The organism is Vibrio sp. QJM3NY_21 (genome assembly GCF_057785975.1).
In genome coordinates, this window is sequence record NZ_CM173513.1 from 1727520 (window position 1) to 1785190 (window position 57671).

Consider the following 57671-nt stretch of genomic DNA (forward strand, 5'->3'; position numbering starts at 1 on the left):
TGCCAGCACTGCCTCAGCAACCAAAGGTTAACGAGAAGCCAACCATGTCGATGCTTATCGCTGATGTGGAAGACTTGCACCTGTGTGACGTAACTGACGCGGATGTTTATTTCAAACTGCCTGAAAGCTTCAAGAAGCGTTGTAACAAGTACATCGACATCTTGGCAGCAAACCCACGTTTGATTCCTTGGTTCCCAGCAGTATTAATCGGCAAAGATTACGACGAAGCGGTTCGTATTCTTGAAGAGATCAAGCCAGCTCGCATCGTGACCAACAACACGGGTATTGCTTACAAAGCTTACGAGATGGGAATTGAGTGGGTTGCAGGCCCGTTCATGAACACGACCAACTCTCACGCACTGGTTACGCTGAAAGAAGAGCTGAACTGTGCTGGTGCTTTCATTTCGAACGAGATCAACAAAGGTCAGATTCGTCATATTCGCCGCCCAGAGAACTTCAAACTGTTCTACAGCATCTACCACCCAATCTTGATGATGACCAGCCGCCAGTGTTTCTTCCAAAGAACTGTGGGTTGTAACAAGCCAAGCATTGAAGCCGGTTGTATGTTGAAGTGTGAGAAAGCGACCACGATTACCAACGTGAAAGGCATCTCTTTCGCGGTTGATAAACAGAAGGGTGGCTACCCAAGCATTTACAACCACGAGCAGTTCTTAAACCATGACGCTGTAACGGATTTCTCGGGTCTGTTCGACGAGTTCTTCATCGACCTAACCAACATCGGCGCGGGCTCGAAAGAAGTACAAGACAAAGTAGAGCTGATTAAGCACTTCCAAGGTTTGATTGACGGCGTTGATGGCTCACAACAGAACCTAGAGCAGATGGTTGAAGTTCGAACTAATGCTCAATACGTCCAAGGCTTATAGGGTTCAAGGTTTATAGCTTCTAAGGTGAGAGCGTTCAAGGTAGAGAGCGTTCAAGGTTTATAAGTCTTAACCGCTTATAAGCACTCAGAACCAATAAACATAAGGCCACTCAATCGAGTGGCCTTTTTAATGTCTGAGTCGTTTTGAATCAGCGAATACGCTATTCCGTCACGGCTTCTTGTTTGAAGCATGGGCTTTTCAACGTGTTCATCTTTTCGATTTCATTGGTTAAGCGCAGCGAGAGCAGGGCTTTTTGATTCGAAGCAAAATCAAACATCACGATAGTCGCGGTGCCTATGGTCGTCAGTTTCTGCTGAGTTTTACTGACAATCGCGTATTCCATGGTGAATCGGTCATCTTGAATATCAGTGACACGAGAGCCAATCATCAACGTATCTGGATACGTGACTGGGCGGAAATACTTACAGTAAGTGTCACCAAGAACAGGGCCAACTTTGGTAATCGCCATCTCTTCCATCAGCTCAACGTGCTTGAAAAAATCTAAGCGAGCGGTTTCGAAATAGCGAAAATATACGGCGTTGTTAACGTGATTGAGTGCGTCCATTTCTCCCCAAGCGACTGGGATTTCTGTTACTACCGGGTAGTCAGATAATAGTGCTTCCATGCGAACTCTCTTATTTTTATCTGTGTAATTAACGTTATCTGCTTATCCTTCATCGGGATAAGTTGTTATTGGAATAAAAACCCTACCGCTAAATTAACAAAACTGCAACACGTGTGATTTAAGTTTTTGAAGCTTGAAACCACACAATGTCAGTGACTTAGCCTTTAGTGAACCAATGACTTAAACGCTTTTGCTCTACAACTTAGCTACTGAGGTGTTTGAATTGGAGTTCAACCAATCGTTGGTACAGTTCACAGCTATTGATGAGAGACTGGTGGTCGCCGATGTCTACTAGCTGTCCTTTATCGAGCACTGCAATCTGGTCGGCGTGTTTAATTGTTGATAAACGGTGCGCGATAATGATGGTTGTTCTGCCACGCATTAATTCTTCTAAAGCTTGTTGAACATGATGTTCACTTTCGCTGTCTAGCGCACTGGTTGCTTCATCCAACAATAGAATATTCGGATCTTTTAGGATGGCACGAGCGATGGCAATGCGTTGTCTTTGTCCGCCAGACAATCTCACGCCACGTTCACCAAGAAAGCTGTGATAGCCTTCAGGCAAGTTCTGAATGAACTCGTGCGCGTGCGCTTTTTTCGCCGCTTCGATCACTTGCTCGTCCGTTGCTTCTGGGTTTCCGTATCGGATGTTATGGAACACATCGTTACTGAACAGAGCAGGCTGCTGAGGAACTAACGCCATCTGCTTTCTTAACTCGTTCGGGTCAAACTGATTCAGTTCAACACCGCCTAATGTTACTTTACCTACTTGTGGGTCGTAGAAACGTTGCAGCAGTTCAAATAGGGTGGTTTTACCTGCACCTGACGGGCCAACCAATGCCAACACTTTACCTTCATGAGCCGTTAGCGTGAGGTTGCTTGTTGCGGGCTGGTCTGGTCTTGATGGGTAACAGAAGGTCACATCATCAAAAGCAACTTCTGGTGTCACGTTATCCAGTGATGTTGGGTTTTCTACAGGCGCCACAATGTGACTTTCAACTTGTAGAATTTCAATCAAACGCTCTGTCGCACCTGCCGCGCGTTGCAGTTCACCCATTACTTCAGAAATGGTACCTAATGACGAAGCTACCATAATGGCATAGAAGACAAACGCCGCTAAGTCACCCGCTGACATGGTGCCGTTGATGACATCACTGCCGCCAACCCACAGCATCCCTGATATTGCGCTGAACACGATAACAATCACACCAGAGATAAGAATCGCGCGCTGTTTTACACGCTGGCGACCAATCTCATAAGCCTTTTCCACTTCTACCGCGAATGAAGCTTTCTCTTGCGCTTCTCGGCTATAGCTTTGCACCGTTTTAATGTGCTCAATCGCTTCACCTGCGTAAGACCCTACATCAGACATAGAATCTTGGCTTTGGCGAGATAAAGCTCTTACACGGCGCCCATAGACAAGAATCGGAATCAAGATAAACGGCACCGACGCCAACACAATCAGCGTTAGCTTAATATTGGTCGCGAATAGCATGATGATTGCACCAATACACATCAACGCGCTGCGCATCGCCATAGAGAACGACGAACCTATGATGCTTTGAAGCAGAGTGGTATCCGTAGTGATTCGCGACATGATGTCGCCACTGCCATTGGTTTCGAAGTAGCTCGGATGCAGCGTCACGACATGATTGAAAACCGATAAACGAATATCCGCACTCACGCGTTCCCCAACAGAAGAAACCAAATAGAAGCGGAAGAAAGTACCAATCGAGATCAATACGACCACGACCATGATGAACTGAATTGCGCTGCCTAAATCTGAGAGTGATTGTTGGCTAAAACCTTGGTCGATAAGAAGACGAATACCGTGTCCGACTGAAAGGGTTAAGCTCGCCGTGAAGATCAACGCGATCAACGCTGCAATAACACGACCTTTATAAGGCTGAATGAATTTACTCAGCTCAAACAAAATACTGAGGCTTTTTTTCTCAGGTTTGGGTTCTGGCGCTTTTTGAGTCGAGCGCTGAGTTGAGTCGAGCGTAGAAGAGACATCGTTTTGCATATGACTGCCTTAATGTGTTGTCGCTTTAAAAATAGATGGCTTGTTACTTATTACTTCTTGCTTATGGCTTGTTACCTGTACTGCGCGTTGTTCGCTGGGAAGTAGTTGTTGTTGAGAATAGAACCCATTAAAGCATTTATTGCGCTGTGACGCTCCCTAGGAAATTCAATTTCCAATATTTCATCGCCACTAAGTGAATAATTCGAAACGACCTTAAAGGAAAAATAAGCATTCTGATCCAGTCAGTTCGATAGGAAATAAGGGGTTTAACCCTAATTTTTATGCAAGTAAATAGGCGTTAATAGGAGAGTGCGCTCATAATTTAGCAATCGAGTGATGATTTGTAAATTGATAGAAAAACGATTGCTTTTTGTCTCGATATTAACTTTATCAATGACTTGCAATTTTTGGTTGTAAGACCAGTTATAGCGACTGTTTTTTGTGCAATATTTATTACAAAAATTCAACAAAGTAGTTTTTTATACATTTTTCTTGCATAAAACCTCGGATTGAATAGAATAACCAACAAATGACAATTAATGCAGTATTGTGGCATGAGTATTCAAGTAAAGAGCATCAACAAATCATACGGTGATACCCAAGTTCTTCATGACATCAGCTTCGACTGTGAGAGTGGCGAAACCTTGGTATTGCTTGGCCCAAGCGGCGCTGGCAAGAGTTCACTACTGCGTGTTTTGAACCTGCTAGAAATTGCGGACAACGGCGAATTAGACATTGCTAACGAGCAATTCGATTTTGCTGGTCAGATTCAAGAGAAGCAAGGGCTTAAACTTCGTCGTAAAGTCGGCATGGTGTTCCAGCAATACAACTTATGGCCACACATGACTGTGATGGAAAACTTGATTGAAGCACCAACGAAAGTTGCGGGTTTGGATAAGCAAGAGGCGATTAAGCAAGCTCAAGAAGTACTAAAGACACTTCAACTTGCCGACAAAGCCGACGCTTGGCCACTTCAACTGTCTGGCGGTCAACAACAGCGTGTTGCGATTGCACGTGCGCTGATGATGAAACCGGATGTGTTGTTGTTTGATGAGCCAACAGCGGCGCTTGATCCTGAGATCACCAACCAAGTCGTGAGCATTATTAAAGAATTGAGCGGAACGGGCATTACCCAAGTGGTCGTGACGCACGAAGTCGATTTCGCGAAGAAGATTGCTAGCCACGTTCTGTACCTAGAGAAAGGGTACATCGTCGAACACGGCACCAGTGATTCATTCGTTAATCCGCAGACACCTGAGTTTGCCGAGTATTTGACTCACTAGGTTAGTTGACTCATTAAATCCGAGTTAACGCATAAGATTTACGAAACTCTCTAGATTTAGCTAAACACAACATCGATCAAAACAATCAAATTATAAGAATGGCCACAGGCCGCTATCAAACAGTATTCGGAGTAACAAAATGAAAAAGATTCTACTAGCTTCACTTATCGGCCTTGCTTCTTTCAACGCGGCGGCGCAAGAAGAAATCAAATTCGCAATGGAAGCAACTTACGCACCATTCGAATACATGGATGAGAACAATCAAATTCAAGGTTTTGACGTAGATTTAGCAAACGCACTTTGTGAAGAGATGAAAGCGACATGTACTTTCCATAACCAAACGTTCGATAGCTTGATCCCTGCACTTAAATTCAAACGTTACGATGCGGCTATCTCGGCAATGGACATCACTGAAGCGCGTCTTAAACAAGTGAACTTCTCTAACGCATACTACGACAACTCTGCAGCATTCATCTCTTTTGAAGGCAAAGTAGCAGACCAAGCAGCACTAGAAGGTAAGCGTGTTGGTGTTCAAAACGGTTCTACTCACCAGAGCTTCTTACTTGAGCAAATGACTGGCGTAACAGCGGTACCTTACTCAAGCTACCAAGATGCATTCATCGACATGAAAAACGGTCGTATCGATTCTGTATTCGGTGACACAGCCGTTGTAGCAGAATGGTTCAAGAAAGAAGACAACCTAACGTACGTTGGCGACCAAGTAACAAACCAAGAGTACTTCGGTAACGGCTTTGGTATCGCAGTAAACAAGAGCAATCAAGAACTTGTAGACCAGCTTAACGTTGCACTTGCAGCAGTGAAAGCGAACGGCGAATACGACAAGATCTTCAACAAGTACTTCGGTAAGTAATTTATGGAATTAACGGGTTACTCTTTAGGGCTCGTCGAAGCAAGCTGGATGACTGTTCAGCTTGCATTCGTAAGCCTATTGGTTGGATTGGTTCTAGCAGTTTTGTTTGCAAGTGGTGAGGTGTCTCGTCGTATTGCAATCAAATGGCCAACGACTGCATTTGTGACGATTGTTCGTGGTTTACCAGAAATTCTGGTCGTACTGTTTATCTACTTTGGTTCGACACAAGTTCTGTTCATGATCACTGGCGACTTCATCGAAGTGAGCCCGTTCCTATCTGGTGTTGTTGCACTGTCACTTATCTTTGCTTCTTACGCTTCACAAACCATCCGTGGTGCTTTGAAAGCAGTTAGCAAAGGGCAGAGAGAAGCAGCAAGCGCGCTTGGTATTTCTCAGTCTCGTTCATTCTTTCGTATCGTGTTACCTCAAGCGGTAAGACACGCGCTACCAGGGTTAACCAACCAATGGTTAGTGTTACTGAAAGACACCGCATTAGTATCGCTAATTGGCGTAACGGATTTGCTGAAACAAGCACAACTAACATCAGCTGCAACGCACGAAGCATTCACTTGGTACGCGACAGCAGCAGCAATCTACTTGGTCATCACTTTAATCACACAAAGATTGGTAAAAGTGATTGATGGTAAGTTCTCTATTCAAGGTTTGGGTAACAAAGGGGCAATGGCATGAATCAACAATACCTCTCTCAAATGCTTGAAGGCTTAGCGACTAGCCTTCAACTCACAGGCGCGTCATTGCTTGTTGGTTGTATCTTATCGTTGTTAATGACAGTAACGCTGATCCTTAGATTACCAGTAATACATTGGTTCACTCGTGGCCTTATTACGCTGTTCACCGGCACACCATTATTGGTGCAAATCTTCTTGGTGTATTACGGCCCGGGTCAGTTCGATTGGATTCGTGAAAGCTTCCTATGGACATGGTTAAGTCAACCTTGGTTCTGTGCGATGTTAGCATTGGCTTTGAACACCGCGGCATACAGCACGCTACTGTTCAGAGGCGCATTCAACGCCATTCCAGCAGGGCAGTGGGAAGCATGTCGCGCATTAGGCATGGACAAAATCGCAACGCTTAAAGTGTTGCTGCCATACGCACTACGTCGCGCCGTTCCAGCTTACTCGAACGAAGTGATTCTAGTCTTCAAAGGCACATCACTGGCAAGCACCATCACCATCATGGATTTGATGGGCTACGCTCAGCGTATTAACGGTCAAACCTACGACACACTCACCGTGTTCGGTATTGCTGGTGCATTTTACCTAGCCGTGAATGGTGTGTTAACGCTAATCTTCCGTCAGGTAGAGAAGAAAGCCCTCGCATTCGAAGCCGCGTAAGCTAGCCACTCACAAGCTTAACTAACGTATAAAGCCTGCCATTTATGTTCGCATAGATGGCAGGCTTTTTTGTGTTTGGGGTATGCGTACAGGTGCTGTTTTTATATCCAGCACTTCGGTTTTTTTGCGAAATTCATACTATATGGAAATATTCTGCATTTTGTCATTCAATGAGCCTATCTATGTTTTAAGTCACTGAAATACTGTGATTAATTGTGGTAGAGTTTCGATCATATGAAACTAGATAGAATAATTCTGTATTTAAATGCAGAATTTTTCTGTCTAAGAACTGTTAGCATTACAAATTAGAATTTAGAGGTAGCTTTGAATAAGTTTTTTCAGTGGACTTTAGGAATTATAGGTACTGTCCTTTTAGGGGCATTGGGTAGTGGCTTATGGGAATTATTTCTAGCAGATGCTTTGGTTTTTATCGGCAAAGGGATTTTGTCAATTTTAAGTAGTTTATCATCAACTTATTTGGACTCTTTGTACAAAAACATATGGAAGGGAAGCGATTATTCATATTTGCATGAAATATATGTACTTACATTTGTTACTTACTTGATGATGCCAATCTTAATTATACGTTCTAATCGGGTTCGTGGAAATCAAAGAAAAGAAGGTGACGATTCAAAGACTCCTAAATCGAAGTACTTTAAGCTACTAGTTTTACTTTCTGCACTAGCGATAACACTTACCCTAAAGGTTTGGGAAACATCATTTTCCGTAGAAAAGGCAACGAAATTTCGAGCAAATATAGAGATATTAAAAGCAGACATTACGGTACAAGAATATGACCAACTGTGTGCTCTCTTGTACCAAGTAACTGATCGCCAGTCTGCATTGAAATTGAATGAACGTATTGATAATTATGCTCATAAGCATGATGTTGTTCTTCACGATATCGACTTAATGTAATGCTAACAAAGCATTTAAGAGTGATTCCCAACGCTTGGCATTCTTCATTCCATCGTTGGGTTTCGTGTTTACGGTGTTATGGTTAGGTTTTGTTGTAGCGTTGCTCACACCTTAATGCGGCGTTATAAGGCAGCAGTTGGATATTCTCTATTTATGGTATTCTATCTTCTAATTCGAGAATTAAGGAATATGAAATGACCAATCAAGTAGAGTTGATTTTGGCAGCAGCCAACAGAGCTCAACCCGAGCACGCCCAAAAGTTTAGTAACTGGCTATATCATAGAGCTGCGAATACAACTCAGGCGTTGATGAACTTGCCTGAAGATAAAAAAGAACTGAGAGTTCAAGCATTAGTCGAAGTTGCTCAGAGTGATATCGCAAGGGAGCTAACTCATTACTGTTCTGCCGTTGGTGGATGTTCATATAATGAAGTAATGGCAATTGCTTCAAAGTTATTAAATGAAAATTCGGAGCTTTTCTTGTCAGATCAAGGTTTGTAGTTACATTGTCCACGCAAAAGGCCTTATAACAAAGCGTTTAAGACAGATTCCCAACGCTTGGCATTCTCAGTTCAATTCGAGTTTTGTGTTTACGGTGCAATGGTTTAGGTTAGGTGGCAGGCGTTGCTCACTACTTAACGCGGCGTTATATGCCATTTCTGTAAATAGTACTCTAATATTTTGCAATTTCATTACAGTTACGTTTCGTTTGCTCTTGCCGTATAATGTTCTAGGGGCGAGTAACTGAAATAGGAACAAGTAAATGATTGAAATTAATATTGGTGATTCAGTAATCCATCTTAAAGACCTCACTCAAGAATATAAGGTACTCGATATAACTGGGGATTTGGCTAGTTGTCAGGTTAGCAATTATAGTTCGACAGGCTCAGTATTCTGGATAAAGAAAAATGAGTTACGCGTTATTCTACAGCCTACTGTAGGGGGTTGTGTTGGCATCCATAATGATGACTGGAATCCGCCTCTTTAATTACTGTACCACAGCATATAACAAACGCTTCAAGACAGATTCGCAACACGTGGCGCTTTTACTATGCGTCGCGTAGAGTGTTTACGGTGGAATGCAGAGGCTTATGTATGGTGTTGCTCACTACTTAAGCGGGCGTTAAGTGTTCTTTAAATTCAAGCGTACTAGAGGAATAATGAGTAAAAAATTGGATAGTAGTAAGATTGAAGCAATAGAAAAGTTAATGGGTGATCCGACACCATTAGAGGTGACGGATTATGAAGAGAAAATACGTCGGAATTTGTTGTTTGCTTCAATGGTCGTTTTTGGACTTACTTACCTTAAATTGATACCAAGTTCGGACTCAAAGTTTTTCGGACTATCCTTCGATAACTTAACTCCAGAAAGTATTTACATCGTGTTATTAGTGATTGTGTCGTATGAGCTTACTCATTACATATGGTTAGTAGTGAACAAAATCTCGTACTGGAAGGTCAGACTAACAGGTACGAACCCTGGGGTTACTCGTGGTAACACTGGAATGCGTTTTGGTGATGAATTTGACTCTTACGACCATGCGGGAAATCAGGAAAATTCAAATTTTTATGTTTGGATGCTTGAGCAAAATAGGACGCTTAATCCAATATTAAATAATTACAGTGAAACTTGGGCTAAACTCGAAAGTATGGCTTTTGACAATGAATCACTTGATTCATCGCGTTCTCAAGAAGTTCTGACCAAATTGAATGAAATTAGTGCGTTACAGACTCGCTTAGAAAAACATTTAACAAATATTCGAATTGACGCTTCAATGCAAAGGTTTGATTCAAACTACTCAATGATGGTACGTAGTCAATCGTTAAGGTGGGTCATGCTTGACCTAATCCTTCCTGTTTTGAGCGGGGTTGGGGCAATAGTTTTATTGTTGTCTAGTTTAGGTTGGGTGTATTGAACACTTAACAAAGCATTTAAGAGTGATTCTCAACGCTTGGCATTTTCCATTCTATCGTTGAGTTTAGTGTTTACGGTGGTAAGGTTGGGTTTTGTGGTCGCGTTGTTCACACCTTAATGCGGCGTTATGTGAAATGGGAGAATTTCGTTGTATCGGTTTGGTCTTTTCAAGCCTAAGTTTTATGTTGGGCTATTAAATTATGTAGGCGTGCCTTCGATCATTATCTATTTTGTCTTTATGTGTGTAGTGCCATGGTTTTATGGTGATTGGGATTATGTCCATGGTGTTTGGTTAGATTGGCAAACTTTGAATACAGGTGTACTTGCTTTCCTTTCGAGTATAACGGCATTTAACATTTCCAGCGTAGCAGTTGAAAAACAAAGACAACGAGATTTTGTAGCATCAAGAGCGCTCTTACCTCAAAAGTTAGATGATTTGTGTCAGTATCTCAGTGAAAGCGCAAGGAGCCTCCAAGGTGCGTATTACCATAGTAAAAATCGCTCCGAAATGTCAGAAATTACGGTGCCTAAATTGAGTGACGCTCATTTCGAAACGTTTCAAGAGTGTATTCGGCATGCAACTCCCGAAGTTGGTGATTATTTGGCAAAAGTGCTAAATATGCTGCAAGTGCATGGTGCACGACTCGAAAGTGTCTGTAAGAAACCGCAAACGAACCGGAGATATTACAACACACTTTTCTTTGGACTAGCCGAACTTAAAGTAAGTGTTGATGACTTGTTTCCTCTTGCTCGTGGCGAAGAAGAGAATATTTCGGGTAAAGTGGACAAAGAGTCAATAAGTAAGGCTCTTCATATTTTAGGTATTTACTACGAACATACAGAAAATCTAGAGTCTTATGTAAATGAACAAGTGGGAAAAATTTCACATAACAAAGCGTTTAAGAGTGATTCGTAACGCGTGGCATTTTTACTATGCATTTGTTTTAGTGTTTAAGGTGGTGTGCGGCGACATCGGTATTGCGTTACTCACACCTTAACGCAGCGTTATGTGTTCGGTTTGGTTTATTGACAATAGAGAGATATTTTTAATGAAATATATTTATTGGATAGGGTCTTTTATCTTAATTGCTCTAGTTTTGGTAACAGGCTTTTGTGTCATTGAGTATAGAGTTGATATAAATGGCTACTTTGTAAAGTATGATAAGTTGGTCTCCTTCTTATTTCAATTTTCAACAGTCTTTGTGGCCTTAATTACAGCTATTATTGCTGTACTAATTCAGAGTAAAAACAAACATGATAAAGAGATAGAATCTAGCATTGAGTGTATTGAGTATTGGCGTGGGAATGATTTTCTTGAAGCATCTAAAAATTACGATAAAGTGGTAGTTAAGAACAAGGGGGCTTTGGCTAACTTGTCAAAATTTGAGAATAGACTCAAACCTGACTTTGGAGCTATACACAATTATTTAAGTGAGTATGAGAAAGTCGCAATTAAAGTAAACCAAAAGGTTTTTGATGAAAGTGTTATTTATGACCAATTGGGAATAATTATGTACATGCAATATTACATGTGCTTGAAATCGTTTATTAACGGTGTTCATGAATGGAATCCAGGTATATACAAAAACACAGAGAAACTACTAATTAAATGGGAACCAAAAGCGTCCAAAGATGCAAGTGCTTTCATAAGCGCGCAGTCACTTAGAAACACATAACAAGGCATTTAAACGAAACTAAAACAGTGGGTTACGTTCCGCTTCGCTACACAGTATAACCCACTATTTTAGTCCGCTTAATGCGGCGTTATATCACTTATCATAAAGGGATTTTATGAGAAGATTTAGAAGAACAAAAAATGAAAACAAGTTAATCGAATATGAAATGGCTCAAAATTCAGCTGAGCATCATGACAACTTAGTTTGGTCAGTATCAACATTAACTTGGGGTGTAAGCTCCGTACTCTTAGGCTTTGTATTAAACAATATCTCAGATAACGAGCTGGGCATTGTAATCTTACTATTCTGTCTTATAGGTGTATTTTTAATTCTGTGCTCTTGGTTATTTGCAAGGCAATTCAGAAGTATTCGGAATCAAAAGTACGTTAGATGCAAAGAGCTCGAACAAGAGTTAGGAATAGTTCAGCACACCAATATCAAACATAAAAATGGCAGCCAGAGTGCGATGTACTCAATAATAATGCTCTTGTTTATAACGACTTGGACTGTAGTTTTTATTAAGGTTATTAGTGGCTATTTGGGTGTTGAGCTTACAGTGATATAACAAATTGCTTAAGAGTGACGGCTAACCTTTGTCACTTTTGGTTTGGTTTGGTTTGGTTGAGTTTGGTGATTAAGGTGGCTTTGCTTAGGTTTCGTGGTGGTTAGCCGCACCTTAGCAAGGCGTTATGTGAATGGAGTAAAAATAAGCAATGGAATACAAAGTCGTTAAAGAATATCAGGATGATCCAAAATCACCTATTAGTGTAGTAAAAGGCGAGAAACTACAGTTTGTAGAAGAGTCTAATCCAGAAGGTGATTGGGCAAACTGGATTTTCTGTCGAGGGGAAAACAAAGAAGGTTGGATTCCTAAACAAATATTATCTATTGATAATGGCAAAGTAACGGTACTTAAAGACTATTTTGCTAAAGAGCACCGTTTGTCAATTGGTGAAGTTTTGGTAAAAGAGCATGAGTTAAACGGTTGGATCTGGAGTAGGAAATTAGGAGGCTCAGAAGAATTAGCTTGGGCTCCTTTAAATCATCTATGCGTTGTGTAAATTCACATAACAAAGCCTTCAAGACTGATTCGTAAACGCGTGCCGAACTCGCTATCGCTCAGGCATGGCACACGTTCACTCACAGCTTAAGGCGGCGTTAGGGCTTAATTCGACAATTTAACAAGGGCTGCGATATGGCACGATTTTATTTGATTCTAACATTTTTAGGTGTGCTCTTACCTTATGGTGCGTTTATTCCTTGGCTATCGACGAATGGTTTCGATATTTCTCTATTGCTGAAAGAAGCGTTCGTAAATCCCATTAGCATATTTGCTTGGCTTGATGTAATCGTTGCTGCGATTGCGCTGTTAGGTTTCATTGTAGTAGATGCTAAAAGAAACAAGATTAAGTACTGGTATCTTGCGGTGTTGGGAACGTTGTCAGTAGGTGTGTCGTGTGGGTTGCCTTTGTACCTGTACTTCAAAGAAAAGCAAACGCTTGAACTTCAGCCCTAACAAGCGCTTCAAGCTGATTCGCAACGTGTGCCATTTTTAGTTCAAATTGGTTCAGTGTTTACGGTGCAATGCGGACAGTCCTGTTTCGTTGCTCACAACTTAAGCGAACGTTATGCCTTTTGGGAGAAAATATGCAGTTTTACAAAGCAGATGAGTATCAGGGATCTTGTGAAAATCTCTATCGTAAGTACGAACTTCAGATAGCCGCTTTACTTCCAAGCGCAACAATTGAGCATATTGGAGCTTCTTCTATCCCTAATGCTGTATCTAAGGGAGACCTAGATATACTTGTTGGTGTTAACGGTAACGAGCTAGAAAAAGCAGTGAAGTTACTTTCTACTTTAGGTTTCAACGAAAAATCTAATACGCTAAGAACTCCAGAGCTTTGCATGCTAGAAAATAGCTCAGGTGAAGATGTCGCTTTTCAAGTCGTAGCGAATGGCTCAGAATTTGACTTCTTTGTGAGGTTTAGGGACAAACTGCGTGAAAGCCCTGAGTTGGTTCAACAATACAATGAACTCAAAATATCTTGTACAGGTAGAGTTCAAGAAGAGTATCGTCGAAAAAAGTCAGCTTTTATTGAGCGCGTTTTAGGACAGGCATAACAAATTGTTCAAGAGTGATTCGGCACGCGTGGCACTTTTACTATGCGTTGGTTTTAGTGGTTAAGATGGTATCCGGAAGCATTGGTATTGCGCGCCTCACCACTTAACGCGGCCACATGGATTCCCCCGGTTGTCAAACATCCGCTAAACTTATGTTGATGGGTTTTGGACTGCCGCTCTACATTCGGCCTACTTATCGACGATTCGCATACGTCGTGGCCCTGATGACTTTGCGCGACTGCGGTGCCTTTTCGTTAGATGACATCTAGTGTGTCCGCCGCATTAACAGGCTCTCCGCAAGTGGTCTTAACCTATCTACATCATTAGCGTCTGCAATGACCCGGTGGGTTTAACTCTTTATGCTGCTTAAGTTTTTACTTAAGCAGCATAGTTTTTATATTCTGTTTGATTGTGTAAAACGACCATATAATTCGTGCGTTCTTCGCGGCAAGTGCCACTATTGTTCGGTTCATTCCTCTTTGTTCCAGAACACGGACTTAACTTATCTTGCTTGTTACCGAGTCTGGCAATCACGGTTCTAACACCGTGAACTAACAGCGTTCGTAATTCTTTATCACCGTGTTTGGTTATTCGGCCTAACCGAGGTTTTCCTCCAGTAGAGTCTTGTTTCGCGACTAAACCTGGCCAAGCCGAGAGTCGCGGGTTTAACTACTAAAATTTATAGCCAACCGTCAATGATGCTTGACCTATATCAGTGTCGTATGGGCTATCAACTTGAAACCCGGTTGTTTTGATATCAAAATATACCCCTGAATCTAAATGTGCTCGGACACCCAGACCTATGTAGAGAGAGGTGCTACTTGTATCTTGGCTTTGATTCCCGTAAGAGTAATCAATATTAGAGCTTTGAAGTCCAATAGCACCATAGGGTTTCAAATCCCAACGCGAAAAGTTAAAAGCATAGCCAATGTCAGCTCCCACTTTCCAAGTTACAGTGTCGACATTGAATCCATAGCCAAGATTAGAACCTGATACATTTCGATCAACTTGCAAGCCTACGATGCGATTAAAGTCATAGCCGTATTCTAAGTGTAAGCCTGAGTCGCCGTGGTAAGTGCTACCATTGTATACTTCGACTGTGTTCGCAAGACCTACGCCAATTCGATGACCTGAAAACTGTTCGCTTTCAGCTTGCGCTGATAGAGGGAAAATTAATGTTGAGAATAGCATTGGTATAACGGTGTTAGATTTCATATTGCCTCAATTAACGGTAGATATTCTTTAGAGTTACTCCTTTAACTTTTCTATAGCTTGATGTTGTCAAATTGAAATTGAATTTGGAATTAGTATTTTGGAATAGAGGTTATTCCAAAAAGTAATTAGCATTCGTGTAATGACATCATATGTAACAAGCGCCTGTGATTACTTGTAACAATGAACGTGCGCTGGAGTTGTATCAAGATGTTGGCTTTGAGGTTACAGGTTTCAACATGTCAAAAAAATTGGTGGATCGCCTCTATATCACAATCAACTTAAACAAACTGACAACGTTTATCACTTCTAACTTGGTTTAGGTTATTTGGTTTTGGTGGTAAGTTTGATTTTGGTGGTAAGTTTGAGTGCATTGGTAACGTTGTTCGTTATCTGGTAGGGCGTTTATTCTGTTTATAATTTCTGGTGGTTTATGAAAGTTAGAGCAATGAGTCCAGCTGATTTATCAGCCTTATATGATATTTATATTGAGAAGGAGGTAGTTAACAACAATCGCTATTCACCCGATATAAAACGGGAAGAATTCGACTTAATGTTCAATGGTAGCCAGCACAATTTCGTGGCTGTTGAAACCGGTGGAGAAGTGTTTGGGCACTTGGCTATTATCACGACTGAAAAACCAAGGCTCAAGCATTCAGCGTCTTTTGGTATTGTTGTTGCCAAAGCGTCACGAGGTAAAGGTGTTGGTCGTTTCTTAATGGGGCACTTGTTATCTTATTGTGAGAATGAACTCGATTTAGCTCGCCTTGAATTAGAAGTTCACGCTAACAACAAAGCGGCACTGGCGTTGTACAAATCATTCGGTTTTGAAATCGAAGGTACAAAGCGTAAAGCTGTACTCGTCGAAGATGAATTAATAGATATTGTCATCATGTCGAGAGTACTAACATAACGAAGCAATTAAAATGGTGCTCAACGCTTGATTTCAGTTTAAGTATTTTTAGTTTGGGTTGAGGGTCGCGTTACTTACTCGGTTGTTTGCTGCGAGGAAATAAACATGAAACAACTAATATTCAGAAATATGCAGTTAGCTGTAAGTATTGGATCTGGTTTTGCGATCTATCAGTACTTTTTTATGACAGACGGTGCGTTTGATTTTTATGGGTCAATTGTGGTGTCTGCTTTTACGTTTGTAGTTAGCAGTATTGGTACCGTTCTAAAAGAAATAATCATGCGTAAAAAGGAGACTGCGTGAGAATAGTGGAAGCAAGTCGGTCTGATCTAGAGTCTTTCTTCGAGTATATAGGAGCGCAGCTTCTTGAGAATGCGGATGATGATTCTCCACTTTTCCAACCGATCTCTAAAGAGAATTGTGTTGTTTCAGAACAATTTAAAGACAAGTTTCGAAATGGTTTTGAGGCAAACCTTGGTGAAAATGGCTGGAGAAAGCTCTGGGTAATCAAAGACTCTAAGGAACGAGTGTTTGGTCATATAGACTTACGTCATTACAGTGAAGAGTATAAGTTTCATCGTGTACTTCTGGGGATGGGTGTTGATTCGAGCTTAAGAAAGCAGGGGTTAGGTGTAGAGCTGATTAAGTGCGTGACTGAGTTTTGTAACGAGAGCCCAAGTATCGATTGGTTAGATCTCAATGTTCTCTCGAATAACCTTCCTGCGAAAAATTTGTATTTGAAATGTGGTTTCGAAGTGATTGGAGAAGTCCCAGGTTGTTATCTTATAGAAGGACAGTCCGTGTCTGAAACAATGATGACACTATGCACGAGAAGTTCCGGGTAAAAACGCTTTTAAGAATGAATTATGACGCTTGGCATCCACAGTTTTATGGTAGTGCTTAGGCCCGGTGTAAGCGTGTTCACACTACAACTCTACCTATGAGCAAAAGAGGAATCATGACTAAAATCTACTTCGTATGTGGCTTTATCGGTTCGGGTAAAACGACTTACTCTAAAGCACTTGCAGAAAAGCATGGCGCCTTTCGTGTCTCGATTGATGAGTGGATGATTCCTTTGTATGGCGAGCATATGGAGCGTGAGGTTTTTGATAGCCGGCTGGCTACGCTTCAAGGTTTATTCAAGGACTCTGCAATGCAGCTGTTTTCCTTGGATGTTCCGGTGATTTTTGACTTCGGTTTTTGGCGAAAGTCTGATCGAGATTCTTTTACAAGTTGGGCATCAAACCTAGGCGTGGACAGCGAAGTTCACTACCTTGATGTTCCGTTTGAGACTTGTAAGCAGAGAGCATTTAGCCGCAACTCGGAATTGAATGGTAAGTCTTATGAAATGACACCTGAAATGTTAGATCTGTTTTGGTCTTGGTTTGAGGTTCCAACTTCAAATGAAAATGTTGTTTGGGTTCAACAGGACACTTAACAAGCTATATGGCCAAGCATAGTTTGAGTTAGCAGCTCCTTAATATCACAACAAATGAATCGGAGGTTCAATGGATCAAGCAATCAAAACACATTTCGACGAGTATCCCGATGATGTTCGAGCTCGGCTTGAAGAGTTGCGTGCATTAATTTTTGAACTTTGCTCTGATTTGGATTTAGGTGACGTCGAAGAGTCTCTGAAATGGGGCGAGCCGAGTTACAGCGTTAAGACGGGCAGTCCAATTCGAATCGATTGGAAATTAAAATCGCCAAACAACTATTACTTGTTCTTTAACTGCCAAACGAAGCTAATCGACACATTCAGAGAATTGCACGATGGCACATTGGTATTTCAAGGTAATCGGGCAATCGTCTTGAACCTAACTGAACCACTTCCAAAAACGTCTATTAAGCAGTGCTTGGAGCTGGCTTTAACTTATCAGCAACGAAAACATCTTCCGCTTCTGGGCGCGTAGTTCTTACGCGCTGTCTGTTGCTTAACTTAGTGGTTCTACAACGCAAGACGTTTAAAAATTATGCTTGAAGTCGCCCCTTCTAGAGTTAAGATCTTTAAAGCTCCACTTAGCCTTAATAAGTAAAAATCAACATGGCCACATTAAACTGTTCCCAATGCATCGCGCTTTATATAGTGTTACTTAATGTGATTTGTAGAGGTTTAGTATATCGTTACTGAAACTATCAGAATTTCATTGATATAGGACTTAAATGTTTGAACCAATAGAGTCAGAAATAGATGAATTGCAGTTAGCCATCTCACTTCCGGAATTAGATTCTGTAGTCAACGGAACCTTCTTACCATTCGATACACTCACCGCTTCTTCGCTATCGGACTCATTTTTCGATGCATTGTTTGTTTCAGGTACTTTTGCTGAACAAAGCAAAGAACTGTCTCAGGTTTGCGTAGACAAAAGGATTGAGCTTGTTGTACTGGAAAACCCAACAAATGATTTGACCGTAATCCACGATGTGGTGATCAACTTGGTTGATAAATTGTTTTCAGACGAGATGCCTAACAATATTGACCTTGCTGATCTTCGTTTACTTAACCAATATTCAGACCATTTATTGGCTTTCAACAACAAGTGTGCGGCGATTAATTATATGAGCACACAAAAGTTAGGCGTAGTGATGGGTGGTGTATATCTAGCTCACGGTCAAACAGACTTAGATGAGTACGAAAATACAAATCAAGACTTGATTCATCATATCCCTGAAACTGGTTTTCTGTGTTCTAGTCGCCTTGTATTTCAGTCTTTAAAGGAAGTTGTATGAATTTAGATAAAGCTAAAAAACGTATCGCAAAGCAGGTTAAAAAAGGCGACAACGGATACCCAAAAATCACGTTAGCGTATTACGGGGCGACCAAAGATCTTGCAACGGAAGTCGCAGTTCAATTTATGCTGGGTGAGGGCGATGGTGTTCAAGAAGAGCGTTTTTCTTGTGAAACCGAAATCCGAGATAATGAGCTAATCCAAACGACGCTGCTCAAGATAATCGAGCGCGCTAATGTTAACTCAGTAATTGAAGTTGAAGGCGTGACGGTTCCTTAGTTGTCTTAGTATCAGTCGGTGCGTTTGAAATTTGCTACTCATAATTTATCAAGGAAGAAACATTATGAAATTAGCTCAGTTAAATATCGCTCTGGCGAAATACCCGTTAGATGCGCGAGAAATAAAAGAGTTTGTCGATAACTTAGAGTTGGTTAATGGAATCGCAGAAAGCAGTGAAGGGTTTGTTTGGCGTCTGAAAGATGAATCTGGTGACGCCACCAATATCCAAGCTTTCGATGATCCTAATATGATTGTGAACATGTCGGTGTGGGACTCTGTGGATTCGTTAAAGAACTTCATGTTCCGCACACATCACCGTGATTTTATGCGCCGAAAGGGTGACTGGTTTCATCGTTTACCTGAAGATACTTATGTGCTTTGGTGGATTGAAGCAGACCATATTCCCACACTCGAAGAAGCGATAGAGCGACTTGAACACCTCAGAGAAATTGGTGATTCGCCGTATGCCTTCACTTTTAAAACCAACTTTACAGCATCAGAAGCGCCAAAATAGCATTCGTCCAACCAACGTTATGTTCCATTGAAACTAAAAGAGGGGCATCTGTGGTGTGTGGGAGTTGTTGTTGGATGGATCATCGATAGTGTTTTCTGCATTTAAATTGATAAAGGTAAGTTGTGATTGAATTTAAAACGGTCGGTCTTTTTGTACTTACAGCGGTCGCCGAGATTGTAGGATGTTATCTACCTTATCTTTGGTTGAGAGAAGACAAGAGCATTTGGTTATTGATTCCTGCTGCGATAAGCCTCGCATTGTTTGCTTGGTTATTGACGCTTCATCCAACCGCGACAGGTCGTGTTTATGCAGCATATGGCGGTGTGTATATTTCTGTTGCCCTGATATGGCTGTGGCTTGTTGATGGCGAAAAGCCGACAACGTGGGACCTGGTCGGTGGCTCAGTTGCACTACTCGGTATGGCGATTATTATGTTCGGCCCTCGAAACGCATAACGTGCTTACACAAAAATACCGCCGTAATCAACGGCGGTATTTTTTTACGCTTATTACATCATTAAGTAGAGAACAAAGAGCCTAGTTAACGTGGGCTAATTCAACACTCTGTGTTTCATTCGCTACTTTCCAATCGCCACCTAACGCTTTATACACCGCAATCGTGGTGTTGGCGGTTTGAAGCTTGGCGGCTACTTGGCGATCTTGCATCGCTTTTTGTTGTCTTTGTGCGTCTAACACCGACAAGTAATCGACTAGGCCTGCTTTATAGAGCGACTTTGCCTTGCTCACTGCGTTGTCGACGGCGAGGGTGGCTTCATCGATGCGCTTTTGGTTTTCTTGGCTACGGCCATAGGCAAACAAGCTTGAATCGACTTCTGCAAAGGCACTGTCTACCGAGTGTTGGTAGTTAAGCGCTGCAGAACGGAACCTTGCTTCGTTCATTTCCACCATGGCTTCGCCTCGGCCACCATCGAATACATTCCAACTGATGCCTGCAGATGCCGCCCAACCGAATGAGTCGCTACTGAACAGATCATCAAAACTTCCGGCCGTCACACCTGGCGTGCCCGTTAGGAAGAATTTTGGATAGCGATTGGCAATGCTTGCGCCTAGTTCTTCGTTAATGGCTGCCATTTCTCGTTCTGCAATTCGGATGTCTGGGCGTTGTTCTAACAAGTCAGAAGGTAAGCCTGTCGGAATCACATCGTTCATTCTCGGTAACGTAAATTCACCCGCTAAACGTTGGTTCACGCTCGTAAGTGATTCGCCTAACAACACTGCCATACGTTGTTTGTGAACTTGCTCTGCGATTTCAAGTTGAGGAACAATGGATTCAGTCGCGGCAAGCATGGCTTTGGCTTGAGCAAGATCTAACTCCGAGCCATAGCCGCTACGAACAACTTTGGTGACCAGTTCTAAAGTCTGCTTTTGGTCGGAAATGTTCTCTAGTGCGATCGCTTTTCGCTCTTGAGCGCCACGATATTGCAGGTAGTTGTGAATGACATCGGCAGTGATCAAGGTGTTCAAACCCGATTGGAATATCTCGGCTTGTTCAACTCGAATCGTCGCCGCGTTGGATTGCTTATCGATACGTCCAAACAAGTCCATTTCCCATGCGATGCTTGCGCCTAAGAACCCACCATCGTGTTGGGCTTCCAATAACGACATGCCCGTCGCTGATTCAACTGCATCAGAGGCGCCAAATACCGGGCCGAGTAGGGAGTCGTTCTCACTCAGTTGGTAATTGTAATAACCACCGCCGACATTGATGGTCGGGACTTTGAATGATTCAACAACGCTTTTGTATGAGTTCGCCATGTTGATTCGCTCAGCGGCCAGTTTAAGCGGGATATTCTGGCTTTGAACATCGGCCACTAATTGATTGAGCGTTGGATCATTGAACTGTGTCCACCAATGATTGTGCTGTTCGTTTTGGTTCACGTCACCTTGGCTATATAAGAAGGTCTCAGCCATGGTCGTTTGTGGTTCATCGTAATCAGGGCCAACCGCACAACCTGTCAGCAACAAGGCAAGAGCAATAGGAGCCACTTTAAACTTAGTTAATGGATACATGTTTATTGCTCCTTGTTGAATGAGGTTGGAGTGCCGATGTTTGTAGACTGAGGCGTTGCATCGAGTACAACTACAGCATCTTTAATAGCTTCAGCCACTGTCTTTTTTTCTTCAGTTCGATAGAAGAGCTTGTACAGCGCAGGCATTACAAACAGAGACAACACGGTTGCCGCAGCCAAGCCACCGATAATGGTCGCCGCCATCTGATCAAACAGCAGGTCACTAAGCAACGGGATCATGCCAAGTGCTGTGGTGAGTGCTCCCATCGAGATCGCCATAGTGCGGTTCACGGTTGCTTCTTTAATTGCGTCTGACAGTGAGCGACCGTCTTTACGTTCAAGCTCGATCTGGTCCATCAACACTATGCCGTTCTTGATGATCATACCGGTCAAGGTTACCGCGCCAATCAACGCCATGAAGCCGAACGGTTTATCCAACAGCAACAAGCTGAACGTTGCACCCGTCGCCGCGAGTGGTAGGGTGGTGAAGATGATCACTGGCTGTTTGAAGCCGTTAAACATCGCCACTAGGATGATCACCATCAACAACATCGCTTTAGGTAGCTGTTTAAGAATATCGCTGACCGCTTTATGCTCGTCGTAATATTCGCCACCCCATTCCAAGTGGTAACCGTGTGGAAGGTGAATGGATTCTATTTGTTCTTTAACTGAGTCTCTCACTGCTGCAGGTGTGGTGTAGCGACCAACGCCAGCTTGTGCTGTGATGGTTTTTACTCGGTCGCGACGCCAAATCATGGTCTCTTCGCTTGTAAGCTCAAACCCGTCAATGACTTGACCTAGTGGAACGCTGTGGATGCCCAATAAAGAACGTACCGGCAAAGTTTCTAGCGATTGAATAGAGCTTTCTGTACCACGCAGTTGAATCGTCACCAGTTCGTCGTTTAAGTTCATACGACCTAGCGGCATGCCTTCTGACGCACGTTTCATCGCGAATGCAATATCTGCACGGTTGATGCCAGCAAGGCGCATCTTGTCTTGGTTGATGACAGGTTCTAGCACTTTGCTCTTTTGACGCCAGTCGTCACGCACGTACTTGGTGTCTGGGTGTCGAGCAAAGATAGCTTTCGCTTGTTCAGATAAGCCGTGCAGTACCTCGATATCTGGACCTGAAAAACGCGCTTCAACACTGAATTTATCCGAAGTCGCAAGCTTTAAGCTTCTAAAGCGAGGATCGGCGTTTGGAAACTCTGCCATTAACCATTTGTCGCCACGCGCAATCAGCGGGCTGAGTGACGGGAAATCGGTCGCGTTAATCAAGATCTGACCGTAAGCAGAGTCAAACGGTTCTGGCTCAATGGTCACTGAGAAACGAGGAGCGCCAGCACCAATGTACGTTGAAATACTCTCGACTTCCGGCTGCTCTAACAACCATTGTTCGATACGCTTCATGTCTTCTGAGGTCTGTTCAACCTTGGCGCCATTGGGCAGCCAGTAATCTAAGAACAGAATGGGTCTGTCGGCTTGTGGAATAAAGTTAACGGCAATATTCGGGATAGCCAATGCAGTGACCAAAATCAGCGGAATGAGTCCCGCAAGTGCTTTGAGTGGGTTATCTACCGTCCAGTTTACGCTCTTACGGTATAAGCTCACTTTGGTATTGTCAGCTTGCTTAGTTGGCTTAATGAAGAACCAACACATCAAAGCTGTAAAGGTCATTGCGACTAGCCAAGACAGTAACAGTGAAGAGGCGATAATTAGGAATACTGAGCTTGCGAACTCAGCGGCATCGGTTTTTGAAAAGATAACAGGGCTCGCACCCATGATAGCGATAACTGTCGCGCCAAAGAGTGGTGTAGCGGTCTCTTTAACAGAATCAATTGCGGCTTTGGTTCGGTCGATGCCTTTGTTGATTTTCACAATCATCATATCGGTGATGACAATGGCGTTATCCACCAACATGCCGAGCGCAAGAATGAAGGTACCTAGCGAAACTCGGTGTAAATCGATTGACGCGATGTTCATGTAGATAAGCGTCAGCAAGATAGTCAGCAGTAAGCTTGAGCCGACAATGGTTGCGCTTTTTAGCCCCATGAATATAGACAGGACGATGAATACAATCGCGACACTCTCTAGCAAGTTACTTACGAAGTTGTCGATCGATTTCTGAACTTCTTCCGGCTGGTTAGCAACTGTCGCGATATCAACACCTAACGGCAGGGTTGCTTGAAAATCGCTGACGATTTGATTGATTTCATCACCAAGTGATACCACGTTTACGCCGGTGACTGGGCTCATCGCTAATGTGACTGCAGGTACGCCGTTGTAGCGGTTCTCCGTCATCATTGGCTTTTGGTAGCCCATGGTGACGTCTGCAATATCGCCTAAGCGGATTAAGCTGGTTCCTAATTCACTCACGCCGCCTTTGATCATCAGGTTTTTGATGTCTTCTAATGAGCCAAACTCACTCGACTGTTGAACTCGGATTCGTTCAGTTCCTGCTGAAAACTTACCGGCATCGAACGCCATGTTTTGCGTATTCAGCTGCGACCAAACTTGTGTGATAGATAGGCCGTATTGCGCTAACCTTTCATCTGGGATGTCGATATGAACAACGCGTGGTTGAACGCCGTGTAATTCGATCTTCTTAATACCATCGACGGTTTTAATTCGACGTTGCAACTCTTCTGCGTAACGTCTTAGTTCAGCTGGCGATGCATCTTTACTGTGGATAGAGAAAAGCATGCCGTAGACTTCAGAAAACTCGTCTTGTACGACACTGATCTGTGCAGTCGAAGGTAGTAACAGCTTCATGTCAGAGACTTTGCGACGCAATAAGTCCCACTCTTGAGGAAGCGCCTTTGAATTAAGAGACTCTTTGAGATCGACAAACACCATCGACATGCCAGGGCGAGACAGCGAACGAAGTCGGTTTAATGATCCCATCTCTTGCAGTTTAGTTTCGACGGTATCAGTAACTTGCTGTTCCACTTCATCCGCAGAAGCACCGGGGTAGAGCGTTACTACGACGGCCGTTTTGATGGTGAAGCTTGGATCTTCGAGCTTGCCAAGATCAAAGTAAGAAAACAGGCCTGCGATAACACTCAATGCAGTGAAAAACAGGATGAAGGTGCGTTGTTTGATCGCAAAATCAGCTAGATTCATCATGATTTACCTACAGACTCTTAACTTGAATATCGGAGAAGTGTTGGCCTTCCATGACGTACTGAGCACCACTCACCACGACGAAATCACCATCGTTGAGCGTTGATTCAACACATACGGTATTTTGGGACATCGAAACCACGTCCACAGTCACGCCATGAGCTTGCTCGTTCTTAACCGTGAACACTTGCTCGATGCCAGATTGATTCACCAACGCTGAATACGGTAAACAAAAATTACTGCTAGCTTCGCCAAGTTGAGTTGTCAGTGTGACGGCTTTTCCTGGCAACACTGACTTGTTGGTTGTTTCTACATGGTAGGTAACCGCGTAGGTTTGCTTGATCAGGTGAGGTGACGTGGCAATTTCAGCGGCGTACCCAATCAACTTTTCCTCTGAGCCATACCAATTAATAACAGCGGTTTGATTCGGTTCGAACTCATGGATCAAGTTTTCTGGGACTTGGATTTTAACTTCAAGCTGATCAGGGTTGTGGATAGTGAAAACCGAAATGCCCGGCAGAACTTGCTCAAACTGATCGAAGTTAGATGCCGCAACCACACCATCGAAGGGTGCGAGCAGTTGGGTATAACGAATCGAATCTTTCGCACGGCGTATGTTCTGTTCTACGACTTTAACCGCCGCTTCACTTCTTTCGTAACCGCTGATTGCACGATCCAGATTAACATCGGCAATCGCATTATCAGCGATGGCTTGTTTTACTCGTACAAGTTCTGATTTCGCTAATTTGTGTGCAGATTTCGCTTCGAGTGCTCGTGCTTGTAACTCTTCTAACGCGACTTGATAATCATGAGGGTCTAACTGCGCAAGTGGTTGGCCTTTCTTAACTGAATCACCAACCGAGACCATCATTTTTTGAATAGTGCCAGGCACTCGAAACGCGACACCAGCCGTTTCTGATGACTGCAATTTGCCTGTGAACGATTTTTCAACTTCATGAGAGAGAGGCTCAAGTTGGATCACTTGAATCGGGCGCGTTTGTTTTTGAGCTATCGTCGCCTCAGAGTCATTACAGCCAAACAGAGCGGTTAGGCTTAGTGCAATGACTGTATGTCGAAAGGTAGGTGCATGTTTAAGAATAGGCGAGTGCTTAAACGTGGGTGTCTGTTGAAAGATCTGTGAATGCTGAGATATAGGCTTCATGGATTACTCCTGTCAATTTATGGAGTAATTCTATCTTTCAGTCTTGTTTAGATAATCTAGTCTGCACGTGAAACACTGTCACATTATTCGTTACAATAACTATAATTTCGGAAGCTCTTGTAATAAAAAATCAATCAAAAGCTGTGCTGAATGGCTTAACGCTTTACGCTGAGGATAGAGCAGCCATGCTTCTTCTTCTTGAAGATTCTCGTCGGGGAACAAGTTAATCAGACTGCCGTCTTTAAGTTGCTGTCGTACCAAGAGTTCTGGTAACAACGCGATGCCTCTATGTCGAATTACACCGCCTTTCACGAAGCCAATGCTGTCGCTGACGACCGAAGGTTCAACTTTGATGATGTGATCTTTGATGTCCCATTGTTTATCGATGTCGCCACTTGGCCACCTGAAGCAAACAAATGGGTAATTGGTGAGCTCTCTTAGGTTTGAGGGCTTGCCTTGTTTCTCTAGAAACTCAGGGCTTGCGACAAAAATACGTTGGAGAACCATCACTTTACGAGCAACCACGTTAGCGTCGCTCAACGTACCACCATGCATAGCGAGGTCTAACCCTTGACGGTACATGTCGACAAAGCCGTTACTAATGTTGCGAATATCAAGCTCAACCTTGGGGTACATATCTTGGAATTTAAACAGAGTCGACTGCATGATGTCGCTGGTTTCAGGCAATAGACCAATCTTAACTTGCCCGTGTGCAACTTCTGAAAGGTTGGAAGCGACATGATTCGCTTTGTCGAGCGCACTTAATGCATTGAGTAGTTCTTTGTAATAGAGCTCGCCAGATTTGGTTAAGGAGAGGCTTCGTGTAGTTCTAAAAAACAGTTGAATGCCGAGAGACTTCTCAAGGTCATTAATTCTACGGCTAACGTTAGCTCGGGGAAGGTCAAGTGCATTGGCTGCGGCAGTAAAACTGCCCAGTTCGACTACAGTGGTAAATAGCTTAAGATCTTCGATTTTCATAACAACGGCATTTAATCGTTTTTAGAACAGTATGTTGGCATCGTATACCAATTGGATTTTAAAATCGAAGCGTTCTTGGTTTTGGCTTGTTTTAAGACAGTAAAAAGCCAGCTGATCAACCATTATCAAAGCTGGCTTTGTGTTCACAACGGACAAAATTGCTCTATTTTTTACCTTGGACTTGGCAACTTGTTCTTTCACCTCACACCATATTAGTTTAGCGACCTCGACCGTCGACCATCACAATGATTGTTTTAGAAATGATGGAGAGGTCAGCGGCAATCCAAGACCTAACAGAACATAGGCTTAATGCGTAACTATGGTCAAAGCCCACTTTACGACGTACATCATCAATACAGGTATCATAACCTTGATTTACTTGTGCAAGCCCCGTAATGCCAGGCATTACGCCGTATGTACGGTCAGCAAAGTAAGGGATTTCGTTTTCTAGTTTGGTGTAAAAAGTAGGGCGTTCAGGCCGTGGACCAATTAGAGACATTTCACCTTTCAATACATTGAACAGCTGTGGGAGTTCATCAAGACGTGTTTTTCTCAAAAAGCGTCCAACGGGTGTAATTCGTGGGTCATTCGCGGTAGCCCAGACTGCGCCAGAACGCGTTTCTGCATCTTCGTACATGCTACGGAACTTCATGATTTCAAAGATTGCCATTTTCTCCGGCGTAGATTTACCGACACGCAATTGGCGGTAGAAAATAGGACCGCGAGAAGTAAGTGCGATTGCCATCGCTATCAATGGAAATACTGGCGCTAACAAAATCAAAGCAATTAGTGAACTCACGAAATCGAACGTACGTTTAGCACGTGAGATTTTGTATTGGTATAAGTTTTGAGTAGATAGCTGTTCAATGTTCATCATAATAAGTCCTTAATGATTCGCTCGTGTCCAAGGTGAGTTTTCTAGTCCGATTAGGTAACGAATGCCACCAATGAAGTTGGCATAGTGTCCAACTATCAAATAAGAGATTAATGAAATAGGTTTGTTTACTAGACGCTTTGGCAAGATACAACCAAGTACGCCAATGGTATAAACGGTAACTTGAGCCCATAACAGTGCTTCAAATACCAAGTAGTTACTAAGTAAGATGGAACACACTAAACACACGATCATTAAATATGGTGTTAGGAGGCGAAGTCCTTTTCCTGAGAAGAACGCAAACGCGATGCCCTTGAACTTAGGGCTGAACAAGCCAAACAATCGAATCGCTTGTTGCATGTTGCCCGCTGATATACGAAGTCTTCTTTTGAAGTCTGTTTCTAAATTTGATTCTTCTAGCTCTAATGCAACCATTTGGGTTTCGTATTCTGCGATGTAACCTTGTTTAACGATTTGCATCGGTAAGATGAAATCGTCATTAATAGTGTTGAGTGGAAGCAGTTCAAACAGGTGTGTTCTAAACAAATAGAAAGCGCCATGAGAACCTAAGCTAGAACCTAATGATGCCTCAGATTCTTTAACGGCTGTTTGATACTGCCAGTAGGCGTTTTCACCTTCATTGCCTGTAGGGCATAGTTGATACGTTGCGTTTACCACACCAACCTTGTCACTTTCAAAATGAGCAGCTGCAATAAGCAATGCATCCAGTGAAATAAGGGCTGATACGTCACTTAGCGCCGTAATGTCGCTTTTTATACTTGTCACTTCTTCATTGATAACCGCAACTTTTCCTCGGTTGGTCTTGTGGTCATGTATCTCGAAATAGATATCGCTGCACATCGCTTCTTGAATCGTCATTTCGGCGATTTCTACCGTGTTATCAGTGCAGCCATCACAAGCAATAATCACTTGTAGCTTCTTTTTTGGGTAATCTAATGAAGCAAGGTTACGAACTTTATCTGCGATCCATTGCTCTTCGTTAAATGCCGGCACAAGAATGGTAATGGTGGGTAGTGTGCAATCTTGTTGTTCGTCTTTATAACAACGATGGCTCTCTTCAATTTGACGCGCCGGGTGACTTTTCGCATACCAACGCAGTAACAGTGGATAGGCAGCGTGATGGTAGACAATCAGCGCACCAGAGAATAAGCAAAGTCCTGCAAGCAACCAGTCGATCATGCGCAAACTCCTTCTGAGATATCGTTGTAAGAGGCAACCATTTTTACAATGTCGAAGTTGTCGAGTACGTAACGACGAGGTGATAAAAAGCGTTCATTTTGCTTTTCTAATAGCGCACTAGCTAACCCCACAATGCTGCCGCTTTTGACGAGGACGCCGCTGACTGGACATAAGGTTTCATCGACAGCTCCTACATTCATCGCGACGGTAGGGATGTTGCACGCCTGAGCTTCTAGTGTAGAAAGTGGCAGCCCCTCATGACGAGAAGGTAAACAGAAGGTATCCAAAGCGCCGTAAAAGGTGGTCATGTCTTCAATAAGGCCAAGGAAGATCACACGGTCGCTCAAATTCAAGCGGTCAGTGAGTTGTTCCAGTTGCTTGCGTTTTGAACCATCACCAGCCAATGCGACAACGGTGTTAGTAGGAAGTAAGGTAAGCGCTTTAATCAGTTGGTCTTGACCTTTCACGTGTTCTAAACGTCCCGCACAACCTACGATGTGTTTATCGGTTGGTAGATCGAGTGTTGCTCTCGCGTTTGCTTTTGACATCGGTTTGAACTTCTCGCAATCCACACCGTTTTTGATCGTGATGATATTGTTGTATGAAAAGGCAGAGCGAAGTTGGTTGTAAACACGGGTTGCATCGGCCACCAAAGTTGGCTGAGCGGCTTTAAGTGCTAATGCTTGTAAGCGACGACGTTTGTTATTTTTCAAATGCCATGCATCATGCTCAGTATGAATTCGAGTAGGAACCCCTGATACGCGGGCAGCGTAACCCGCATAGAGCAGTGGGCCTATGTGATGCGTGTGAACAACATCAGGGCTAATTCCTCTAAATGCTTTGATGAGTTTTATGATGATGTTGAATTGAACACCGGGCTCTTTGTCTAAAAACACGATTTGGTTGTGGTAAGGCTTCAGCTTCGGCCAGTTTGCGATGGATTCTGCTTTCGTGCCTTCAAGACTGACGATCAACACTTGGTCTGTTGGTTTAGCAAGGCGCAGCAAATCTAACGTTAAGGTTTCTAATCCACCTGGGGCAAGGTGCTGAACAACGTGTATGATCTTCTTGCCATGCTTTGTTATCTGGTTATTCATAATTTGGACCCTGCCTTTATAATTCTTGTTTCGCCTTTCTGACGTTTCTCTTGAAGTAACTTCTTTAAAACGTTTGACTACACAAGGAGATTGCAGGAGTTGTGCCAATTAAATAGTTGCTATATTTCAGTAGCTTATGGTGAGTGATTCTGGGGCGATTTTCATTTCTCAAAATGGGAATCAAAACAGAATACGAATGAATGGCTGTTTGAATCATGGTGCTTGGGGAAATCGAAAGTGGGATTAATAATTGAGGCTTTATAAAAGCAAAACGCCAACCGAGTGTTGGCGTTTAGTGCTAAGAAGCTAAGAAGCTAAGAAGCTAAGAAGCTAGCAAGTTAAAAAATGACTTTAAGGCTAATCAACTCATTTTAGGGATAACAGTAATCACAGGGACACCTAAGATTTCTTCAATTTCATCTTTACGCTTGATTGAAGAGTCAAACAGCTCAAACAATATCGCTAACCCAATGCCAAGGCCGATACCGGCAACGAAACCAGCCAGAACAAACACAAAAGAAGGTATGTTAGATTTGATACTAGGCGTGAAGGGTAAATCGATGATCTTCACACGTTTGTTTTGCTCGAATACACCAAGCGAACCCGTTAGTTGAGCCATTTCATAACGCTCTGTGAGTTCATCGGATAGCTGGCGCTTGATGTCTACCTGACGTTTAAGGCGATACATCTCTTTTGCATTCTCACCGAAGTTATTCGCCTTGTGTTCTAATTCAAAAATCATAGTACGAAGGCTTTTAGTCTCTTCTGTCAAAGATTCAAAGCGAGCTCGAACCAGTTGTAAGCTGTGTAGCTGGGTGACCAAAAGAGGTTGGGTATCCGACAGTTTGTTCAGTGTCGTGCTACTTGCAATGTCCCAAAGCTGGTCGCTGTTCATCGTTGGTTGGGTTACATCGAGCAAACTCTTTCTCTCGTTTTCAAGTCTGTCTAGCTCACGAACTTTAGCTTGTACGGCACTGTGTTTGTTTGTGTATTTGGCTTGAAGTAGAGCCAGTTCACTACGAATGTCGATGATCTGATCTTCTATTCGACCTATCACGGGGTTGGTTTTTGAAAGCTGTTGATCGATTGACCCTAAGCTTTTTTCAACACCGGATAACTCGGCCTCTTTTTCTGCCAGTGTTTGCTTGAGTGACGCTAAGCGATTCAAACTTTGGCTTTGTACCTCAGGCGTCGAATGAACATTCTCATTCATGTATAAGGCAAGGGCTTCTTCTGCAACTTCAAGTTCAGCACTGCGCTTATCTATATGAATTTTCAAGAAGTTGCTTGAGTCTTCAATCGACGAACGTTCCGGAGCGAGCAATTGTTCAATGAAATGTTCACTTACCGAACGAAGCGTCGCTTCCATTCCATCTGGCGTGTTTGAGCTTAAGCTGATTTTTAGAAAATCTTTTCCAAGCTGAGTCACCGTTAGACGTTGAGATAGGTCAGTAATGATCTCTTGTTTCTCAATTTCAGGCATATCGGGCGTGGTTAATTGCAGTTCATCAGCGACCGAGTAAAGCACATGTCGACTATGAAGTAGTGTTCTCAACGCATTAAGGCGGTCTTTGAGCATGGTAGAAACGGCGATGTCTTCCAAGAATGGATTCATCTTGGCCGTTTCTTGAATCAACATACTGGTATGCGCGTCATATTTAGTCGGAGCCAACTTGCTCACACCAAAGCCTATAAAGGGCAAAATAAGGATTGGTAGAACAATAACGTAGCGTTGGCGCCACATGGCATTGATGATGACTAATAACCGCAATTTCAGATTATTCATAATAGCTCCAACATCCAATGTACGAAGTTACCGCGGTTCTGCCAACTGTCTTTGGAGACAACAGATACTGGCGAGTTTTCAAGGTGACGGCTTTGCTCGAGAGCTTCGACCATCTGTTGTCCATTATCAACGGACGTAACGTGATTCTTATAAGGAACCATTGCAGGAAAAGGGGTGGTCACGATAGGAGTCCCCGCGGCTAGGTATTCCATCAACTTTAATGGACTGCATGCTCGGATCTGTTCGTTATCCACGAAAGGTAATAGGCTCACATCCCAGTGTTGTGAATAGCTTGGCAACGTGTGATGTGGGCGAGGCCCCAAGTAATGAACATTATCGAGGTTAGGCAACGACAATGTATCAAGCTCATTAGGGCCGATGAATACAAAGTCCCATTCCGGCATTGCTGTCGCCACATGTTTGACCATGTCGTAATCCAGCCATTGAGATAAGCTTCCGTAAAAACCTGCAATCGGGCGGTGGTGGCTTGGCAAGTCGTGTGCTCTTGGAGCTGGTGTAGAAAATAGCCCGACATCGACACCATGTGGTAAGAGTTGCGCTTTCTCACTAGGGAATTTGCCCATCAGCTTTTCACTAGCAGCGAAGATCAGATCTGATTTTTCAATCAATTCCAATTCATGCTGTGCGACAGTTTTGTGGTCAACGCCCGCGAGCGCACTAAAGTCATCCCCGCAGTAATAAACAACCGCTGACTCGCCTAAGTGTCCGCACAAATCAACAGCGGTAGGAAGGGAAGTCCATAAGATAGGAGCATGAAGCTTCAGCTCGGCAATAACTGGCTTCAACTGGCGTAACATCATTTGCTGAGCCAGTTTTCTAGACAACTTAGAAGAAGGCGCAGGAATGGTTTTCAAGTTCACGACCGTTATGTTGCCTTGGTCGTTTGAATCAGCGACGTTTTGTGGATCCAGCATGTTTTGAGTAACTGCGTTGCTTCGCCCTGTCAGTTTATTGAATGCACGATTGATGTCTTTAACTGACAATCTTGGCTGTCTAAGACCAATAGAGTTTACCCATAAGACTTTATGTTGTTTAGCTAAGTGGCGAACCAAGTGTTGAGTCGATGAAGGTAGGCCACCAAAGTCTTCACCAAATACGATTAAATCACGCATGGTCGCCTCCATGAGTCTCTAACGAATCGAATACATCGGACTCTGTCACTTCAACGGATTTAATCTGACCGACAACTCGAGCAGGGTTGCCGCCTGCGATTGCGAAGGCAGGGATGTTCTTTGTTACCACGCTGCCTGCGGCTATTACGGCACCTTCGCCGATGGTTACGCCACCTTTAACGGTAACATTGGTGCCTAGCCATACATCTTGTTCAAGAATGATGTCGCCGATTTGCTGAGGGTCATCGCCTTCACCTAGTGCTCGACGTTTTGCATCAAGCGGGTGTCCAGAGTATCCAAACAGGAAAGCGCCGCCAGCGATGCGTACGTTGTCGGAGATAACGACTTTACCTCCAACTGCGATAGTCGATTGCCAACCGATGTCTACATTGTTGCCAATCGACAGTAGTGGGTGTTCCAAGCCTTCAAGTGGTTGGGTACAACCAGAGAATGTCGTGTGGCCAGAGATACGGCAGTTATCGCCAATCGTAATTTGTACCGGACCGCTCACGAAAGGGAGGCCACCGTATAAGTACAGACGTTTGCCACATTGAGCGACACGACCTTTGAAAGCTGGTGTCCAGTAGAAGAACCGAGTAAAACCAGAAACCAAATTCACGACAAGCTTGTGTGCTTGGTATAGGCAGCGATTAAGTACTTGAGGGGTAGGTAGCTCTGTGCTTCTGATGTTTTTCAAAATGATAAACACATTTCTAATTCGAGAATTAGGGTGAAACTTAAGCCAATGTTTGAATTGATGTATAGATACTGACGTCATAATGAAAATCCTCTTTTTTGTTATATAGAAGTACTTTCATATATTGTGCCATTTAATAAGTTTATTATTTTCAATGTGTTACAAGTTGGCTTTTAGATTTTCTCATTTTGACAGGCAGTATGAGATACGTTCGCAACAGCAACAATCAATGCGGAAAGGATATAGATAGGCCAGTTGAAGCCTTGTGTTAGGAAGGTACCCGAGACGATGGTGCCAATTAACCCAGCATATACGGCGTAAGCCGCGGCATTGAGATTTGGGTCGATTACGTTGGTCGTCTCTGAAAGCTGTTTGAGTGTCGAGCGTATTGTTTTGATCAGTGAGCCAATCAATATCAGAAAGATAATCAACCCTAGAAAGCCAGTTTCAGCGAGCACGCCAAACCAAGTACTGTGAACCGCATGATTCAGTCCGTCCCAGTGCGAACTATAAAAGAAGTAATTAGAAAAGAAATTGTTTAGGCCGACTCCGGTTAAAGGGTTATCCAGTGCCATTTTGAACGCGGCTTCCCATGCATAGATTCGCCCCATTGCAGATTCATCAACCCCTTGTTCAGCAGCACCGCCTGATGCTCTGTCTGAAATTCCAGCAACAAAGTAAAGGCCAATCGCTCCGATCGCGCCCAAAGTGATCAACAGTGATTTTGAACGTATTACTTTGAACGCAAAAATCCCGACCACTGCTAGCGCACCAAGTAATCCACCACGGCTTTGGGTTGCAACGATAGCGGCAAGTAACAATACAGCGACACCAATACTCAATACACGCTTAAAAGCATGAATGCCATGGGTGGTCGTCTGACTGAGCGCAAACGCAAGTGGAAACAAAAGAACCAGTGCTAAATCATTAGGATCTCCTAACATCGAACCAAAATCGCGGCCAATAGTGACACGTGACCCTTCGACTAATCCGATACCATTGATTGAGTTGTTAATTGCAATAAGTGCGACTAACGAACCTGCCATCATGATGATTATCGATGTCTTTGCTAAGTTTTCGACGCTGTTTACCAGCCACACGATAGCGAGTGTCATCACCATTATTTTCCAATACACGCCTTTAAATTCAGCTAACGCTGTTGGACGGTTAGACGCGAAGATCAGGCCGATAAAGACGAGAGCCCAAAAAACAGCAAGCCAGCTCAATGTAGGGTGCCAGAATATTTTAAGTTCTTTGCTGATGAAAGCATGCCAGAGCAAAGCGGAAAGCGCGCCTAGCGAGAGTAATAGCGGTATCTTTAACGAATAGAGTTGAGGTATCGCTTCGTGGATTCGAAAAAATGAAAAGACAACGAACAGTATCACCATCCAAAAGGTTTTGTTAATAACAAACATTCCAGCCAAAGGAAGAAGTGCTAGCGCAACAATAACAGCGGGATGCGGCACGAAGTACCAGACAATACCGAGCCCGACACACAAGGCGCTGATCGTGATGATGACTGGCAATCTATTGGCTTCAGGGTTGACCATTGTGACCTCTATTCGCAAATAAACTCTTAATGACTCGGCTCGCAATCTTTTGAGACGTAGTTACACCTGATGTTAAATATTGCAAAGCGAGTGCCAGTTATGCATTTTGTTTAACTAACTGATTTAGCGTTGGATTATTAAGTGAGGGCTTAGCCGTGAGGTAAGTTTTGTCATTTTGAGAATCAGTATAAGACTGGCTAGAACGGCTAAGTTATCCAGCTAAAATAACCAATTACCTACTAAGACTAGTATTAACAGTCGAGTTGATAGATTTCTAACAACTGCGGGACAACAGCTTGTGGCGAGTATTTGTTTTTAACGGTTTCTATGGCGTTACTGCTGAGGGAGTCACGTTGTTCACTCGTCAATGACATCCACGTGGATAAATGCTGTTTTAGTACTAACGCTGTTTCTGAATCAGGCTCTGAATTGGCGAGGTAGCCATTAACTTGGTGCACGATGAGCTTAGGCAAGTTACCAACTGAGGTGGCGAGAACGGGAATGCCGCGAATCATGGCTTCTAATGCTGCCATCGGTAAGCCTTCAAAGCGGGAAGGGATGATTAACAAATCGATTTGGCTCCAGACGTCGTCCATATTGGTTTGATGCCCATGAAAGGTAACATTATCAGGCTGCGATTTAACTAAGGCCTCCATTTCGGGTCCGTCCCCAAAAAGCTCAAACCGAACATCAGGAAACTGTTTGGCTAATGCGACAAATCGATCAGGCGCTTTTTCATGGCTCAATCGCCCCACAAAACCAACATGGAATTGGCCTGATGAAGGGGAGCTTGTTAACCCGGTAGGGACTTTAACAAAGTTATTCAATTGATGGCTTTTACTCGGTACTTTCGCTTTGATCTTCTCACTGACCACGAGCGACTGATCAGAAAGAAAGCTGCTGTAACGGTCGAGCCAGTCATAAAGCCATACTTTGCCTGTTGGGGTTTCACCTGCGTGATAAGTGGTGATTTGTTTAGTATTGCTTAAACGAGGTGAGAGTTTTATGAGCTTGCTGAACAAACTGGCTTTGTAACCATGAGCATGGATAAGCCTTGGCTGATAATGTCGAACTGCACGTTTAAGTTGTGTCGCGCTCTTGCTGCTTGAATCCGCACAGCAAGAGGCTAAATCGGAGAGGTAACTATAAGGGATATGCAGCGCATCTAACTTTTCAACGATGATCGCTTCAGGCTTAAACTTAGTCAAAAGAACGATTCTAACAGCCTCTGAATACTGAGCGCTTTCAGATATCAGGCCTTGTGCTAATTCTAAAACATGCGTTTCTATACCTCCAAAAGTTTGGCTGTCGATCAACAGCCAGATCTCATGAAGGTTTACGTTGAGTACACCTTGGCTAGGCTTGATTGTACTCATCTTCCGATTCCCAAGCCTGCTTCTTACGGTAAACGGTAGAAGGACTAAGTTCTAACAACACAGCAGCGTTTAGCACATTCCCATCGCAATGATTGATCGCGTGTTGAATGGCTTCGCGCTCTATTTGCCACATTGGACGAATAGCACCTTCGTTTGTTGTAAATGCGGGCGTCATCGGGTCGTTGTTAGCGGGAACAACTGACGATTGCTCCAACTCTTCAGGAGTAATCGGTGGCAACTTAGCTTCTGGTGCTTCCACAACAGCAGCTTGGGGCGCCGCTACTCGAATCGGTGTCACTGATTTCGAAGTTGGAGCCGCGTCTACTTTATTAATCGGAGGAGGTAACATGTCTTTGGTCACGCTCGTTTCATTGTTCAACACCACGATGTTACGGATGATGTTTTGCAACTGACGCACGTTGCCTGGCCACACATAACGTTTAAGTAGATTCTGCGTTTCTTTGTCTATGGATTTGAACTTCTTCTTGTCTTGCTTCGCATACAATTTCAAAAAGTGATTAGCCAAAGTCACAATGTCACTTCCTCGTTCACGAAGTGGTGGCATCTCGATAGGCACAACGTGAACACGATAGTAAAGGTCTTCTCTAAAACGTCCTTCTTCGACCTCAACCAGTGGGTCGCGGTTGGTCGCACAGATAATTCTGACATCTACTTTAATCTCGCGATTACCACCGAGTGGAGTAAACGTACCTGTTTGCAGAAATCGTAGGAGCTTCTTTTGCATCTCCAGTTCCATTTCGCAAAGCTCATCGAGAAATAGGGTACCGCCGTGTGCTTGCATTGCAGCACCTTTACGGTCGGTTGTCGCACCGGTAAACGCACCTTTGACGTGACCGAAGATTTCACTCTCCATTAGGTCTCGAGGGATAGCGCCACAGTTAATGGCAACGAAGGGCTTGCCGTTACGCTGACTCTCCTGATGAATAGCCTCCGCGCACACTTCTTTACCCGTACCACTTTCGCCGTTAATAAACACGCTAGCGGTGGTTGGCGCCACCGAATCAATGATCTTATAGACAGCCTGCATAGGTAGGCAAGAGCCAATGAAATTATGAAAGCGGTCACGATCAAACTTGCTTTGCATGTCATCAACGAGGTTCTCTAGCTTAGCTCGTTTCAAATGCAAGCGAACAGAGGTCTTAAGTCGATCGGCTTGAATTGGCTTTTCCAAGAAATCTTCCGCACCGCGTTGGATAAGGTCTACAGCAATATTAACTGAGCCATGTGCTGTCGCGATAATGACGGCGGTCGGTATTTCATTTTCGCTAATCCAATCTAGTACTTCTTCACCTGGCATGTCGGGCAACTTAAGATCGAGAATAACAAGCTGTGGAGAGTGCCTTTCAATGAAGATCTTAGCTTCTGCGCCGGTTTCGACGTGGAAAATATCGTAGGGTTCGTCTTTTACGTACTGCTTGTAGAGTACGGCGAGTGAGGTGGAGTCTTCAACTAACAATACCTTAGGGCGCATTGTGTATTCCTTTTGAAACTTTATCCTAACCAATCAATAACATAGTGGTATGCATCCATCAATACGAGTCTTGTTTATTTGTTATCTACCGCATGCAATCTCTTAACAAACTATAGATGTACTTCTCGCGTTGTTGGTCACGCCGGAGTACATGTTAATGGTTACTATATTGATAACGACTATGTTGAGTTTTTGTCTGATACTTATGATGAACATCCAAAGTTAACTGAAACCAGCCTCTTTTCTTTCAAGCAAGGCTTTGATTGAACGCTCTGCGAGTTCTAATAATTCGTCAACTCGTCGAAATGCTGCATCATGATTCTGTTCTAAACATTGCTTCTCTAAGGCGCGAGCTAACTCACCCAAAGGGCGATTACCTAATGAGAGTGCTGTGCTGCCGAGAGTGTGTACCTCGAATTCTAGTGTTTGAGCGTCTTTCTGAGCGACAGCCTCTTTTATGGCGACCAAGCGTGTTTGTGATTCTTCGACATAATGGTCGATCAAGATCGGGATAATATCCGCACTTGTATCTCGAATCATTTGCTCTAGAACGCTTTCATCAACAAGCTCGCTAACTTCTTGTGAGTTTAGATGTGCAGCTGTGTCTGACGCTAAAGTGGAATTCATCAAACTAAGTCCTTCTATTGAGCCTAATATCCGTGAGTACTATTAAGTTCTAGTCATTTTCTAGAATAATTTCAACTGCTTGCCGTATAAACAGAGCAATTAATTACCATCTCACTCATATTGCTACAGGGTTTGTGACAAGCCTAACGGACTGATTTAATTTTGTTTTCTCTTATGAAATATAAACTTAGGTGCCTATAAGCGTAAGGGGCGGGTAGAGCTCAGGAGAAAACGAGGCCGATACAAATAAAAAGACCACTGCAGTGAATTAACAACAGTGGTCTTGGAGGGGTTAAGTAGTTTAGGCTACGAAGCTTTATCAATCTTTGGCTTTGGGTCAGCTTCTACTTCTTCCTCGCTACTTTCAGAGAAGATATCAGCAACGGCGCTTCTCTCTAATTCACCCTTCAGATTTCCATCTTCGTCGACAACTGGAAGGGAGTAGTCACAAGACATGGTGTCTGGTAGAACTTCTTCAATGACCGCATCAGGTAAAACAGCAGGAACCTCTTCGTAAATCTCATCACTGAAGTCATGAACAGAGGCATCTTCAACGGCGTCTTGTAGGCTCTCTTGTGTGACTAGGCCTTGATAGCCGTCATCCGTTACGTGATAAGCGTAATCGTTTTTCAGCATCTTCATTTGTGCCAGAGCACCTTCAATCGTTTCTGAAGTGATTCGATAGAGAGGAGGCTGCATAACCGTTTCAACCGTCAATGCACGAGCACGGTTTACGTCTTTAACGAACGCCTCTACATAGTCATCGGCTGGATTCAGCAGAATCTCATGTGGTGTGCCTTGTTGTACCAACTCGCCATCTTTCAAAATTGCGATTCGATCGCCGAGACGGAGTGCTTCATCCAAATCGTGGGTAATGAAAACAATCGTCTTATGAAGCTTCTGTTGAAGTTCGATAAGCTGATCTTGCATTTCACTTCGAATCAAAGGGTCGAGTGCCGAAAAGGCTTCATCCATTAACAAGATTTCAGCGTTAGTACACAGAGCGCGAGAAAGGCCAACACGTTGTTGCTGACCACCAGAAAGCTGGGCAGGGTACTGCTTGCCGTAACCTTTCAAACCCACTGTTTCTAACCATTCATTGGCTTTTGCTAAACGGTCTTCTTTTTTGATGCCTTGTACTTCCAACCCGTACGCAACGTTTTCTACCACGGTGCGATGAGGCATTAAGCCAAAGCGTTGGAATACCATCGACATTTTATGACGGCGGAACTCTTCTAATTGCTTGGTGTTGAGGCTCATTACATCAATACCTTCAACCATGATTTTACCCTGCGTTGGGTCAATTAAACGGTTGAAGTGGCGAATTAGAGTCGATTTACCCGAGCCAGAAAGCCCCATGATAACGAAGATTTCACCGCGGTTAATCTCGAGATTAATCTCTTTTAAACCGACGGTATGACCTGTGTCCGCAAGAATCTGATCTTTGTGTTCACCGTCCTGAACTCGGTTCATAACAGACATCGGTTTCGGTCCAAACACTTTGTATAGACCACTAATTTCAATCAATGGTTTAGTCATGCTTGAGTCCTCCTAAATGCGCATTGGTTCTTCTTGCGTATGCCTGTGAAGCGCGGTCAAAAAGAATTGCGAGGGCAACAATGGCGAAACCATTCATCAAGCCTAATGTGAAATATTGGTTGGTGATGGATTTAAGAACTGGTTGTCCTAGGCCTTTCACGCCAATCATGGATGCGATAACAACCATAGACAGTGCCATCATGATGGTTTGGTTGATACCCGCCATGATCGTTGGCATTGCTAGGGGAAGTTGAACACCCCATAAGCGTTGTTTTTTGCTCGCACCAAATGCGGTAGCGGCTTCAAGAACTTCTTTGTCGACCAAGCGTATGCCTAGGTTGGTTAAACGAATCACGGGTGGGATAGCGTAGATAACCACGGCGATTAGACCTGGAATTTTACCGATGCCGAGTAACATCACCACTGGGATCAAGTAAACGAATGCTGGCATGGTTTGCATGATATCAAGCATCGGTGTAACGATAGATTGAGCTCGATTTGAACGAGCCATCGCAATACCAATCGGAATGCCTAAGAATATCGAAACCAAGGTACAAACAGTAATGATACTGAGCGTCCGCATGGTGTCTTCCCACATTCCAAAGTAACCAATAAGGAGCAAAGAAACGACACAACCTAAAGCCAGTTTCCAAGAACGACTTGCGGCGTAGACAAGGCTTGTACAAACGGCGAGGACTATAATCCAAGGGGTTGAGATAAGAAGTTTTTCAAACCAAACAAGGAATGAAAGAAGAGGGTCAAATAGAGATTCAATCATTTCACCGTATTCACGAGAGAATTCACGGTATGCGCCATCTAGCGTCTTTTTTATGGTTCGTAAATCAGCGCGTTCCATCTCTGGAAAGCTTGATAACCAATTGGTGTCAGCCATTTTATATCCTTATAGTTCGGAGCCACTTGTTCATGCGATGAGGTATCGCCTGTGAAAAGGGCTCCGAATCATGAATAACATCAAGTATAGCGACGTTATTTCCGTATTATTGAAGCGTATTGCTTGTTATTAAACCAAGCTCTTACAGCTCTGCTTCAACTTTCTTAGCGACTTCTTGAGAAACCCATGGGTGCCATATTTCCGGGAACTCACTCAAGAAATGGATACTCGCTTCTTCACCATCCGCTTGGTTGTCTTCCATCCAAGCAAGAAGTGAGTTCATTTTGTCGTTAGTGAAACCACGTTTAGTGAAGTAGTCGTAAGCCTCTGGTGCTCTCGATGCGAAGTCTTCTGTAGTGACTGTGTGCACTGGTGAAGGCGGGTACATGGTCGCTTTAGGTGAATCACAGTCTTCTTTAGTGGTACAAGTTAGGAACTCTTGTTCATTAACACCACTGCCAAAGTCAACTTTAACCATGTCGTATTTACCTAGAACGGCAGTTGGCGCCCAGTAGTAACCAAACCAAGCTTCTTCGCGCTCATAAGCTTTTGCGATAGAGCCAGATAAGCCGGCACTCGAGCCTGGATCAACAATCGTGAAACCACTGTCTTCCAGCTCAAGAGCGTTAAACAAGTTTCCGGCGCTGATCTGACAGTTCCAGCCTGCTGGGCAACTGTAGAATGCTGATGTATCTGGGTCTTCAGGGTGCTTAAACAAGCTAGCGTTTTTACGTACACCTTCGATGGTTGCCATCTCTGGGTATTGTTTAACTAAGTAAGCTGGAACCCAAAAGCCTTCTTCACCACCATTCACAAGTGCTTTACCTGCGTAGCGAAGACGTTTTTCTTGGACACCTTTGTCCAATGCATCTTTTAAGCTGTTGCTCCAAAGCTCAGGTGCAACGTCAGGCTGACCTTTTTCAATCATAGATGTGCCTGTTGGCATAGTGTCGCCAGGGATAAGTTCGGCATCACAGCCGTAACCATGTTCTAGGATGAATTGGTCGATATTGGCGATCAATGTTGCAGAGTTCCAGTTCATATCTGCGATTGTTACGCTGCCACATTCTCCAGCGTTAGCATTACCGCTGGCTGCTGCTACTAACAAAAATACGGAGCTTAACTTGTATTTCATATTGAGTTTCCTTTCTCTTTAATAATACAACTAAGGTAACCAAGGTAAATCGATTATCTAAATTGCTCGATGGTGATCCTTTCCGTGTATTTGAACCATTTGAGCAGAAGGAGGGATGGGTGAAGTTTGAATAGATAAACGTGCAAAGTCAGTGAAGTGTGATTTGCCAATTCATCCACTGTGTTTCAACAGCCATCGGATAACTTTGTCAAACTATTACAAATTCGTCAAAAACCACCTCTATTTATAATCTTAGGGAATAATCGTACGAATTCCATCTTTGATGCGATTTACATGGCACTTTAACCGTCTGTGTCACATTACCGCTAAAGTTAGGCATGGGGCTGTTGATTTCTGAAGGGATTTAAAGGTGGTAAGACCATGGTTGGCGTGTGTGAAATGCGTTGAATGGTTTTTAAAATCTTATTTTCAATAATAATTTCGCCAAAAACACCCAATTTGGTTTTGGGGTATTTAGAGCTGTCGCGGCATGAAATTTAATAGGATAGGTGGCTGTCATGGTATCAATGACAGCCATACAGTTGTACAAGAAAGTTACAGTGGCGCGGAAAAGTTACATCGGTAGGTTTAAAAATTCATTTTGATACAGCTTGCTTGCCAAGCTATCGCGAAGTTTAGTTGGAAGGAATTTCATTCGATTGATTTGTCTTACCAACTCTTGTGCAAAGCTAGGAGTTTGTTTCATGTTCATCACACTGCCCATTAGATTGATACTCTGTGCATCAAGCAGCTTTTTCGCTTGTTCTAGGTGGTGAGTTGACGTTTCACCATAGGCGACAACCATCAATGTGCTGTCACAGGCACTCGCAACAGACTGTGCAGGGATATTCCCTTTGTTAATGTTGAGAAGCGGTGAGGTATCAATGATGACTCTATCGTATTTCTCTAACCATTTGTTCACTACTGTTTGTAGCGTTGTCGGGTCTTTATAAGCAAGCTGTGTTGATGCCACTTGAGGTGCCGGGACACCAATGAACATCCGGTGAGACTCAACATGTTCTATTAACTGCCCCTGTTGACTGTCTTCTAACATGTTCAAATCTTTGAAAGCGGGGTTGTATAAGTTGAGGTCAACATAAAGCGTGGAGTGACCAGCAAGAAGAAAACGTTCCGCTAATGCAGTTGCAACAGAGGTTACCCCGTCACCTGAGTGACAGGCCGTCACACAAATCGATTTCTGTCCGTTAAGTTCAGAAGCTAAATACAGTTGCTCGACTTCGGCATGGGTTGCTGAAATAGTCATTATAAAGCTCCTATTAGTACGATGGTGGTCGTAATACGTAGTATGTCATCTAATCCTACACGTGCTTTTTCGATAAAGCTTTCACGACGATCTGGGATGTAAATGGTGTCACCAGCGCGTAGCACAGGTAAGTTGTAAATATTGGCTGTTTTGCTGAACTCAACAAGGTCGAAGGTACGAGCTTGACCTTGGCAACAAGACATATTCACAATGGTAATTTTCTCTACGTAAGCATTGTCAGTAGGGCCTGCCGCTTCTGCCAATATATCTAGAATGGTCATGTTGTCGTTAAACACATAGCGACCTGGGTTGTTAATCGCACCAAGCACACGAACTGTTTCTTCTTTCGGTGTGTCTAACCAGTTCTTACCTTTCTCTGGGATATAAATGGTGTCACCCGTGGTTACATTGGGCAGTAATGATTCGTCACCGGTTTCAAAGTACAGTGAAAGATTGAGTTTGCTTACTTTAGAGTAGGTTTTATCACGATGCGTGACACGAACGTTGTGTATATCGGCATCCTTAGTAGGGCCGTCTGCTGCAGACAAAATGTCTAGAAAGTGCATGTCTTTGGTAAAGCGGTAACGACCCGGCGCATTCACTTGTCCAAAGATATAGATCGAAGCATCAGAGCTTTGACGTACCCATTGAGATTTATTGTCCGAAGGGTCTTGTGGTAAGTCGTGGACACGGACGATAGATCCTGCACGAATTTGCGGCATCAGATCTCGTGGCGCGCCATTTCTGATGAAATCATCAAGATTAAACACAACCATCTTTCTACCCGTCACAACTTCAATTTTTGAGGTGTCAGCACGTAACGTAGGACCGCCGACGTGAGCCAATAATCCCATGAAGTTCATTTCATCTGACCATTCAATACGACCAGGTCGGTTGACTTCACCGATAACGTTAACCGCTCTGTCTGGTGCAATCTTCAACCAAGACTTCTCGTTCATGTCGGTTTTCTCTGGAACGAAAATAGCGTCACCGGCTTTAATGCTCGGTGGATTAGAGTTAGGTAGACCTTCTGTGTAAGCCGCTAAATCGAATTTAAGCACTCTGCCATCCGCCTTGATCACACGTATTTGGCGCGATTCTGCAAATCGAGTCGGACCGCCAGCATTCGCAAGGATATCCATGAAGGTGGCGTCTCTTTTTCCTTCAAAAGCACCGGGAGCGGCAACTTCACCCATAACGTAAACCATGTTGGCGCCGGATTTGATCTCTTCTTCTTGCTTCGGTACAAAAATGGTTGCACCCGGGCGTAAGATTGGAAGTAGGCTTTCGTCACCAGAATCTAAATAACGTTTGAGGTTGAACAACGTAGGCGTGTTATTTGAAATTACTCGGATTTGCTCAACACTGGCATAACGAGTCACACCGCCCGAGCGCATTAGTACGTCAACAAGATCGGTGCTCTCTTTATAAGTGAACGAACCCGGTGCGTTTACCTCGCCAAATACTTTAATTGAATTGCGAGAATCGGCACTATCACCAGAGTTAGCAAGCTTTGCTGCGTCGAACTCTTGTTCAATGTTACCGACTAATGGAGAAGCTGGAACGAACAATGAATCCAGTGATTGCAGAGTAGGTAATGTCGACTCGTCTCCTGAATCAAGGAAACGTTTGTAGTTAAACTCTTTCTTGTCCGCGCCTCGCTTAAGAATCAATTTGTCCAGTTGTGCTCCCGGACGTAATCCACCGGCTGCGTAAAGCGCCATTTGGATGCTAGAGCCCAATGACAGTGTGTATTCGCCAGGCTGTTCTACATAACCTTGAACGTAAATAATGATTTGTTGTTCTTTGACGTACACCGAAGCATTCGAAAGATCTTTATAAGCGGTAGCCAGTGATTCTAGAACGACTTTGTTAAGCTGCTCACTGTCATAACCGGCAACAAATACGGCGCCAACTTCAGGAAGGGTAATACGTCCACGTTTATCCACTTGGAACCCTGTGTTCAACGTACTTTCACCGGGTACGTTAACTTGGATAAGGTCACCGACTTGAACCGCGTCTGAAAACTCTTCGCTCGCATTCACGACACTCGTAAAGCTTAACGATAGGGTGATGATAAAAGTGATCAATAATTTCATAATCCACCTCCCATTTTCTCGGCATTTTTAGGGGAGATAATTTCGATACTCACTCGGCGGTTAGTTAAACGCGTACCGTCTGATTCGCCTTCAAAAAGAGGAACCGTTTCACCAACAGACACGGCTTTAATTCGCTGAGCACCTAAGCCAAAAATAGTCAGGTAGCGTTCGACTTGTTTAGCACGTCCAAGTGCCAAATCATCGTTAAATTTTTCGGTACCCGTGGCATCGGCATGACCCGTAACTACAAGGTCTAGAGATTTATGCTCTTTCAGTAGTGTGGTCGCCTCGGCAAGTCGTCCCATGTACTTGGGATTGACTTCGGTAGAGTTTTCCGCGAATTGGTTGTCAACGTTAAGCAGGTCGTACAACTGTTCGATAACCGACAATTGCAATCTAAATTGGTTTTCATTTTTTGGTGGTTCACAGCGGGCTTGTGAGGTCACATAGTCGAGTTGGACTTCAAGTTCATTTAAGCGTTTTCTTTGAATGACTAGGTCGTTGGCCGCATCTAGAAGCAGGCCACCTTGCAGTTCACGAGCGATACGATTTTGCTTCTCTATCGCTTGCACAACAGCAGCGGGGAAGCACCAACGTGCGCCTTCTTGAATCAAGGCATCAAGATGTAATTTAGCCAGTTGCCAATCAAAACGTAGTCCGTGTTCAGGACCAAGAGGTTCGTCTGGCATGACAGGAGAAAAGTCGGAATTTTGGTAGTTAATAGAGTCATAACTTTCAGCCAAACCGCCGGTGCCTTGTTCAGGGTAGCTAGTACAGCCACCTAGAACCAAAGCAGACAGAGAAAGGGCTATGTAGTTTTTCAGTATTTTCATGCCAACGTCCTATGTTTTTACTTTTTATTATTATGTTTTGTTACTTCTAGCTTAGTGGATCTTCATGAATTTGTAGGATTTTTTGAATTTACTGGAATAGCGTGGCCAATGCGTAGCAAGTTCATAATTTCAAGAGGCTGGCCAGTCACATTTTCAAGTCGCATGTTGCGCTCACGCTCAGTTAGGCGTTTGAACATGTAAACAATCGCGCCAACACCAGATGAATCTAAAAACTCAACTTGGCTAAAATCAACTTCGATTTCAGGGTGGCCATCATTTGAGATTACATCGTCAATATCGGTCTGAGCATCACGGCTACCTGCTGCATCTAAATCACCGAAGATAGAAAGAGTCAGTGTCGTTGTATTTAAATCAATCTTACGTAGTTCCATAGCGATATCTCCTTTTGAGTATGAATGGACAATTGCACTGAATGTGCCAACTTTTATGTTTATATTTTTCAATAACTTAAATAAAACGCTAATCTCTATCTCATATTGAGAAAGTCGGTTTCTCAATATGAGAACTAAAAATGGGTGAACATTTGAGACCCATAAGTCATTAATTATATGAATGAAATTGAAAGTTAAATAAGGTTGATGTGTGGATCGCATCTTCTAGCAAAGGTTGTCTACCTACGTGTCAGAACGCTTAGGATTAAAGGCGTTTGTTGACCACTACAGATATCAATACGGAGCAGATGATGAGATTAACTAAATTGGCGATAGCAACTCTATGGGCGTGTTCGCTTTCTTCTCATTCATCCTATTTACCTCCCGACCATTTGGTACTGGCCAATACATACCAACAAGGCATTGATGTTTCTGAATACTGGAAGAGTGAAAAGCTTGATGGGATTCGGGCTCTTTGGGACGGACAACACCTTTATACTCGAAACGGGAATCGCATTTACTCACCGAAGTGGTTTACAAAAAACTTGCCTAAGGTACATCTCGAAGGGGAGTTGTGGGCAGGAAGAGGTCAATTCCACTTAGTCCAATCTACCGTCCTTGATCATACGCCTAGTGACGTAGCGTGGCGCCAAATAGATTTCATGTTGTTTGATATGCCAGGGGCTGCTGGTGATTATCAAAAGCGCTATTACAACATCTTGCATTGGGTAAGTACGATTGGAGAACCTCATGTCAGCTACATCGAACATGTACCGATTCACAATGAAGAAGCTCTTTTCCATCAACTCGATAATGTCGATGAGAGTAATGGTGAAGGTTTGATGCTTCGTAAGATCACCAGTCGCTATCAAGCAGGCCGAAGTAATGACCTTTTAAAGCTTAAAAGGCATCACGATGCGGAAGCCACGGTTATTGGTTACAAAGGTGGAATAGGGAAGTATAAAGGGATGATGGGTTCGATTTTGGTTCACACAGAAGAGGGTGTGGAATTTTATATTGGAAGCGGGTTCAGTGACCAGATGAGACTCGCACCACCTGAAATAGGCAGTCAAATCACCTTCCGGTATAACGGCTTTACGCAAAACGGAAAGCCCAAGTTTGCGCGTTTTGTTCGAGAAAAGAGTGAGTACTAATCTCCTGAGTATAAACTAATCGCCCCTAAATCATTTACAGCCGTAAGCGAAAAGAGCCCTGAAAATCAGAGCTCTTTTTGTATGTGATAACGGCGATACCGGTTTAGCGAGTACGAATCTAACGAGAGCTAAATTCTAGCTGAACATCATCGTCTTGTTTATGCATCCAATGCAAACGCATACCCAGCATAATGGCAGCTGATGTTAGGCCGATAATGAAACCAATCCAGAAGCCATGTGCGCCCATAGGTTCAACAATCCAATCTTTCATTCCTAAGATGTAGCCGATAGGAAGACCAAGTAACCAATACGCTACGAAGGTAATGTTGAAGATCGAACGCATGTCTTTGTATCCACGCAAAGCACCTGCAGCGATAACTTGGATTGCATCGGTACATTGATAAACCGCAGCGAACAACAGCAATTGCATTGCAACGGTAACTACTGCCGTGTTCTCTGTGTAAAGTAACGAAACCTGCTCTCTAAACAATACTGTTAATGCCGCTGTCATAAAGGCTGTTACCAAACCGACGATGATACCCACGTGTGTTGCGATTTTCGCACCTTCAGTGTTGTTTTCACCAAGCTTATGGCCAACACGAATACTCACGGCGGCACCGATACTCATTGGAATCATAAATACGAGAGAAGAGAAGTTAATCGCGACTTGGTGAGCGGCAACAACCAATGAACCTAATGGGGCAACTAATAAGGAAACCACAGCGAATAGCGTGACCTCGAAGAAGATAGCGGCAGCAACTGGAAAACCAAGTCTAAACAAACGAATTTGAGCTTTAAGTTGAGGTTTGTGGAACGTCCCGAAGATGTTGATTTTAGCCAAACGCTTTGATGTTAAAACATAGGCGAACAACAGTGCAAACATCACCCAATAGACGATAGCCGTTGCAACGCCACAGCCAACACCACCAAGAGCAGGGGCTCCAAGTTTCCCGTATACGAACATCCAGTTTAGCGGAATGTTTAATAGTAAGCCGATAAAACCGATCACCATGGCAGGCTTAGTTAAAGACATACCATCCGTAAAGCTTCGCAATGTTTGGAACAGCAAAAACGCAGGCACAGCAAACATCACCGCATTCATATAGCCGATGGTTTTGTCTGCCATGAGTTGCTCAATGTCCATCCATTCCAATATCAGCTGCGTTTGGAATAGCACGCCAATAATAGGTAACGAGATGACGAGCGCTAAAAATGCACCTTGCTGAATCTCAAATGGAATTTTGACTTGGCGGCCTGAACCGTTCAGTTGTGCAACAACAGGAACCAACGCCATCAAAAGACCTACACCAAATAAGATTGATGGTAGCCAGATACTTGCTGCAATCGAAACCGCCGCCATATCGATAGCACTTACACCACCGGCCATTACGGTATCAACAAAACCCATTCCAGTTTGTGCAACAGATGCGATCAATACTGGGGTCGCAAGTTTGATTAGATTCGAGGATTCTTCTTTGTAACGATGCACAAACAACTCCAAATAAGAGGGAAAATTAGAATAATAGTGTAGGAAAGGACATTCTGAAGGAATCAGAGGCAATGATCTTAAGCTTCCACTGGACGAATCATAAAGAAATGTCACAATAACTGCTATGAAAAACTGTTATTAGAATGCTAAATAGGAATCTTATGTTTACAGGTATCGTTCAAGGCATGGCAACACTGGTTGCAATAAACAAAAAAGAGCTGTTTCAGACTCATACCATTGAGTTAACAGATGAAATGGTTGAGGGATTAGCAATTGGTGCCTCAGTAGCTCATAACGGTTGTTGCTTAACGGTAACGGAAATTTCGGGCAATCAGATTGCTTTTGATTTAATGCAAGCCACATTGCGATTGACGAACTTGGGCCAACTGAATGTTGGTGACAAAGTGAATGTTGAGCGTGCAGCAAAGTTTGGTGACGAAATTGGCGGACATAGTATGTCTGGCCACATTACTCTGATGGCTAACCTCGTTGATGTGATTAAGACAGAAAATAACTGTACGCTTTGGTTTGAGCTGCCGCAAGAATCAATGAAGTATGTGTTGAGCAAGGGCTACATCGGCGTTGATGGTTGTTCATTGACAATCGGTGAAGTGGAAGATAACCGTTTCTCTGTTCACCTGATCCCAGAAACGCTGAATCGCACTCTGTTTGGCGGCCGTGAAGTAGGCGACCAAGTAAATATTGAGTTTGATCCTCAAACACAAGCGATTGTTGATACTGTTGAACGCGTACTAGCAAACCAGAAATAGTAGTGACGGTTTATCAATAGCATTTGCCCCCAAAGCGACACCAAGTAAAAGTCGAAGATATTAAAAAAGAGCACATTAGGTGCTCTTTTCTATTTTTGTGTATTTGTGTTTTTCTAGGCTAGCCTCAAAATCGAGGGGAAGCTCTAAATCGAAGCGTAGCTCCAACTCGACAAGAGAGTAGGTGTTAGAAGACTTGTTCGTCGTCTGCATCAATCGAGAGATTAATTTTGTCTCTGACTTCATCCACCTGCATATCGAGGTGAATGGCATTGCAACACGCAGGGCAATCGTCATAAAAATCTTGGCTCCCATTAGAAGCATCGAGCGTTATGCTGATTGCATGCCCACAGTGGGGGCACGAGACATGTTTCTCTGTGTATTTATGCATGGCTAATTCTCCTCACTGTATCTTGTCCAAATCGTATTAGCTTTAAAGATCGCAGTAGCTTGTATAGATCGTAGTAGCTTTATAGAACGACTTAGCTAGCTGTGATTGGTATTAAACGGCCTGTATCTTCTGAATACACGCCTCAGTTTGTGCTAAATATTCGCCGCCAAATTGATTGCAGTGGTTAAGAAGATGGTACAAGTTGTAAATGTCTTTCCGATCAGTATAGCCAACGTCGAGTGGATTGACGCTCTGGTAACCTTCATAAAACTCTTTTGGAAACCCATCAAACAATTCCGTTAACGCTAAGTCACATTCATGATCACCCCAATAACAAGCGGGGTCGTAACAGATTGGCCCAAAGGCTGAATTCGCTACGTTGCCATTCCATAGGTCACCATGAAGTAAAGAAGGGCGAGGATTGTGGCCAGCAAGACGCATATTCACCACATCAACGATGTCATCAATATCACCGAATTCAATGCCTTTCTCTTTTAGCAATTGCAGTTGGAAGCCGATGCGTTGTTCAGAGAAAAAGCGACCCCATTTCTTATGCCAAGGGTTAGGCTGAAGCGTACTACCGATATAATTATCTTGGTCACAACCAAACTCTTTTTGCTCGCCCCATTTATGAAGCTGAGCAAGCTGCACGCCGAAATCAAAGCTGTTATTACCCGTATCAAGCGGCTTAGTTGGCAAGTAATTGAGAATAATGAATGAGCATTCTTTGGTTTTACCAATCAGTACCAACTCAGGAACATAAACGGTGGAAGTTTCTCTTAACAAGCGTAAGTTCTCAGCTTCGATTTCAAACTTAGGTAAAAATTCTCGCTGGTTCACTTTTACGAAGTAGCGTTCATTACCATCGCTGATCATATAGCAATCGTTAATGTCACCACCAGAAACCTTGGTACGTTCAGTAATCTGAAAGTTAAATAGAAGAGTATCTGAAAGTTGTTGAGAAATGGCCTGCCACATAGGAAATCCTCAAAGACTGAAAGTTAAAAAATTGAAGGTTAGAAATACTGTTTGTTAGCCATAGTTTAGGATAAATTTGAGCAATTTATAGACGTACTCGTCAATGTTCTTATCTGTTCTTCACCTTATGTAGAATCAATTGGCTGATTTGTGAACTCGAACTGATGCAAGCTCTTTGAAATACAAACAGAAATTGGCAAGGCAAAGTTATAGAATTGTTTGGAACTGGCCTCACAATCGAAACGGTTTTGGTTGAAACAAACTGGAAAAGTAGTTGGAGCTTGTTATTGTCTACGCATCAACTTAAATGTGCTATTAGAGTAGGTTGAACGACTATAGTTAACGATAGGGCACGTGATCATCTCAACTTGCTAGCTAGCTCTTTATGACTCTTTAATAGCCGAGTAATGATGGCGTGCTGAGTCTGCAAGTATCTTGACCAACAGACATCTAGCGACACGTATATATTCAGCTATTGGTTTAATATTTAAGCTGAAATACTAACTAGGATCATTTTAATACGGTTTTTGATAATAAAGTGATGACAAATCGCTTCATTTACATAGTATTAAGCAAGTACGTATTAATCTGCTCTTGAGCTTAAAACGGAGATTTATTGTGGTTGTAGAAACCGATGGCTATTTGGCTCTTATCGAGCACTTATCGTTTAATCTGGATGTCTTTACAAATAGTAATGGCGATACAGGCAATGAGAGTGTTGAAGACATCATCACAGACATGATTTCAACAAACATCATGGCTATTTTTGAGCAAAATCCAGAGTTGCATTCGAGTGTTCGTTTTCAACTTTTGAAAGAAGCCGATGCTGTGGTAGCGGATTTAGGCGAAGTATTAGCGGGTGTATGGGCTAAGAAAGCGACCAACGAGCAAATTGTATTTCTAGATGAATACATCGCGCTAGTGAAGAATCTATTTGATTCTGCTGTCGCTAAATACGACTAACTATTTGTCCATTTCCTCGTTAGTCATTTTTTCACGATGATAGGCGTTTACGTCGTAGCTTTAAAAGTCACCTCGTTTAGCGGTCAAGTCTTTAAACCGCTATAAACGCCTAAAGTGCCAAAACTTAGAAGCCCAATAAGGGTTATCCAACCTCGAGATGATGACACCTTTCGATGTCGAAGCATGTAGGAATTGATTATTTCCTAAATACACACCTACGTGTCGTACCGTCATCGATGTTTTGAAAAATACCAAATCTCCGCTTGTTGCTTGCCCATAAGCTATTTCTTTTCCCTTTTTACTCTGATCTTTTGTGGTTCTTGGTAAGGCTTGTTGAGTTGCATTTTGCACGGCAATTTGAACAAAAGCGGAGCAATCTACGCCTCGAAATGATGTTCCACCAAAATGGTATGGCACACCTTTCCACTGCTCATACACACTCATATACGCATTGGTAGTCAATTGTTCTGACTTTGATAGGGGTTTCTGTGCGGTTTGACTAAGCTGAGAAGGGTGTGGAGTCGAGCTACAAGCAGCCAATGTTGCTAAAGTTATTGTAACTACAGCCATTTTTCTGAATTTCATATGTAACTCTTCTGACAAAAAACTGAAATAAAAACGTCATCAAGGACTTCTAGTATACGAACTAACTTAAGGATATCTCTTTTCGTAGTCAAACTGGATTTCACATGCCCGACACAAATTTATCAATAAAACCCTCACGTTATACATTTTCGCTCATTCAAACCGTCACTGCTGTATTTATTTCCATACTTTTACTCGTTAGTTTTTTATCAATGGTTAGCATTCGGGGAGTTGAACGGGTCGGGGGACATTTTGACGCACTTTCAGAACAAGCATTACCCCTTGCCTTGCACAACGCCGAATTAACGCAAAGCGTATTAGAGCAAGTGAAACTTCTCACTTATAGCACCCAGTCAACCGACTTAGATGCGCTGAATTCGACAAGGGTTTCAATTGACCAACTCGCAACAGAGAGTAATACCACGCTTGAGGAACTCCTTTTTATCTCCCAATCTTTTCCTGATGCGATCTCTTTAGAGCAACAACAAAACCTTATTGATGATATGGCGCAACTGCAAACCATGACTAATACGGTACTGCTGGCACAGATTGAGATTCAAAGTAAGCAAAACCTAATCGACAGTAAAATGGGCGAGTTTCGTTATGGCGTTGGCTCGATCGGACCTGAAATGAACCGAATCAGCTCATTCTTGGTTGAAGACAACCCAGAAGCGAGCGATGCAGCGAACCGATTTACATCCAGTGCGTCTGCTATGGCGAACACCTTCTTGATGTTGATGATGCAATCTGACATTGATAAAGCACAAGACGAATACCGTCAATTGAGAAACCGAATCGCAGGCCTTAACTTGGCTTACAGCGATTTTGCCGATTGGCACCCAGACATCGCTGAATTCGCAAGCTTGACGGCGCCTTACGAAATGGTGAAAGAAGGCTTCACCGAGCAAGGGATAATCAAACAAATCCTCTTGAAACTCGAACTGGTTCAGCAGCAAGAGCAAAACTTAACGCAAGTCATCACCCTAGCGAATACCGTCATCAGCACATTGAATCATTTGTCTTCTACCGCTTCCCACCTGATTGATGAAAGTGAACTGGTTGTAAATCAAACCATCACCAACATCGATCGTGTGTTGTTTATCAGTGGGCTAGTGATTGCCGTTATCATTGTGATCTCATGGTTCGTGTTACGCCGTTGGATGAATAAAGGGCTTAAAAATATTACTCAACAACTGAGTTCGCTCGCAGATCATGATTTCTCTAAACAAAGTGAACTACTCGGGCCGCTAGAGCTGCAGGTTATTACTTCGAAGCTAAATACGGTCGTTGATTCCACCGCGGATTCGGTTCGTTTGGTAACGCGTAACTGTGAAACGCTTTATCAAACGGCTGAAGTAAGCCATGACGCCGCAGAGCAAACCAATTCAAGCTTGAACGAGCAGAACGAATCGCTACAGAATATGATCACCACAATTACAGAACTTGAAGCATCCATTGGTGAGATTGCTCGTATCTCGAACGCATCGAATGACGACGCGCAGATAGCAGAAGACGAATCAGTCAATGGTAGCCAAGTGGTCGGCCTTAATCAGAAGCGATTACAAGCACTCGAGCAATCTCTTAGCCTGAATCAAGAATCGATGATGGACTTGGATATTCGCGTTAAACAGATTCGTGAAATGGTCGACGTGATCAGTGGTATTGCTGAAAACACCAACTTACTCGCATTGAATGCCGCAATAGAAGCAGCGCGAGCAGGAGATCAAGGCCGCGGGTTTGCAGTGGTTGCCGATGAAGTGCGAAAACTGGCGAGTGGTACCTCCCAACAAACCACCAATATTCGCAACATGATGAACGAGCTAGTAGCGGCAGCTGATCGCTCACGTGCTTCTGTAACGGAATCTAGAAGCGAAATGGCGAATGCACTGGAAACCAGTGGCGATGTAAAGCAGGCCTTCGAGAAAATCGAATTCGCGGTTAGCCAGATCAAAGGGCGTGTTGAGCAAATCATGGTGGCAACCGAACAACAAGCCCGTGCGACTGTCGATGTAACGCATTCTATCACTCGCGTGTCTGAGCAGGGGGAGAATACTAAGCTGCAACTTGAATCTATGATCGAGAGTTCAGAGCAAGTTGGTGAGATAGCAGGACACCAACAAGCTATGCTTCACAAGTACGTGCTGAGGTAAACGAGCGTGCTGAAATAAAGTAAACGATTCTGCCGAGTTAGCCAAACAGTACAATAGTGAAGCACTAATCTACCGCCGCTTTTAGTTCTATTGATACAGAAACGCCCTTAGATTCTTGTAAGAATTTAAGGGCGTTTTTTGGAAATTAAGTAAGTTCGATCTCAATACAAGCTTGAGAATCAGGTGTATTAGAACCTAGTCTTTCGTTGCAGGGAATCGTGCAAATGGCTGACGTAACATCAGATCTAACCGTTGTTCTTTACCATCTTGAATCTCTAGAACGCCAATCTGAACGTTATCGTGGCCAAGCTTTGGTTGAGCGCGGTAAGTCTTAAACCAAATGTCCCACACAGATAAAAAGAAACCAAAGTTTGAATGGGTTTCTTTCACAATGACCGAGTGATGAACGCGGTGCATGTCAGGTGTCACAATCACTTTTCTCAATCGCTTATCAATCCATAGCGGAAGACGTGCGTTGCTGTGGTTAAACATCGCACTCGCATTAAGAACAATTTCAAATATCACAACCGCAATGACAGGGACACCAAGTGCGATTACCAAACTCACTTTGATGAGCATTGAAAGAATCATCTCAATAGGGTGAAAGCGCGTTCCGGTTGTGACATCGATATCTAGGTCCGCATGGTGAACTCGATGTAGCTTCCACAACCAAGGAACACGGTGAAACACCAAGTGCTGCAGGTAAATGGCGCAATCTAACAGCAATACGCAGATCAAAATGGTGAGTCCTTTAGGAAGTGACAGAGTATTGAACAGACCCCATTGGTTTTCTTGTGCAATGACCGCCGCTTGGAATGCTGCGATAGGAATTAGAGTGGCTAATAGAAAGCTGTTCAAAGCAACCAGCGCAAAGTTATTCCCCCAACGAAACCATTTGCTTTGAGTCAGTGTTTTACGCGGAAAACGGCATTCCCAAAGCGCACACAATCCAAAAACGACAATAAAACAAACAAGGCGAAGCAGTGATGGGTCTTGCATGGGAATTCCTTCTATCATTCTAAGGACACTGTAAGTACAATCGTGCCACTTTTCTAGAGTTATCGTTATTGTCCATGAGAATCCACGCTTTTCACCGTTTATATCAACATCGTTTATCCATTGCTACTAAGCCGTTTAATGCACGCGGTTGTAAAGTGGTTCGATGTGAGTATTGCAAAATCAAACAAGACAGCTGTATCTGTGAACATCAACCTAACGTTGATACGAACGTCGCCACCATGTTGATCTTGTCAGATAACGAAATCTTGAAACCAAGTAATACAGGGCGACTCATTGTCGACACGGTTAAGGACAGCTACGCCTACCTTTGGCACCGTACTGAGCCAAATCAAGAGATGTTGGAAGTCCTCAAAGATGACAAATACCAACCTGTGATCGTATTCCCTGAAGACTATACCGACGACAAAACGCGCGTAGTTCAAGATCTGCCACAAATGCGCGACCCAAACAAAACACTGTTGCTGATTTTCATTGATGGCAGCTGGCGCGAAGCACGACGTATCTTCCGTCGCTCAGAGTATTTGCAAGATTTACCTGTGTTGTCGATTGAACCGGAATCGGTTTCTCAATATATGATGCGTAAGTCAGACAACGAACAACATCTATCAACGGCCGAAGTCGCGAGCTTAGTTTTGAAACAAGCCGGTGAAGAACAGGGCGCTAAGACTTTACAGCTATGGTTTGAAGCATTTCGTGAAAGCTACATGTTGAGTAAGACACGTTATAAATCGGATCCAACCAAACCAAGCCTGAATGCTTTCATAGAGCATACTAAAAGTGAGACGTCACTCTAACCTTTAACCGCTTTGTGCTGACTTGTTGTTCAAACAGATTCGAACACGAGATAAGTTTGTTATCTATCACGGTTTGTAGGGGGAGTGTTATGGATAATGCTTCCTAGTTGTTTAATTTAAAAATTTATTTGCCCGAATTTAGGGAAAAATTGGAGAGATTTCATGTATTACGGCTTTGATGTTGGCGGCACAAAAATTGAGTTTGGTGCGTTCAATGAAAAACTTGAGCGAGTAGCAACCGAACGCGTACCAACGCCTACTGAAGATTATCAACTGCTACTTGATACGATTGCCGGTTTGGTAAAAAAATACGATAGCGAATTCTCTTGCGAAGGCAAAATTGGCCTTGGTCTTCCTGGTATGGAAGATGCGGACGACGGCACCATGCTTGTTGTTAACGTACCGGCTTCAACAGGTAAGCCATTACGCAAAGACTTAGAAGCGTTGATTGGTCGTAGTGTTAAAATCGAGAACGATGCGAACTGTTTTGCGCTGTCTGAAGCGTGGGATGATGAATTGAAAGATGAACCATCAGTAGCTGGCCTAATTCTAGGTACTGGTTTTGGTGGTGGTTTGGTTTTTGATGGCAAAGTATTCTCAGGACGTAACCACGTTGCTGGCGAGCTCGGCCATATGCGTCTTCCTATTGATGCATGGTTCCACCTTGGCGACAACGCACCGCTATTGGGTTGTGGTTGTGGCAAGAAAGGTTGTTTAGATAGCTACCTATCTGGTCGCGGCTTTGAACTGATTTATGAGCACTACTTCGGTGAGAAAAAGAA

At 43.4% G+C, this 57671-nt stretch carries 59 protein-coding genes and 1 pseudogene (2 of these 60 cut by a window edge); 30 read left to right on the forward strand and 30 right to left on the reverse strand.

Annotation, left to right across the window (positions count from 1 at the left end; all coding sequences use genetic code 11):
• Positions 1-884, forward strand: partial view of a peptidase U32 family protein gene (locus tag AC3CID_RS07890; protein WP_054546343.1) — the end only. 1372 nt of this gene lie to the left of the window's left edge; 884 of the gene's 2256 nt are visible here — the last part of the coding sequence; its start codon lies beyond the left edge, outside the window; the stop codon is at positions 882-884.
• Positions 885-1044: 160 nt separating this feature from the next.
• Here AC3CID_RS07890 and AC3CID_RS07895 read toward each other — a convergent pair whose 3' ends face one another.
• Positions 1045-1509 carry an acyl-CoA thioesterase gene (locus AC3CID_RS07895; RefSeq protein ID WP_016786146.1) on the reverse strand — a complete coding sequence of 155 codons (465 nt, stop codon included), beginning with the start codon at positions 1507-1509 and terminating at the stop codon, positions 1045-1047.
• 202 nt (positions 1510-1711) lie between these two features.
• On the reverse strand, positions 1712-3535 hold the full coding sequence (locus AC3CID_RS07900) for an ABC transporter ATP-binding protein/permease (protein WP_488527238.1): 1824 nt from the start codon (positions 3533-3535) through the stop codon (positions 1712-1714).
• Between the two features lie 554 nt (positions 3536-4089).
• Here AC3CID_RS07900 and artP point away from each other — a divergent pair.
• From artP to AC3CID_RS07970, 14 genes are all read left to right on the forward strand, one after another.
• Positions 4090-4818 carry an arginine ABC transporter ATP-binding protein ArtP gene (artP, locus tag AC3CID_RS07905; RefSeq protein ID WP_004733840.1) on the forward strand — a complete coding sequence of 243 codons (729 nt, stop codon included), beginning with the start codon at positions 4090-4092 and terminating at the stop codon, positions 4816-4818.
• A 139-nt stretch (positions 4819-4957) separates the two neighbouring features.
• Positions 4958-5689 carry a lysine/arginine/ornithine ABC transporter substrate-binding protein gene (locus AC3CID_RS07910; RefSeq protein ID WP_488527239.1) on the forward strand — a complete coding sequence of 244 codons (732 nt, stop codon included), beginning with the start codon at positions 4958-4960 and terminating at the stop codon, positions 5687-5689.
• Between the two features lie 3 nt (positions 5690-5692).
• The gene (gene artQ, locus AC3CID_RS07915; RefSeq protein WP_488527240.1) at positions 5693-6379 is read left to right on the forward strand and encodes an arginine ABC transporter permease ArtQ; all 687 of its coding nucleotides are present in this window, start codon (positions 5693-5695) and stop codon (positions 6377-6379) included.
• Positions 6376-7044, forward strand: a complete 669-nt coding sequence (artM, locus tag AC3CID_RS07920; protein WP_017074936.1) for an arginine ABC transporter permease ArtM — start codon at positions 6376-6378, stop codon at positions 7042-7044. The genes artQ and artM overlap by 4 nt, the downstream gene beginning before the upstream one ends.
• Before the next feature lie 324 nt (positions 7045-7368).
• The gene (locus AC3CID_RS07925) at positions 7369-7962 is read left to right on the forward strand and encodes a hypothetical protein (protein WP_488527241.1); all 594 of its coding nucleotides are present in this window, start codon (positions 7369-7371) and stop codon (positions 7960-7962) included.
• Positions 7963-8156: 194 nt separating this feature from the next.
• On the forward strand, positions 8157-8462 hold the full coding sequence (locus tag AC3CID_RS07930) for a hypothetical protein (RefSeq protein ID WP_488527242.1): 306 nt from the start codon (positions 8157-8159) through the stop codon (positions 8460-8462).
• 262 nt (positions 8463-8724) lie between these two features.
• Positions 8725-8949 carry a hypothetical protein gene (locus tag AC3CID_RS07935; protein ID WP_488527243.1) on the forward strand — a complete coding sequence of 75 codons (225 nt, stop codon included), beginning with the start codon at positions 8725-8727 and terminating at the stop codon, positions 8947-8949.
• A gap of 172 nt (positions 8950-9121) precedes the next feature.
• Positions 9122-9877, forward strand: a complete 756-nt coding sequence (locus AC3CID_RS07940; RefSeq protein ID WP_488527244.1) for a hypothetical protein — start codon at positions 9122-9124, stop codon at positions 9875-9877.
• A 147-nt stretch (positions 9878-10024) separates the two neighbouring features.
• Entirely contained in the window at positions 10025-10792 is a 768-nt protein-coding gene (locus AC3CID_RS07945) for a hypothetical protein (RefSeq protein WP_488527245.1), read from the forward strand.
• Between the two features lie 133 nt (positions 10793-10925).
• Entirely contained in the window at positions 10926-11552 is a 627-nt protein-coding gene (locus AC3CID_RS07950; protein ID WP_488527246.1) for a DUF4760 domain-containing protein, read from the forward strand.
• Positions 11553-11667: 115 nt separating this feature from the next.
• Positions 11668-12117 carry a RipA family octameric membrane protein gene (locus AC3CID_RS07955; protein WP_488527247.1) on the forward strand — a complete coding sequence of 150 codons (450 nt, stop codon included), beginning with the start codon at positions 11668-11670 and terminating at the stop codon, positions 12115-12117.
• A 148-nt stretch (positions 12118-12265) separates the two neighbouring features.
• On the forward strand, positions 12266-12613 hold the full coding sequence (locus AC3CID_RS07960) for an SH3 domain-containing protein (protein WP_488527248.1): 348 nt from the start codon (positions 12266-12268) through the stop codon (positions 12611-12613).
• Positions 12614-12747: 134 nt separating this feature from the next.
• Positions 12748-13068: a DUF2834 domain-containing protein gene (locus tag AC3CID_RS07965; RefSeq protein WP_473575332.1), complete on the forward strand. Its 321-nt coding sequence runs from the start codon at positions 12748-12750 to the stop codon at positions 13066-13068.
• Positions 13069-13199: 131 nt separating this feature from the next.
• A complete protein-coding gene (locus tag AC3CID_RS07970; RefSeq protein WP_488527249.1) occupies positions 13200-13673 on the forward strand; it encodes a GrpB family protein in 474 nt (157 codons plus the stop codon).
• Between the two features lie 378 nt (positions 13674-14051).
• Here AC3CID_RS07970 and AC3CID_RS07975 read toward each other — a convergent pair.
• Both AC3CID_RS07975 and AC3CID_RS07980 read right to left on the reverse strand, forming a co-directional pair.
• Positions 14052-14327, reverse strand: a pseudogene (locus tag AC3CID_RS07975) (transposase); the annotation flags it as partial.
• Positions 14328-14345: 18 nt separating this feature from the next.
• Complete coding sequence (locus AC3CID_RS07980; RefSeq protein ID WP_488527250.1) at positions 14346-14888, reverse strand: porin family protein; 543 nt, start codon at positions 14886-14888, stop codon at positions 14346-14348.
• A 445-nt stretch (positions 14889-15333) separates the two neighbouring features.
• On the opposite strand from AC3CID_RS07980, the gene AC3CID_RS07985 reads away from it, so the two are divergent.
• The 9 genes from AC3CID_RS07985 to AC3CID_RS08025 all read left to right on the forward strand — a co-directional run bounded on the left by AC3CID_RS07985 (position 15334) and on the right by AC3CID_RS08025 (position 19775).
• On the forward strand, positions 15334-15798 hold the full coding sequence (locus AC3CID_RS07985) for a GNAT family N-acetyltransferase (protein WP_146491575.1): 465 nt from the start codon (positions 15334-15336) through the stop codon (positions 15796-15798).
• A gap of 105 nt (positions 15799-15903) precedes the next feature.
• The gene (locus AC3CID_RS07990) at positions 15904-16101 is read left to right on the forward strand and encodes a hypothetical protein (protein WP_285954199.1); all 198 of its coding nucleotides are present in this window, start codon (positions 15904-15906) and stop codon (positions 16099-16101) included.
• Entirely contained in the window at positions 16098-16643 is a 546-nt protein-coding gene (locus tag AC3CID_RS07995; protein ID WP_488527251.1) for a GNAT family N-acetyltransferase, read from the forward strand. Before AC3CID_RS07990 ends, AC3CID_RS07995 begins: the two co-directional genes overlap by 4 nt.
• 113 nt (positions 16644-16756) lie before the next feature.
• The gene (locus AC3CID_RS08000) at positions 16757-17236 is read left to right on the forward strand and encodes a P-loop nucleotide/nucleoside kinase family protein (RefSeq protein WP_488527252.1); all 480 of its coding nucleotides are present in this window, start codon (positions 16757-16759) and stop codon (positions 17234-17236) included.
• Between the two features lie 70 nt (positions 17237-17306).
• A complete protein-coding gene (locus tag AC3CID_RS08005) occupies positions 17307-17711 on the forward strand; it encodes a DUF1801 domain-containing protein (protein WP_488527253.1) in 405 nt (134 codons plus the stop codon).
• Positions 17712-17961: 250 nt separating this feature from the next.
• Positions 17962-18528, forward strand: a complete 567-nt coding sequence (locus AC3CID_RS08010; protein ID WP_488527254.1) for a hypothetical protein — start codon at positions 17962-17964, stop codon at positions 18526-18528.
• The gene (locus tag AC3CID_RS08015) at positions 18525-18806 is read left to right on the forward strand and encodes a hypothetical protein (RefSeq protein WP_171313027.1); all 282 of its coding nucleotides are present in this window, start codon (positions 18525-18527) and stop codon (positions 18804-18806) included. Before AC3CID_RS08010 ends, AC3CID_RS08015 begins: the two co-directional genes overlap by 4 nt.
• A gap of 64 nt (positions 18807-18870) precedes the next feature.
• Entirely contained in the window at positions 18871-19320 is a 450-nt protein-coding gene (locus AC3CID_RS08020; RefSeq protein ID WP_488527255.1) for a DUF3291 domain-containing protein, read from the forward strand.
• A gap of 122 nt (positions 19321-19442) precedes the next feature.
• Positions 19443-19775: a YnfA family protein gene (locus tag AC3CID_RS08025; protein WP_004733816.1), complete on the forward strand. Its 333-nt coding sequence runs from the start codon at positions 19443-19445 to the stop codon at positions 19773-19775.
• Positions 19776-19856: 81 nt separating this feature from the next.
• Here the strand turns inward: AC3CID_RS08025 and AC3CID_RS08030 are convergent, their stop codons facing one another.
• The 21 genes from AC3CID_RS08030 to AC3CID_RS08130 form a co-directional block, all read right to left on the reverse strand.
• Positions 19857-21350, reverse strand: a complete 1494-nt coding sequence (locus AC3CID_RS08030; RefSeq protein WP_488527256.1) for an efflux transporter outer membrane subunit — start codon at positions 21348-21350, stop codon at positions 19857-19859.
• Between the two features lie 2 nt (positions 21351-21352).
• Positions 21353-24472: an efflux RND transporter permease subunit gene (locus AC3CID_RS08035; RefSeq protein ID WP_488527286.1), complete on the reverse strand. Its 3120-nt coding sequence runs from the start codon at positions 24470-24472 to the stop codon at positions 21353-21355.
• A 10-nt stretch (positions 24473-24482) separates the two neighbouring features.
• The gene (locus tag AC3CID_RS08040) at positions 24483-25634 is read right to left on the reverse strand and encodes an efflux RND transporter periplasmic adaptor subunit (protein WP_488527257.1); all 1152 of its coding nucleotides are present in this window, start codon (positions 25632-25634) and stop codon (positions 24483-24485) included.
• Positions 25635-25733: 99 nt separating this feature from the next.
• Entirely contained in the window at positions 25734-26612 is an 879-nt protein-coding gene (locus tag AC3CID_RS08045) for a LysR family transcriptional regulator (protein ID WP_054547772.1), read from the reverse strand.
• Between the two features lie 217 nt (positions 26613-26829).
• Positions 26830-27489 carry a sugar transferase gene (locus tag AC3CID_RS08050; protein WP_488527258.1) on the reverse strand — a complete coding sequence of 220 codons (660 nt, stop codon included), beginning with the start codon at positions 27487-27489 and terminating at the stop codon, positions 26830-26832.
• 9 nt (positions 27490-27498) lie between these two features.
• A complete protein-coding gene (locus AC3CID_RS08055; RefSeq protein WP_114633535.1) occupies positions 27499-28686 on the reverse strand; it encodes a glycosyltransferase family 2 protein in 1188 nt (395 codons plus the stop codon).
• Complete coding sequence (locus tag AC3CID_RS08060) at positions 28683-29783, reverse strand: glycosyltransferase (protein ID WP_171316343.1); 1101 nt, start codon at positions 29781-29783, stop codon at positions 28683-28685. Before AC3CID_RS08060 ends, AC3CID_RS08055 begins: the two co-directional genes overlap by 4 nt.
• 361 nt (positions 29784-30144) lie before the next feature.
• A complete protein-coding gene (locus AC3CID_RS08065; RefSeq protein ID WP_488527259.1) occupies positions 30145-31569 on the reverse strand; it encodes a GumC family protein in 1425 nt (474 codons plus the stop codon).
• Positions 31566-32702, reverse strand: a complete 1137-nt coding sequence (locus AC3CID_RS08070) for a glycosyltransferase (protein WP_171308266.1) — start codon at positions 32700-32702, stop codon at positions 31566-31568. The genes AC3CID_RS08065 and AC3CID_RS08070 overlap by 4 nt, the downstream gene beginning before the upstream one ends.
• Positions 32695-33480, reverse strand: coding sequence for an acyltransferase (locus AC3CID_RS08075; RefSeq protein ID WP_017094511.1), 786 nt, complete (start codon positions 33478-33480; stop codon positions 32695-32697). Before AC3CID_RS08075 ends, AC3CID_RS08070 begins: the two co-directional genes overlap by 8 nt.
• Before the next feature lie 92 nt (positions 33481-33572).
• Positions 33573-34949: an O-antigen ligase family protein gene (locus AC3CID_RS08080; RefSeq protein ID WP_488527260.1), complete on the reverse strand. Its 1377-nt coding sequence runs from the start codon at positions 34947-34949 to the stop codon at positions 33573-33575.
• 251 nt (positions 34950-35200) lie between these two features.
• Positions 35201-36325, reverse strand: a complete 1125-nt coding sequence (locus AC3CID_RS08085) for a glycosyltransferase family 4 protein (protein WP_488527261.1) — start codon at positions 36323-36325, stop codon at positions 35201-35203.
• A complete protein-coding gene (locus AC3CID_RS08090) occupies positions 36306-37817 on the reverse strand; it encodes a sigma-54-dependent transcriptional regulator (protein ID WP_065205220.1) in 1512 nt (503 codons plus the stop codon). Before AC3CID_RS08090 ends, AC3CID_RS08085 begins: the two co-directional genes overlap by 20 nt.
• A gap of 222 nt (positions 37818-38039) precedes the next feature.
• On the reverse strand, positions 38040-38444 hold the full coding sequence (locus AC3CID_RS08095) for an Hpt domain-containing protein (protein ID WP_171313037.1): 405 nt from the start codon (positions 38442-38444) through the stop codon (positions 38040-38042).
• Between the two features lie 306 nt (positions 38445-38750).
• On the reverse strand, positions 38751-39983 hold the full coding sequence (locus AC3CID_RS08100) for a quaternary amine ABC transporter ATP-binding protein (protein WP_065205218.1): 1233 nt from the start codon (positions 39981-39983) through the stop codon (positions 38751-38753).
• The gene (locus AC3CID_RS08105; protein ID WP_054547760.1) at positions 39976-40875 is read right to left on the reverse strand and encodes an ABC transporter permease; all 900 of its coding nucleotides are present in this window, start codon (positions 40873-40875) and stop codon (positions 39976-39978) included. Before AC3CID_RS08105 ends, AC3CID_RS08100 begins: the two co-directional genes overlap by 8 nt.
• A gap of 142 nt (positions 40876-41017) precedes the next feature.
• Positions 41018-42010 carry an ABC transporter substrate-binding protein gene (locus AC3CID_RS08110; RefSeq protein WP_065205217.1) on the reverse strand — a complete coding sequence of 331 codons (993 nt, stop codon included), beginning with the start codon at positions 42008-42010 and terminating at the stop codon, positions 41018-41020.
• A 574-nt stretch (positions 42011-42584) separates the two neighbouring features.
• Positions 42585-43274 (reverse strand): P-loop NTPase family protein, encoded by a 690-nt coding sequence (locus AC3CID_RS08115; RefSeq protein ID WP_488526369.1) that lies wholly within the window; start codon positions 43272-43274, stop codon positions 42585-42587.
• A complete protein-coding gene (locus AC3CID_RS08120) occupies positions 43274-45373 on the reverse strand; it encodes an SLBB domain-containing protein (protein ID WP_488526370.1) in 2100 nt (699 codons plus the stop codon). Before AC3CID_RS08120 ends, AC3CID_RS08115 begins: the two co-directional genes overlap by 1 nt.
• The gene (locus AC3CID_RS08125) at positions 45370-46206 is read right to left on the reverse strand and encodes an OmpA family protein (RefSeq protein ID WP_488526371.1); all 837 of its coding nucleotides are present in this window, start codon (positions 46204-46206) and stop codon (positions 45370-45372) included. The genes AC3CID_RS08120 and AC3CID_RS08125 overlap by 4 nt, the downstream gene beginning before the upstream one ends.
• Positions 46207-46268: 62 nt before the next feature.
• The gene (locus tag AC3CID_RS08130; RefSeq protein ID WP_004733793.1) at positions 46269-46598 is read right to left on the reverse strand and encodes an STAS domain-containing protein; all 330 of its coding nucleotides are present in this window, start codon (positions 46596-46598) and stop codon (positions 46269-46271) included.
• Positions 46599-46909: 311 nt separating this feature from the next.
• Here AC3CID_RS08130 and AC3CID_RS08135 point away from each other — a divergent pair, with 311 nt between their 5' ends.
• Positions 46910-47752, forward strand: coding sequence for a DNA ligase (locus tag AC3CID_RS08135; RefSeq protein WP_171316356.1), 843 nt, complete (start codon positions 46910-46912; stop codon positions 47750-47752).
• 118 nt (positions 47753-47870) lie between these two features.
• On the opposite strand, the gene AC3CID_RS08140 is transcribed toward AC3CID_RS08135, so the two are convergent.
• Positions 47871-49241, reverse strand: coding sequence for an MATE family efflux transporter (locus AC3CID_RS08140; protein ID WP_171316358.1), 1371 nt, complete (start codon positions 49239-49241; stop codon positions 47871-47873).
• A 161-nt stretch (positions 49242-49402) separates the two neighbouring features.
• On the opposite strand from AC3CID_RS08140, the gene AC3CID_RS08145 reads away from it, so the two are divergent.
• Positions 49403-50011 carry a riboflavin synthase subunit alpha gene (locus AC3CID_RS08145; protein WP_488526372.1) on the forward strand — a complete coding sequence of 203 codons (609 nt, stop codon included), beginning with the start codon at positions 49403-49405 and terminating at the stop codon, positions 50009-50011.
• Positions 50012-50195: 184 nt separating this feature from the next.
• Here the strand turns inward: AC3CID_RS08145 and AC3CID_RS08150 are convergent, their stop codons facing one another.
• Positions 50196-50399 carry a CPXCG motif-containing cysteine-rich protein gene (locus AC3CID_RS08150; RefSeq protein WP_054547753.1) on the reverse strand — a complete coding sequence of 68 codons (204 nt, stop codon included), beginning with the start codon at positions 50397-50399 and terminating at the stop codon, positions 50196-50198.
• 111 nt (positions 50400-50510) lie between these two features.
• A complete protein-coding gene (locus AC3CID_RS08155) occupies positions 50511-51377 on the reverse strand; it encodes a fructosamine kinase family protein (protein ID WP_054547752.1) in 867 nt (288 codons plus the stop codon).
• A gap of 618 nt (positions 51378-51995) precedes the next feature.
• Between AC3CID_RS08155 and AC3CID_RS08160 the strand changes: the two genes are divergently transcribed.
• Complete coding sequence (locus AC3CID_RS08160) at positions 51996-52340, forward strand: DUF3802 family protein (protein ID WP_004733787.1); 345 nt, start codon at positions 51996-51998, stop codon at positions 52338-52340.
• Positions 52341-52439: 99 nt separating this feature from the next.
• Here AC3CID_RS08160 and AC3CID_RS08165 read toward each other — a convergent pair whose 3' ends face one another.
• Entirely contained in the window at positions 52440-52925 is a 486-nt protein-coding gene (locus tag AC3CID_RS08165; protein ID WP_488517938.1) for a C40 family peptidase, read from the reverse strand.
• Positions 52926-53029: 104 nt separating this feature from the next.
• Here AC3CID_RS08165 and AC3CID_RS08170 point away from each other — a divergent pair, with 104 nt between their 5' ends.
• Complete coding sequence (locus tag AC3CID_RS08170) at positions 53030-55075, forward strand: methyl-accepting chemotaxis protein (RefSeq protein ID WP_488526373.1); 2046 nt, start codon at positions 53030-53032, stop codon at positions 55073-55075.
• Positions 55076-55270: 195 nt separating this feature from the next.
• Here the strand turns inward: AC3CID_RS08170 and AC3CID_RS08175 are convergent, their stop codons facing one another.
• Entirely contained in the window at positions 55271-56074 is an 804-nt protein-coding gene (locus AC3CID_RS08175; RefSeq protein WP_488526374.1) for a sterol desaturase family protein, read from the reverse strand.
• Positions 56075-56142: 68 nt separating this feature from the next.
• Here AC3CID_RS08175 and AC3CID_RS08180 point away from each other — a divergent pair, with 68 nt between their 5' ends.
• Both AC3CID_RS08180 and nagK read left to right on the forward strand, forming a co-directional pair.
• Positions 56143-56889 carry a tRNA-uridine aminocarboxypropyltransferase gene (locus AC3CID_RS08180; RefSeq protein WP_488526375.1) on the forward strand — a complete coding sequence of 249 codons (747 nt, stop codon included), beginning with the start codon at positions 56143-56145 and terminating at the stop codon, positions 56887-56889.
• A 162-nt stretch (positions 56890-57051) separates the two neighbouring features.
• On the forward strand, positions 57052-57671 hold the 5' portion of the coding sequence (nagK, locus tag AC3CID_RS08185; RefSeq protein ID WP_171316372.1) for an N-acetylglucosamine kinase. It continues 289 nt past the right edge of the window; only the first 620 of its 909 coding nucleotides appear in the window; its start codon is at positions 57052-57054; the stop codon falls past the right edge of the window.

Excerpts from the sequence above, each read along its gene's own strand:
- AC3CID_RS07895 (WP_016786146.1), bottom strand. The coding sequence starts at position 1,509 with ATGGAAGCACTATTATCTGACTACCCGGTAGTAACAGAAATCCCAGTC.
- AC3CID_RS07900 (WP_488527238.1), bottom strand. The coding sequence starts at position 3,535 with ATGCAAAACGATGTCTCTTCTACGCTCGACTCAACTCAGCGCTCGACT.
- artP (WP_004733840.1), top strand. The coding sequence starts at position 4,090 with ATGAGTATTCAAGTAAAGAGCATCAACAAATCATACGGTGATACCCAA.
- AC3CID_RS07910 (WP_488527239.1), top strand. The coding sequence starts at position 4,958 with ATGAAAAAGATTCTACTAGCTTCACTTATCGGCCTTGCTTCTTTCAAC.
- artQ (WP_488527240.1), top strand. The coding sequence starts at position 5,693 with ATGGAATTAACGGGTTACTCTTTAGGGCTCGTCGAAGCAAGCTGGATG.
- artM (WP_017074936.1), top strand. The coding sequence starts at position 6,376 with ATGAATCAACAATACCTCTCTCAAATGCTTGAAGGCTTAGCGACTAGC.
- AC3CID_RS07930 (WP_488527242.1), top strand. The coding sequence starts at position 8,157 with ATGACCAATCAAGTAGAGTTGATTTTGGCAGCAGCCAACAGAGCTCAA.
- AC3CID_RS07935 (WP_488527243.1), top strand. The coding sequence starts at position 8,725 with ATGATTGAAATTAATATTGGTGATTCAGTAATCCATCTTAAAGACCTC.
- AC3CID_RS07940 (WP_488527244.1), top strand. The coding sequence starts at position 9,122 with ATGAGTAAAAAATTGGATAGTAGTAAGATTGAAGCAATAGAAAAGTTA.
- AC3CID_RS07950 (WP_488527246.1), top strand. The coding sequence starts at position 10,926 with ATGAAATATATTTATTGGATAGGGTCTTTTATCTTAATTGCTCTAGTT.
- AC3CID_RS07955 (WP_488527247.1), top strand. The coding sequence starts at position 11,668 with ATGAGAAGATTTAGAAGAACAAAAAATGAAAACAAGTTAATCGAATAT.
- AC3CID_RS07960 (WP_488527248.1), top strand. The coding sequence starts at position 12,266 with ATGGAATACAAAGTCGTTAAAGAATATCAGGATGATCCAAAATCACCT.
- AC3CID_RS07965 (WP_473575332.1), top strand. The coding sequence starts at position 12,748 with ATGGCACGATTTTATTTGATTCTAACATTTTTAGGTGTGCTCTTACCT.
- AC3CID_RS07970 (WP_488527249.1), top strand. The coding sequence starts at position 13,200 with ATGCAGTTTTACAAAGCAGATGAGTATCAGGGATCTTGTGAAAATCTC.
- AC3CID_RS07980 (WP_488527250.1), bottom strand. The coding sequence starts at position 14,888 with ATGAAATCTAACACCGTTATACCAATGCTATTCTCAACATTAATTTTC.
- AC3CID_RS07985 (WP_146491575.1), top strand. The coding sequence starts at position 15,334 with ATGAGTCCAGCTGATTTATCAGCCTTATATGATATTTATATTGAGAAG.
- AC3CID_RS07990 (WP_285954199.1), top strand. The coding sequence starts at position 15,904 with ATGAAACAACTAATATTCAGAAATATGCAGTTAGCTGTAAGTATTGGA.
- AC3CID_RS08000 (WP_488527252.1), top strand. The coding sequence starts at position 16,757 with ATGACTAAAATCTACTTCGTATGTGGCTTTATCGGTTCGGGTAAAACG.
- AC3CID_RS08005 (WP_488527253.1), top strand. The coding sequence starts at position 17,307 with ATGGATCAAGCAATCAAAACACATTTCGACGAGTATCCCGATGATGTT.
- AC3CID_RS08010 (WP_488527254.1), top strand. The coding sequence starts at position 17,962 with ATGTTTGAACCAATAGAGTCAGAAATAGATGAATTGCAGTTAGCCATC.
- AC3CID_RS08015 (WP_171313027.1), top strand. The coding sequence starts at position 18,525 with ATGAATTTAGATAAAGCTAAAAAACGTATCGCAAAGCAGGTTAAAAAA.
- AC3CID_RS08020 (WP_488527255.1), top strand. The coding sequence starts at position 18,871 with ATGAAATTAGCTCAGTTAAATATCGCTCTGGCGAAATACCCGTTAGAT.
- AC3CID_RS08030 (WP_488527256.1), bottom strand. The coding sequence starts at position 21,350 with ATGTATCCATTAACTAAGTTTAAAGTGGCTCCTATTGCTCTTGCCTTG.
- AC3CID_RS08035 (WP_488527286.1), bottom strand. The coding sequence starts at position 24,472 with ATGAATCTAGCTGATTTTGCGATCAAACAACGCACCTTCATCCTGTTT.
- AC3CID_RS08040 (WP_488527257.1), bottom strand. The coding sequence starts at position 25,634 with ATGAAGCCTATATCTCAGCATTCACAGATCTTTCAACAGACACCCACG.
- AC3CID_RS08045 (WP_054547772.1), bottom strand. The coding sequence starts at position 26,612 with ATGAAAATCGAAGATCTTAAGCTATTTACCACTGTAGTCGAACTGGGC.
- AC3CID_RS08050 (WP_488527258.1), bottom strand. The coding sequence starts at position 27,489 with ATGATGAACATTGAACAGCTATCTACTCAAAACTTATACCAATACAAA.
- AC3CID_RS08055 (WP_114633535.1), bottom strand. The coding sequence starts at position 28,686 with ATGATCGACTGGTTGCTTGCAGGACTTTGCTTATTCTCTGGTGCGCTG.
- AC3CID_RS08060 (WP_171316343.1), bottom strand. The coding sequence starts at position 29,783 with ATGAATAACCAGATAACAAAGCATGGCAAGAAGATCATACACGTTGTT.
- AC3CID_RS08065 (WP_488527259.1), bottom strand. The coding sequence starts at position 31,569 with ATGAATAATCTGAAATTGCGGTTATTAGTCATCATCAATGCCATGTGG.
- AC3CID_RS08070 (WP_171308266.1), bottom strand. The coding sequence starts at position 32,702 with ATGCGTGATTTAATCGTATTTGGTGAAGACTTTGGTGGCCTACCTTCA.
- AC3CID_RS08075 (WP_017094511.1), bottom strand. The coding sequence starts at position 33,480 with ATGACGTCAGTATCTATACATCAATTCAAACATTGGCTTAAGTTTCAC.
- AC3CID_RS08080 (WP_488527260.1), bottom strand. The coding sequence starts at position 34,949 with ATGGTCAACCCTGAAGCCAATAGATTGCCAGTCATCATCACGATCAGC.
- AC3CID_RS08085 (WP_488527261.1), bottom strand. The coding sequence starts at position 36,325 with ATGAGTACAATCAAGCCTAGCCAAGGTGTACTCAACGTAAACCTTCAT.
- AC3CID_RS08090 (WP_065205220.1), bottom strand. The coding sequence starts at position 37,817 with ATGCGCCCTAAGGTATTGTTAGTTGAAGACTCCACCTCACTCGCCGTA.
- AC3CID_RS08095 (WP_171313037.1), bottom strand. The coding sequence starts at position 38,444 with ATGAATTCCACTTTAGCGTCAGACACAGCTGCACATCTAAACTCACAA.
- AC3CID_RS08100 (WP_065205218.1), bottom strand. The coding sequence starts at position 39,983 with ATGACTAAACCATTGATTGAAATTAGTGGTCTATACAAAGTGTTTGGA.
- AC3CID_RS08105 (WP_054547760.1), bottom strand. The coding sequence starts at position 40,875 with ATGGCTGACACCAATTGGTTATCAAGCTTTCCAGAGATGGAACGCGCT.
- AC3CID_RS08110 (WP_065205217.1), bottom strand. The coding sequence starts at position 42,010 with ATGAAATACAAGTTAAGCTCCGTATTTTTGTTAGTAGCAGCAGCCAGC.
- AC3CID_RS08115 (WP_488526369.1), bottom strand. The coding sequence starts at position 43,274 with ATGACTATTTCAGCAACCCATGCCGAAGTCGAGCAACTGTATTTAGCT.
- AC3CID_RS08120 (WP_488526370.1), bottom strand. The coding sequence starts at position 45,373 with ATGAAATTATTGATCACTTTTATCATCACCCTATCGTTAAGCTTTACG.
- AC3CID_RS08125 (WP_488526371.1), bottom strand. The coding sequence starts at position 46,206 with ATGAAAATACTGAAAAACTACATAGCCCTTTCTCTGTCTGCTTTGGTT.
- AC3CID_RS08130 (WP_004733793.1), bottom strand. The coding sequence starts at position 46,598 with ATGGAACTACGTAAGATTGATTTAAATACAACGACACTGACTCTTTCT.
- AC3CID_RS08135 (WP_171316356.1), top strand. The coding sequence starts at position 46,910 with ATGAGATTAACTAAATTGGCGATAGCAACTCTATGGGCGTGTTCGCTT.
- AC3CID_RS08145 (WP_488526372.1), top strand. The coding sequence starts at position 49,403 with ATGTTTACAGGTATCGTTCAAGGCATGGCAACACTGGTTGCAATAAAC.
- AC3CID_RS08150 (WP_054547753.1), bottom strand. The coding sequence starts at position 50,399 with ATGCATAAATACACAGAGAAACATGTCTCGTGCCCCCACTGTGGGCAT.
- AC3CID_RS08155 (WP_054547752.1), bottom strand. The coding sequence starts at position 51,377 with ATGTGGCAGGCCATTTCTCAACAACTTTCAGATACTCTTCTATTTAAC.
- AC3CID_RS08165 (WP_488517938.1), bottom strand. The coding sequence starts at position 52,925 with ATGAAATTCAGAAAAATGGCTGTAGTTACAATAACTTTAGCAACATTG.
- AC3CID_RS08170 (WP_488526373.1), top strand. The coding sequence starts at position 53,030 with ATGCCCGACACAAATTTATCAATAAAACCCTCACGTTATACATTTTCG.
- AC3CID_RS08175 (WP_488526374.1), bottom strand. The coding sequence starts at position 56,074 with ATGCAAGACCCATCACTGCTTCGCCTTGTTTGTTTTATTGTCGTTTTT.